The organism is Pseudomonas sp. RL_15y_Pfl2_60, from assembly GCF_963970595.1.
Taxonomy (GTDB): Bacteria; Pseudomonadota; Gammaproteobacteria; order Pseudomonadales; family Pseudomonadaceae; genus Aquipseudomonas.
Window position 1 is genome coordinate 57672 of record NZ_CAXAOE010000001.1, and the last position, 56312, is coordinate 113983.

A 56312-nucleotide genomic window follows, 5' to 3' on the forward strand; every position below is an offset into this window, starting at 1 on the left:
GCAAGCCAGAAAACACAGGCGGCCTGGTAAACCGACTGACCGTTGGCGAACAGCTGCTCTACGAAATTGGTGATCCGCACGCCTACCTGCTGCCAGATGTAATCTGCGATTTCAGCCAGGTACAACTGCAGCAGTCTGGCCCCAACCGGGTTTCGGTCAGTGGCGCCAAAGGCTCGGCGCCGTCAGACAGTTATAAAGTCAGTGCCACCTACCCCGATGGTTTTCGCTGCACCGCCAGTTGCTTGATCAGCGGCATAGATGCAGTGAAAAAGGCGCAACGGGTCAGCCAGGCGATTATTGCCAAGACCGAGGAAATATTCGCTGAACGCGGTTGGGGCAATTACCGCGAGGTGAATATCGAGCTGCTTGGCAGCGAAGCCACCTATGGCCCACATGGGCAACGCCAGGACACCCGCGAAGTGGTGGTCAAGCTGGCGGTGCGCCACGCCAAAAAAGAAGCCTTGATAGTGTTCTCGCGGGAGATTGCCCAGGCCGCAACCGGTATGGCACCGGGGTTGACCGGGATTGTCGGTGGGCGGCCAACGGTTTATCCGGTTATCCGCCTGTTCTCGTTTCTGGTCGACAAGACCGCCTGCGCACTAGAGGTCGAAATCGACAGCCAGCGCCACGGCGTTGCCCTTGCCCCACTCGAACCCAGCCAACAGCAAAGCCTGACCGCCTCGCCACCGGCAGCAAACGGTCAGGCGCAGACCAGCGTTCCACTGGTCAAGCTGGCGGTTGCACGCTCTGGCGACAAGGGCAATCACAGCAATATCGGGGTCATGGCCAGAAAGCCCGAGTACATGGCGTGGATCGCGGCTGCATTGACTGAGCCTGCCGTGGCCGAATGGATGGCCCATGTACTTGACCCAAGGCAGAGTAAGGTCAGCCGCTGGTATCTGCCTGGCACCCATAGTTTGAATTTTCTGCTGGAAAACGCCTTGGGCGGCGGCGGTGTTGCCAGCCTGCGCATCGACCCGCAAGGCAAGGCCTTTGCCCAACAACTGCTGGAGTTTCCGGTACCAATACCGAGCACCTTGGCAAACAGGCTCGAGTAACGGATCAACGCACGCCCAGGTCCTGCCCTCCACAAGACGAGAATAACAATGAGCTATAAGTCGATTTTCCGAGCCGATCTCTTCGCTGGCCAAACCATCATGGTGACCGGTGGCGGCAGCGGCATTGGCCGTTGCACCGCACACGAGCTGGCGGCGCTTGGCGCACACGTTGTACTGGTCGGTCGCACGATCGAAAAGCTGGAAAAAACCGCGGCAGAAATCAGCCAGGATAACGGCAGTGTCAGTTATTACAGCTGCGATATCCGTGACGAGGCCTCGGTCAAGGCCTTGATTGAAAGCGTTATCGCCGCGCGTGGACAAATCCACCACCTGGTCAACAATGCCGGCGGCCAATACCCAGCGCCACTGGCCTCGATCACCCTTAAAGGTTTCGAGGCGGTGGTCAAGACCAACTTGGTGGGCGGTTTCTTGGTCGCCCGCGAAGTGTTCAATCAGTCGATGAAGAACAACGGCGGCAGCATCGTCAATATGCTGGCCGATATGTGGGGCGGCATGCCGGGCATGGGCCACTCAGGCGCAGCGCGGGCCGGGATGGAAAACTTCACCAAAACGGCTGCTGTCGAATGGGGCTGTGCGGGCGTGCGGGTCAATGCCGTGGCGCCCGGCTGGATCGCCTCCAGCGGCATGGATACTTATGAAGGCGCCTTCAAGGCAATCATTCCGGTGCTGCGCGAGCATGTACCCTTAAAACGCATCGGCACTGAGTCTGAAGTCTCTGCTGCGATTGTCTTTTTACTCAGCCCCGGTGCTGCGTTTATCAGCGGCACCACTGTGCGCATTGACGGCGCCTCCAGCCAAGGCACCCGTGCCTTCCCGCTGGCCAAGGCCAAAGCCGAGGCGAATCAGGCATTCAACGGCTTCCACCGCGCCTACTTGCCAGACGTGCTTAAAGGGGAATAACCAATGCCGGTGATTCAATCCGAGATTGATCTACATAGCCGCGAGTTTGCCGACAATCGTGAGGCCATGCTCAACGCCATTTCCAGCTTTCGCGAGGCTGAACAAAAAGTACTCGATAAGGCTGCAGCAGCCAAAGCCAAGTTCGACAAACGCGGCCAGTTGCTCCCGCGCGAACGCCTCAGTGCCCTGCTCGACCCCGGCGCGCCATTTCTGGAGTTGGCCTCACTTGCGGGCTACAAACTGCACGATGACAAAGACGGCACCCAGGCCGGTGGTGGCATCATCTCGGGCATTGGCTATATCGCCGGTGTGCGCTGCCTGATCAGCGCAAGCAACAGTGCAATCAAAGGCGGCACCATCTCCCCGACCGGGCTAAAGAAAACCCTGCGTTTGCAGCAGATTGCCGTCGAAAACAAATTGCCGGTCGTGACCCTGGCTGAAAGCGGCGGCGCCAATCTCAACTATGCCGCCGATATTTTTATTGAAGGCGCCCGCGGCTTTGCCAATCAAGCGCGCATGTCCGCCATGGGTTTGCCACAAATCACCGTGGTGCATGGCTCCAGTACTGCAGGCGGCGCCTACCAACCGGGACTTTCAGATTATGTAGTGGTCGTGCGTGGCAAAGCCAAGATGTTCCTCGCCGGCCCGCCTTTGCTAAAAGCCGCCACCGGCGAGGTGGCAACGGATGAAGAACTGGGCGGCGCCGAAATGCACGCGCAAACCGCAGGCACTGCCGAGTACCTGGCCGAGAATGATGCAGATGCGTTGCGCATTGCCCGCGAGATTGTCAGCGTGTTGCCCTGGAACGCGCAATTACCCGCTCGCCAGGCGCCAAGCTATCGCCAACCGCTGCATGACGTGCAAGAGCTGCTCGGTGTGGTTCCAGCCGATCCGAAAAAGCCCTACGACGTACGTGAAATCATTGCGCGAATTGCCGACGGCTCAGAGTTTCTCGACTTCAAAAATGAATTCGACCAGCAAACCGTCTGCGGCCACTTGAGTATTGAGGGCCAGCGCTGCGGCTTGATCGGCAACAACGGTCCAATCACGCCGCAAGGGGCGGCAAAGGCTGCGCAGTTCATTCAACTGTGCGAACAGAGCAACACGCCGATTCTGTTCCTGCACAACACCACCGGCTTTATGGTCGGTACTGAATCCGAGCAGCTTGGGGTGATCAAGCACGGCTCGAAAATGATTCAAGCGGTGGCCAATGCCAGCGTGCCAAAGCTGACCATAGTGGTCGGTGGCTCCTATGGCGCAGGTAATTATGCAATGTGCGGACGCGGCCTTGACCCACGTTTCATTTTCGCCTGGCCCAACAGCAGAACGGCGGTCATGGGGGGCGCCCAGGCTGGCAAGGTGCTGCGCATCGTCACCGAAGCCAAGCATGCAAAAGAAGGCCTTGAAGCCGACCCGAAAATGCTCGACATGCTTGAACAGGTCACCGCGCAGAAGCTCGACAGCCAGTCGACCGCGCTGTATGGCACAGCCAGCCTTTGGGATGACGGCCTGATCGATCCACGCGATACCCGCAAGCTGCTCGGCTATTTGCTGGATATCTGCGCCGAAGCCGCCGCACGCCCCCTGAAAAACAATCGCTTTGGCGTGGCGCGCTTCTAGCCCTTGCGCCCTGAATTAGCCTTTTGCTCTGGAGAATAACAAGATGATCTTCACTCAAGAACACCAAGAGCTGCGCCGTACAGTCAAGAACTTCGTCGATAAAGAGATAAACCCCTATGTCGACCAATGGGAAAAGGACGGTCGTTTCCCCATCCACGAAGTGTTCAGGAAAGCCGGTGACCTCGGCCTGCTCGGCATCTCCAAACCCGAAAAATTCGGCGGAATGGGCCTCGACTACAGCTACTCGATAGTTGCTGCGGAAGAGTTCGGCACCATTCATTGCGGTGGCGTGCCAATGTCACTTGGGGTGCAAACCGACATGTGCACACCAGCCCTGGCCCGCTTCGGCTCTGATGAACTGCGTGATGAGTTCTTGCGCCCGGCAATCAGTGGCGAAATGGTGGGTTGCATCGGGGTTTCCGAAGTGGGCGCCGGGTCAGATGTCGCAGGCCTCAAGACCACGGCGCGCAAAGACGGCGACGACTACATCATCGACGGCAGCAAGATGTGGATCACCAACTCGCCGAGCGCTGACTTCATCTGCTTGCTGGCAAACACCTCTGACGGCAAGCCACACGTTAATAAATCCCTAATCATGGTGCCGATGAACACCCCGGGCATCACGCTCAGTCCGCACCTCGACAAACTCGGGATGCGCAGCTCCGAAACCGCGCAAGTGTTCTTCGATAACGTCCGCGTACCGCAGCGCAACCGCATTGGCCAGGAAGGCGCCGGGTTCATGATGCAGATGCTGCAATTCCAGGAGGAACGCCTATTCGGCGCGGCCAACATGATCAAGGGACTGGAGCATTGCGTCGATGCCACCATTGAATACTGCAAGGAGCGTAAAACCTTCGGTAACGCGCTGATCGACAATCAAGTGATTCATTTCCGCATGGCCGAGCTGGCCTGTGAAATCGAAGCCTTGCGGGCGCTGGTCTACCAGGCAACCGAAATGTATGTCGCTGGCAAGGATGTCACCAAGCTGGCCTCGATGGCCAAGCTCAAGGCCGGCCGCCTGGGCCGTGAAGTCAGTGACAGTTGCCTGCAATACTGGGGTGGCATGGGCTTTATGTGGGACAACCCAGTGTCCCGGGCCTATCGCGATGTGCGCCTGGTTTCGATTGGCGGCGGCGCCGATGAAATCATGCTCGGCATCATCTGCAAACTGATGGGCATCCTACCCGGCAAGAAAAAAGCCTGAAGCAAGCCCTGAGCCAGAGAGAATCCCATGCAACTGCCTGATCTGAAAACACTGCTGATAAACCTCGAACAGGGTGTTCTGACGGTAACGCTCAACCGCCCTGAGTCGCGCAACGCCATGAGCCTGAACATGGTCAAGGAACTGACCCAGGTTTTCAGCCAGCTCAACCAGGAACCGAAGGTTCGAGCCATTGTCTTGCGCGGCGCGGGCGGGCACTTTTGTGCGGGTGGCGATATCAAGGACATGGCCAATGCACGCGCCGTTGGGCTAGACGCTTACCGCGAGTTGAACCGTGCCTTTGGCAGCATGCTTGAGCAAGCCCAGCGCTTGCCGCAAGTGGTGATTGCCCTGCTCGAAGGGGCTGTGCTGGGCGGCGGGTTTGGCCTTGCTTGCGTATCAGATGTTGCCATCGCCACCGACGACGCCAAGTTCGGTTTGCCGGAAACCACCTTGGGCATTTTGCCCGCACAAATCGCCCCCTTTGTTGCCAAGCGCATCGGCTTGACCCAAGCCCGCCGCCTTGCCTTGACCGCCGCCCGTTTCAACGGCCAGGAGGCTGCGCGCCTGGGCGTGGTGCACTTCAGTGAAGCCAGTGCTGCGGCGGTCGAACAGCGCCTCAACGAAACCCTGGCGCAAATAAGGCGTTGCGCCCCCCACGCCAATGCCGCGACCAAGGCGTTGCTGCTGAACACCGAACTGCAACCACTTGACCAACTGCTGGATGACGCAGCTCAATCCTTTGCCGACGCAGTGCTTAGCCCCGAAGGCATCGAAGGAACCATGGCTTTCGTGCAAAAACGTACTCCAGGCTGGGCTGTATGAGCCCACACCCACTGCATCCCGTCACCTGCCAGGAGTAGCCAGCATGCCGGCCTTCAACAAGATACTGATCGCTAATCGCGGTGAAATTGCCTGTCGCATCATAGGCACGGCTCAGGCCCTGGGCTATCGCACCGTTGCGGTGTACAGCCAGGCAGATGCCCAGGCGCGGCACGTGCAAATGGCGGATGAAGCCGTATGCATCGGGCCTGCCCAGGTTGGCCAGTCGTATCTGCAGATCGATAACATCATCGCCGCCGCACAAAAAACAGCAGCCGAAGCGATCCACCCCGGCTACGGCTTTCTCTCCGAGAACGCTGACTTTGCACGTGCCTGCGAAGCTGCCGGCATCACTTTTATTGGCCCCAGCATCGAGGCGATCCACCTGATGGGCAGCAAGCGCCTGTCGAAAGTTGCCATGCTTGAGGCTGGGGTTCCCTGCATACCGGGCTATGAAGGCGCAGCGCAAGATCAAGCGACCTTGCATGAGCACGCCCAGCGTATTGGCTACCCGCTGATGATCAAGGCCAGCGCTGGCGGCGGCGGGCGCGGCATGCGCTTGGTCCAGGCCCACTCAGAACTTGATGAACAGCTCAATACTGCCCGTTCTGAAGCGCTCAACGCCTTTGGTTCGGGCGAGCTGATACTTGAACGGGCGGTTCTCAAACCCCGACACGTCGAGATTCAGGTGTTCGGCGACCAGCACGGTAATCTGGTGTACCTCGGCGAACGCGACTGCTCGGTACAACGCAGGCATCAAAAAGTCGTTGAAGAGGCGCCCTGCCCGGTCATGACTCAGGCCTTGCGCCAGGCCATGGGCGAAGCGGCAGTAAAGGCGGCGGCATCGGTAAACTATGTTGGGGCTGGCACCGTCGAGTTTCTCCTCGATCAGAACGGCGATTTCTACTTTTTGGAAATGAACACCCGCTTGCAGGTTGAGCACCCCGTCACCGAGTTGGTCACCGGCCAGGACCTGGTTGCCTGGCAAATCAGCGTGGCTCAAGGCGAGCCATTACCACTTAAGCAGGACCAGATACGCATTAGCGGCCACGCCATGGAAGTACGCTTGTACGCAGAAGACCCTGCCAAGGATTTTCTACCGCAAACCGGCACTGTCATGCGTTGGCTTCCAGCACTGCTCGACGGCATCCGGATTGATCATGGCGTGCTTGAGGGCCAAGCGGTCAGCGCCTTTTATGATCCTATGCTGGCGAAGATCATCGCTTACGGGGCAACCCGCGACGAAGCAAGGCGCAAACTCGCACGCGCGGTTGAAGACTGCGTACTGCTTGGAGTTAAAGCCAACCAACGATTTCTCGCCAACCTGCTCAGGCATCCGCAATTTGCCTCAGGCAATGCAACCACGGCCTTTATCGGCGAACACTTTAGCCAGGATCCGAGCCTGACAGCGCCAGCTATTTCCAACAAGGAACTGGCGTTGGCAAGCGCATTGTTCTATCACGCTTCGGCTACGTACAACGCCCAGCAAGCAGAACGCAGCGGCTGGAGCAACTCAGCAAGCGCCGAGCTCGGCTATGTGCTTGAACTGGCTGAAAGAACGGTCAAGACAACCCTGACGCTGGTACACACCGGGCAACAGCCAAAACTGCGTATCAGCCTTGAACAGCAGAGCTTCGAACTGCAATTGCTCAGCGCTGACGGTGAAAACTGCACAGTCGAAATCGACGGCGTGCGACAGCGCCTGTGCTATCAGCTGCACAACCAGACCCTGCACCTATTCGCCCACAGCGGCTCCGTGCAAATCCAGAACGTGACCCACAAAGCCCTGGCCAACACTGAAGCAGCAGGTAGTGGTTCGGTCAAGGCACCCATGGATGGTGCAATAGTCGAGGTGCTGGTTGAGCCTGGTAGCCCTGTCAGCAAGGGTCAATTACTGCTCGTACTTGAGGCCATGAAAATGGAACATCCGCTAAAAGCGAGTATTGATGGCGTGGTAAGTCGGGTGCAGGCAACCCCGGGTGAACAGGTGAAAAACCGGCAACTGCTGGTCGAAATCCAAGCGCATGACGCCACAGTGTCGGCGAATTAAACCGGAGAAGATAGATGTCATTGTCAGGCAAAACCCTATTTATTACTGGCGCCAGTCGTGGCATCGGCCGCGAGATCGCACTGTGCGCTGCCCGCGAAGGTGCCAACATCGTGATTGCCGCCAAGAGTGCCGAGCCACACGCCAAACTGCCGGGTACGATTCACAGCGTCGCCGAGGAAGTGGTAGCCGCGGGCGGCAAGGCACTCGCCCTACAAGTGGATGTGCGCGACGAGAACGCCGTCAAGCTCGCCATGGAACAAGCCGCCACCCATTTTTCTGGAATCGATGCACTGGTAAACAATGCCGGGGCAATCAAGTTGCTCGGTGTCGAACATTTGCCGGCCAAGCGCTTCGATCTGATGTACCAGATCAATACACGCGCGGTGATGGTTTGCAGCCAGGCAGCGCTGCCCTATCTGAAGAAAAGCGGCAACGGCCACATCCTCAACTTGTCGCCGCCACTCAACCTCGACAGCAAATGGTTTGCCCAGCATGGCCCCTACACGGTGACCAAATACGGCATGAGCATGTTGACGCTGGGCATGAGCGAAGAATTCAAGAAGTACGCCATCAGCGTTAACTCACTGTGGCCACAAACCATGATCGCAACAGCCGCGATTGAGTTTGAGCTGGGCAGCCGCGATGTGTTTAAGCGCGCCCGCACTCCGTTGATCATGGCGGATGCCGCCTGTGCAATCCTGCGCAGCGAAAAGCGCAGCATCAGCGGCCGCTTATTGATCGATGAACAAATCCTTCGCGAACAAGGCCAGACCGAGTTCGAACACTACCGCTATGATCGACAAGGTGGGGCCTTGATTGCCGACTTGTTCCTCGATTAGGCGCATAAGCAACAAGCTGCACCGGCAATTTGCCAATCTGCCCGACCTGCCTCGCCCCAGGGCCATAGTCGGGCTAGATCAGGCCCGCATAGAGTGGCTTACAGCCATCTCAACAGTGTGAGCCTAGAGCCTAATGCGTAATCCTGACCTGATCTCCCCGTTAGATTTCCTCAGTCGTCTGCCCAAGCAACTGCCGAATCTTCCACGCAGGCTTTTAGGGCTTTACTACGCTCGACTTAGTAATCGTGACAAGACCCTATCGCTGGCCTGGGCGCTGCAACGCGCGGCTGATAAATACCCGCAGCGCCCTGCCCTGGTCGATGAACAACGCTCAGTTTCCTACACAGCGTTAAACCGTTGGGCCAACCGCATTGCGGCTGCGCTGAAAGCCGATGGCGTACACGCCGGAACCGTGGTCGCGGTGATGCTCGAAAACCGCATTGAATTGCTCGCCATCCTTGCAGCAGTCAGCAAGCTGGGGGCTATTTCAGCACTGATCAATACTACCCAGCGTGGCAAGGTCCTGGCGCACAGCATAAACCTGGTCAAACCCGGCTATATGGTGATTGGCGAAGAGCTGGTTTCCAGCATCACAGACGCAGAGCCACTTTTAGAGAAGTCATCGCTTATCCGTTACTGGATTGCCGACCAAGACTGCCTGCAAGACACAGGCATCGAGCCCAATGGCTGGACCAACTTATTACAGCAAGCACAGGGGCAACCTGAGCACAATCCGCTTGAAAGCTATGACGTGAAGATGAAAGACCCGTGCTTTTTCATCTACACCTCCGGCACCACCGGTATGCCCAAGGCATCGATCTTGAGCCATGGCAAATGGATCAAGGCCTACGGCGGCTTTGGTCATTCAGGCTTGGCCCTTAACAGCAACGATGTGCTGTACCTGACGCTGCCCTGCTATCACAACAATGCCGTGACCGTTTGCTGGAGCGCCGCTATTGCGGGCGGTGCGGCTATTGCCCTACGCCGCGGGTTCTCGGCCAGCGCGTTCTGGAGCGATGTGCAGCGTTACCAAGCGACCTGCTTCGGTTATATCGGCGAGCTGTGCCGTTACCTGCTCAACCAACCTGAATGCCCCGAGGAAAAGAACAACAGCCTGCGCTGCATGATCGGCAACGGTTTGCGCCCCGCCATCTGGCAGGCATTCAAGGACCGTTTCGCGATTGAGCAAATTACCGAATTCTACGCCTCAAGCGAGGGCAACATTGGCTTCACCAATGTGTTCAACTTTGACAATACCGTAGGCTTTTCACCGGCAACCTTTGCCATAGTCAAATACGACTTGGAAAACGACAGGGTTGTGCGCAACGCCAAGGGTTTTCTGCAAAAAGCCAAAAAGGATGTGCCTGGCCTGTTGATCAGCGAGATCTCAGACAAGTGGCCATTTGACGGCTATACCGACACCCAAAAAAGTGAAGCGGCCATTTTGCGCAACGTCTTCAAAAAGGGCGACGCCTGGTACAACAGCGGAGACTTGATGCGTGATATCGGCTGCAAACATGCCCAGTTTGTCGATCGCCTCGGCGATACATTTCGCTGGAAAGGTGAAAACGTTTCCACCACCGAAGTTGAAAGCACATTGAGCACATATCCAGGCATTGAAGATGCTGTGGTCTACGGCGTCGAAATCAATGGAACCAATGGCCGCTGCGGTATGGCGGCACTGCGGCTCAGTCCTGGATTGAGTTTTGACGGCGAAGCCCTGGCCCGCTACCTGGATGCCGAGCTGCCCAGTTATGCGGCCCCCCTGTTTATTCGCCTGCTCGACCAGGTTGAAACGACAGGCACCTTCAAATACAAAAAAACTGACCTCAAGAACGCCGGCTATGACCCTGACCGCGTGCAAGACCCGCTATTCGCCCGTTTGCCCGGCAGCAACAGCTTCACTCCTGTAACCCAGGCGCTGTATCAAGCAATTACTGGCGGGCAATACCGGTTCTAGCCACGGTTTGAATGATAGTCTCAGCAAATCGCGACACCCCCAACCAGCACTTAGCCCGTTTCATTCAACTGCCAACGCGTACTATTGCTTGAACTTGAACTGCAGCTGCGCGCCATCAATGGAGTCGAGTGAACCCTTGCCATTGGTGTCATCCGTAAGCAACTTGCCACTTAGCTCAAAAGGTTTCGGCTGAGTATCTTTGGGCCCAAACATGGGCGGCAACGGCTTAACCGCATTGTACTCATGAGTATCGGCATCATTAAGCTGCTGAACCAAGTCCTTGGGTAAGCTTAGATCGAGCTTGACCTCTGGCACTTTGGCAACTGGCTTAGTAGCTGGGGATTTTTTAACCGGCTTTTCAACCTCCGGCTCGGTTTCAATTTCGGGCTCAAAATCGGTCTCAAGTTTCGGCGCGGGCTCCAAATCCAAATCCAGATCCAGCTTTACTGCTGTATCCGCCGCCTCAGTTTTGCTATCAGGCTTAGGCTTGGCAGTCGTTTCAACTCGGTCGACCTCGGCGCCCACCCTTGCCTCTGGTGCAGCGCTTTCCTTGGGCTGGGTTTCAGCCCCGCTGCTGGCGGGCGACTTGGCAGGCTCTTGGTCGGGGCCGCAAGCAACCAACAAGGCCAACAAAGTCGACACCACTGAATAACGCGTCAGGTTCATCTTGGCTCTACACAAAAAATTGTATCCATACAGTTCAATCATCTCTGCACACCCCTGCATCATCCTTAAACTGGCAGGCTCAGTCGCTAGGTTGCGTCACGGGCTTTTTAGCATCCGCTATTTATCCTGCGCGCGCAGTTCTTGCAACTGCTGTTCAATATCAAGCGTCGGATATTGCTTCTGCAGCGCCTTGACCAGTGCTTCAGCTTGCTGTGTGTGGCCGTCTTTGCGCAATTGAATTATCTGTTGCAATTGAGCTTCCAGATCACCGGTATCGGCTAAAACTCCAGACGCTATTTTAGTCTGGGATTTGCTCGCTTCATGGGCCTCGACAACAGGCTCAGCAGGCATTGCTGATTCAGCCGATAGTGCATCGGCCGCCTCACTTTGCTGCATGCGCGGGTGTTGTATCGGCGCGCTTTGCGACTCAGCCATTCGCTCGCGCTTGAGCGCAGGCGCGGCGTATCCCTGCATGGCTGGGGCCGCTGCTGGTAGAGGATTATCGTAAATCGGTGATGACTGCTGATAGCCATTAAACACCAGGCCAACAGCAAGCCCTACGACCGCAAGACTGCCGAGCGCAACCGACCAGCGCTTGTGGTTTCCCCAGCTGTACAAACGCATCCACAGCGAATGTGGCCGTGCGTTGCGAGCCTGGGCATTGGCCGCCGCCAAAATGCTTGCATCCAGCGCGGCTGAAGGTTCCTGCCGTTGATTTTGACGATAATGCTCGACTAATTGTTCATCGTTATTCATACAGACACCTCTTCCAGCAACCGACGTAACTTTTGCATCGCGTAGCGCAGACGACTTTTGACCGTTTCAGCCGGTGTACGCGTCAGTTCGGCGATTTCGTGCACCTCCAGTTGGCCATGCGCGCGCAACACAAACACCTCCCGCTGCTCGGCCGGTAAGTCATCCAGCGCCAATTGCAGGCGACGCTGGTCCTGAATCAAATCGACCTGCTGCTCAGGCCCCGGTTGTGAGTCTGCTTGAGCATGCTGTTGTTCGTCGTACTCATCGCTTGATGCATCGGCCTTACCATGCTTGCGCCAATAGTCGATCAGTCGGTTGCGGGCTATTTGGTAGAGCCAGGTCTTGAAGAGAACGGCCTCGCGCTGCAACGATTGACTGCGCACGATACTCAGCCAGGTTTCCTGGAATATCTCCTCGGCCAGCGTCTGGTCGCCGCATAAACCGCACAAAAAACGAAACAAGCCAAGGCGATGGCGCTGGTAAAGCTGCGCAAACGCCTCGGCATCACCTTGTCGATAACGGCGCAGCAAGCTGGCGTCATCGACGTCCTTGGATTCAGAAACCGCTGATTTCACTATCACTCAACTCGATGGGTAGCCAGGTCGGGGGTTGAAGTTTGCAAGCTCTGGGCTAATTCCACCAGCTGAATAAATTCAGCACGCAATCCGAATGGATCATTACCCTTGGCACTGCGCGCCAGTTCAGCGCTGTCCTTGAAGGTAAATTGTCGGGTGTACTGACCGCCCTGGAGTTGTTGCGCAAAGGCTGCGACTGCAGTTGCAAAGCGCATGTCTTGTGAGGCATTGGCAATAGCTGCCACCTGTGCTGGCTTGGCGATTGGCACTTGCAGCAAGCGACTACTATTGTGCCCGGGCGTCTTGTAACGCAGGCGTAGCATGGCCAACTCGTCACTGACCGCCTGCTTGGCGGGTGCCGTTGCGTTCGCTTGATAACGCAGCGGCTCTAGCCAGCCACGCTTACCCACTGGAACGACCTCGTACAAAGCCGTCACGCTGTGGCCCGCTCCGACTTCACCAGCATCGACCTTGTCGTTATTGAAGTCCTCGCGCTTCAGCGCCCGGTTTTCATAACCCAGCAGGCGATATTCACTGACTTGCGCAGGGTTGAACTCAACTTGGATCTTTACATCCTTGGCGACCACGGCCAGGGTTGAGCTGAGTTGATCAACCAATACTTTTCGAGCTTCACGCAAGTTGTCGATATAGGCGTAGTTGCCATCACCGGCATCTGCCAACTGCTCCATCAGGCGCTCATTGTAATTGCCGGTGCCAAACCCAAGGGTTGTCAGTGATATTCCAGTTTTACGCTTGCTTGCAGCAAGACGCTTGAGCGCATCAAAGTCGCTGACACCCACATTGAAGTCACCATCGGTCGCCAACAAAATGCGGTTGATGCCCTGCTTGATAAAGCCTTTCTGGGCTTGTTGATAGGCCAATTCAATGCCCGATTCACCCGCGGTTGATCCGCCCGCCTGCAGCCCATCGATGGCGGCTCGGATTGTGGCTTTATCACTGCCTGAAGTCGGCGTCAGGACCACACTTGAGTTGCCGGCATAGACCACCAGCGAAACACGGTCTTGCGCCCGTAATTGTTCGACCAGAAGCTTGAGCGTGCTCTGCACCAAGGGCAAGCCTTCGCGACGGTCCATCGAGCCTGACACATCAACCAAAAACACCAGGTTTGCAGGTGCCAGCTCGGCAACCGAACGGTCCTCTGCCTTGATGGCCAATCGTAACAACAGGCTCTGCGGATTCCAGGGTGTTTGCGCCACTTCGGTGCTCAGCACAAAGGGCGCCCCTTGGTCTTCACCCACTATGTCGTAGGGAAAATAATTGATCATTTCCTCAAGGCGCACCGCATCCGCTTGTGGCAATTGCCCCTGGTTGAGCAAACGCCTCACGTTGGCATAAGCACCGGTATCGACATCAATACTAAAAGTCGATACCGGGTTCTGCGCAGTGGCCATCACCGGATTTGCGGGGTAATGCTGATACTGCTCCTGGCCTATATCAACATTGAATTGCTCATCGATGGGGGCATGCAACATTCCAGGCTGGCTGAGCATATCAGCCGACTCAGCACTGACTTGTTTATACAGTGCAGGTTCTGACGCAGGCCTTGCCCGTTCGTAGGCGACAGGAGGCGGATTGGCAGGTGCAGATTTAACGGGCTCAGCCACATCGTAGCGGCACGCACTCAACGCAACGAGCATCGAGCTGGCAAAACCGTATAACAGCGCATTGGGACAACGAATTGATGTGAGCATGGCTGCATCTCCTTGAATGATTCATCCAAGTAGACGCAGCCGATTGTGCCGCGGGGTTAAGACGGATCAATTTATCTGTGTGGGCTGAACCTCTTGGCACAGCTGAGTCGCGAGCATGCCCAAGGTCATCACCGCGCGTTCGGCTTCGCGATTCCACGGCACACCACAGTTAATCCGCACACAATGGTTGAACTGCTCGGTGTTACTGAAAATCAATCCCGGTGCGATGCTGATGCCTTGCTGTAACGCCCGGGTATGCAAATCCTTGGTATTGACCCGAGCAGGCAGACTGACCCACAAGATGAACCCTCCTTTGGGCCGGGTCATTTGCGTACCTTCGGGAAAATACTGCTGCACCGCCAGTTGGAAAGCGCTGAGGTTCTTGCGGTATTCCTGGCGGATATATCGCAAGTGCCGGTCATAACCACCGTTCTCAAGGTAGGCAGCCACGGTCATCTGCGTGACGCTGCAAGCCGAGTGAGTCGAGAATGTCTGCAGGCGTTGAATTTCATCCTGGTATTTACCGGCGATGATCCAACCAATGCGCACACCAGGGGACAGCGTCTTAGAGAAGCTGGAGCAGTACACCACTCGCCCTTCACGGTCATTCGACTTCAAGGCCTTGGTCGGCCCTTGCTCGAACATCAGCTCACCGTAGATATCGTCTTCGATAATCTGGATATCAAAATTCTCAGCCAGTCTGAGCAACTGCTTTTGCCGGTCTTCAGGAATGGTTCCACCTAGCGGATTGCTCAAGCGTGGTGTCAGCACCAAGGCTTTGATTGGCCACTGGCTGGCAGCCAATTGCAATGCCTCAAGACTCATACCAGTGGTTGGGTCACTGGGGATTTCTATCACTTTCAAACCGAGCAAGTCGGCGAGTTGCAACAACCCATAATAGGTCGGTGACTCAGCTGCAATCAGGTCACCCGGCTTGGTGAGCACACGCAAAGACATCTGCAGCGCATCCACGCAGCCGTGAGTAATCACCACCTCAGACGGATCAACAACCACGCCAGCATCACGCATGCGGATCGCAACCTGACGGCGCAATGGCTCATAACCAGGACTGAACATGTAATTGAAGGCCCGCGCACTCTGAAAGCGAGTGACTTTGGCCAGTTGTTGATGTAACGCCCGAGCCGGTAAGTAGTCAATATGCGGAACAGCAGCGCCCAGCGGAAACACCCCTTCACGACGGGACTCATCCAACACTTGATTAATGATGCTGCTGCGAGTCACCAGGCTTGGCCGCTCGACCTTCGCCACATCAGGCGTTGGTGCAGTCAGCGCGGGCGTCTGGTGAACATAATAACCGGACTGCGGACGCGCACGGATAAGCCCCTGATCCTCAAGGTTGGCATAGGCCTGCAGCACAGTTGCGTGACTGACGCTCAGCTGAGTGCTCATCTTGCGCACCGATGGCACGCGCTCTCCAGGCTGGTAAACACCTCGACGAATATCCTCCGCCAGTTGCTGAGCGATACGTTGGTAGAGCAACAGATTAGTCATATGCGCGTTCTCGCCTTACTGAACCGTAACAGTAACCCGAACCTTGCAAATTGCACCGGTACAGATTCTTTTATAGTGGACGATACAGTTGAGTTCTGCCATTTCTGTTACGGTCTAAAAAAGCAATATCAACAACTGTTTAGCGCCTATGCCGAAAGCCCAGACTAATTCTTGGACGCTGCAGATATTCCACACCTAAACTTGAACGCATAACAACATGGGGCGCCAACTTCCAGTGCTCAGAAAAATCGAAGTCAGCCAGCTGCGGTTGGGCATGTACATCCATGAGTTCTCGGGTTCCTGGATGGATCACCCATTCTGGAAAGGCCGCTTTCTGCTTACTCGTCCTGAAGACTTGCGCGCGATTCGCAACTCGAACCTGAGTGAACTGTGGATTGACGCCAGCAAAGGCGATGACCTTGCCCAAGTTGAAAACAGCAAATCCGAGCAACAGGTTGCCGCTGAAACCGATGCCTTGCTCTGTGCCGCGCAGCAAAGTAAGCAAGTTGCCAAGGTTGAGCTTAATGATGAAATCAACCGCGCACTGAAGATCTGCGCCAGATCCAAGGCCGCCGTGGTTGAGATGTTCACCGACGCACGCATGGGTAAGGCGGTTGCGGTTGATCAGGTATCATCGCTGATCGATGAAATAGCCATTTCTGTAAAACGTCACCCTAGCGCCTTGATCAGCCTGGCACGCTTGAAAACCGCCGATGAATACACCTATATGCACTCGGTAGCGGTTAGTGCACTGATGATTGCCTTGGCTCAAGAGCTCGAGTTGCCGGCTGAGCTGGTTAAAGAGGCAGGAATCGGTGGCCTGCTGCATGACATTGGCAAAATGGCGATTCCCGATTCGATTTTGAACAAGCCCGGGCGCCTTACAAACGATGAGTTCAACACAGTACGTGGCCATCCCGCTGCCGGGCATGCAATGCTGTTGCATAACCCGCTGATCAGCCCACAGGTACTGGATGTTTGCCTGAGCCACCATGAGAAAGTGGATGGAAGCGGCTACCCGAACAAAACACAAGCGCAAGACATCAGTTTATTTGCACGCATGGGCGCGGTGTGTGATGTGTATGATGCCATCACCTCTGACCGCCCCTACAAAAAGGGCTGGGACCCTGCCGAATCGATCCGCAAGATGGCTGAATGGCAGGGGCATTTCGATGCGCAGGTATTCCAGGCCTTCGTTAAATGCGTGGGCATTTACCCTTGTGGAGCGCTGGTTCGCCTGGAAAGCGGTCGCCTTGCCGTAGTGATGGAGCAAAGCGCAAAATCGTTACTGACACCGGTGGTCAAAGTGTTCTTTTCCGCCCGCTCGAAACTGCCAATCCACCAGGAAATAATTGATCTGAGTAAAGTGGCGGGTCGCGACAAAATCATGGGCCGCGAAGATCCAGAAAACTGGAATTTCAAGCACCTTGAAATGCTCTGGTCGGGCTTGCAGTCGAGCAATAAATCCCTCTTCGACTAACCGCATGCGGCATAAGCCCAGGCGGAAGCTGGGCTTTGACCACCGTGCTTAGCGGCTTTCGCCCAGACTGCCCTGTTCATCGGAAAACACGATCTCGACCCGACGGTTCTGCGCACGGCCCTTGACCGAGGCGTTTTCAGCAACCGGAAAACTCTCACCCAAGCCTTTGACACTGATGCGCTTGCTGTCGACGCCCAAGTCCGTCAAGACATCGGCCACTGATTGGGCACGCGCGCGCGACAACTCAAGGTTCTGCGCATCATCGCCACTGCTGTCGGTATAGCCTTCAATGCGCACGATACGCCGCGGGTTAAGCTGTAAAAACTGCACAACCTTGAGAATGGTACGGTTGGCAGACGCCTTTAAGTCAGCATGACCGGCATCAAACAGCACATCGCCCAGCGTAATGATCAAGCCACGCTCGGTCTGGGTGGTTGCCAGGCTGATCATTTGATCGCCAAGCATGCTGCCCTGCTCTTGCAGGCTCAACATTTTTGCTTCACGCAGGGCCAACTGCAGGCGCTGACGCTCAAGCTCCAACTTGGCCTCGCGCTCCTGATTGAGCATCAACTCACTCTTCTGCTCGGCGATCGCACTGTAGCGTTGACTTAAATAGGCGTAATGCTCAACGTCAGCTTCGCTGCCCCAGTAGTTCGACAGGCGATCCGCTCGCGCCAGCGACTCCCCTGCCCGAATCACATCTTTGGGCGCACTACGCAAGACATTGGAGTTTTCCTTAACCGACTGAAAGCTCGAACGAGCGGCCTCCAGCGCAGCATTGCTGGCTTGCTGCGAACCTGCGCAACCGCTCAGTGCAAGGCCCAATACGGCGCTAAGCGCAACCTGATAGCCTTTACTCATAGCTGAGATCCCAACTGCTGGCGCATACGGTTGATGCGTTTGTTGATTTCCAGCAGTTGCTCTGAACTTTTGCTCGCCAATACCCGGGCCTCTGCTTCACGTGCGTCGAGCTCAGCCTGCTCAGCCAGAACACGCGCCTCTTTGTATTGCTCATCGAGCAGTGCCGCCTGGGCCAGCTGTTGCTTGCTCAGCGCCAACTGCATGGAAGCATCCGTAGACGAAGCACCAACCGCAGCGGCTTGCTCAATGGCTTGATCGGCGAGGCGCATTTGCTCGGTGGGTACGGGATCGTTGGCACAGCCCGCCAACACCAGCAAAGCCAGGCTGGCAGGGTAAATTCGATTGATCACTGAGCCACCTTTGGCGCGCTAGCAGGTTCTGATTGTTGCTGTTTCCAAAGCTGTAAGTTCTTCTGGATCAATGATTCAGGCAGCTCTGAGGCAGCGAGTTCTGTCATCTTCTTAGCCAACTGTCCGCGCAACCAGGCGTCATTGCACGCCGAATTATGCGACAACGCCAAGTACATTGGCCGCCCCTCTATTGGCGGTGACAAAGGCAACAGGTCATCCTGCAGACCCATAGTGGTTGCCCGCGCAAGGCTAGACTCGCGCTCGGCCAATACATAATCGACTTCACCGAGCATCAGTTTCTGAAAGATCTGACTCAGATTTGCGCCTTGCTCAATATCAAGATTGGCCTTGGCGTAGTCGGTGAACGCCGGGCTCAAGGTGTCAGCTGCCTTTGCCCCTTTACGATCACGCAAGTCAGCCCACTCGATATAGGGAAAGCTCAGGATATTACGCACCCAAACCACGGTGTCGCGGCTGTATACCGAGGGGTAGATATAATCCAGGTCATCAAGCGAGGCTGGCTTGAGCTCAACGCCAGCCAACAGGTCAACGCGCCCGCTGCGCACCTCATCCTCGGCTTTTTCCCATGAGCGGCTGTACAACACGTCCATGCGCACCCCAAGGTCTTTAGCGACCTTGTTCAGCATATCGGCCTGGGCCCCCATTAATTGCTTGGGGTTTTGCGGATCTCGCCACATAAATGGCGGATTATTCGGGTTGCCTGTCGCCACCAGACGCTCGCATGAGCCTGCGGCAAAAGACAGGCTGGAAACGCTCAGGCAAGAGATGGCCAATACGCAGGATTTTAGCAAGTGACGATCAAGCATTCATAACTCTCAGATTAACCATTGATGAGGCACGTACAGCACCTCAACGCCCGGATTGAACTTCGTGCTAGTTTAACGCCAGCGCAGAATAACGGGTTATAAGGACATGCAATGAAAAAACTTTTACTCGCCCTGATCCTGACCATTGCCGCAGCCAGCGCAGTGCTCTATGTATTCCCGGCGACGCTCATGGCCAGCATTCAACTGCTCGGCCAGACAGTTGCAGGCCTATCGAGCAAGCAACTTGAAGTCGCCGATCTTAGCATTCATTACTACGAAGGCGGCCCCAAGGATGGCGAAACCATTTTAATGGTCCATGGTTTTGGTGCAGATAAAAACAACTGGCTGCAATTCGCCCGCTTTTTCACCAAACGCTACCACGTCATAGCGCTTGACCTTCCCGGCTTTGGTGAGAGCAGCAAGCCGCCAGCCAGCTACGATGTTGGCACCCAGGCTGAACGTATTGCCGCGTTCACCCAGGCGCTGGGCATCAAGCGCCTGCACATTATCGGTAATTCGATGGGCGGGCACATCGCCGCACTTTATGCGGCGCGTTACCCGCAGCAAGTCGCCAGCGTTGCCTTGCTGGATAACGCCGGTATCGATGCACCGCAAAAAAGCGAGTTGTACCGGCGTATAGAGCAAGGCAAGCCCAATCCACTGGTGGTCAATAATGCTCAGCAGTTCGAGCAACTTATCGACTTTGTATTTTACAAGGCACCTGCGCTACCAGAACGCCTGAAGCATTACATGGCCGAGCAAGCCATTGCCAACAGCGCGATGAATACACAAATATTCAGCCAACTGCGTGAGCGCTACATCCCGCTCGAGCCGGAACTGCCCAAGATCGAAGCGCCAACCTTGTTGCTCTGGGGCGATCACGACCGAGTTCTCGATGTATCAAGCATCAAAGTCATGCAGCCGCTACTCAAGCACCCAAGCGTGGTGTTGATGAAAGACTGCGGGCACGTGCCTATGATCGAGCGTCCAGAAGAAACCGCGGGACATTACCAAGCGTTTCTCGACAAGACTGCCAAACTTGAGGCTGCCAAACCCACTTCCTGACCAGTGCTGCAGGCATAAAAAAACCCGCTCAGTGAGCGGGTTTTTATTGAACCTGAAAAGCTGGTTTAAACCAGTTTTTCCAGCTCAGGCACTGCTTCAAACAGGTCAGCAACCAGACCGTAGTCTGCAACCTGGAAGATTGGTGCTTCTTCGTCCTTGTTGATAGCGACGATAACTTTCGAGTCTTTCATACCGGCCAAGTGCTGGATTGCACCGCTGATACCTACAGCGATGTACAGCTGTGGCGCAACGATTTTACCGGTCTGGCCAACTTGCATGTCGTTCGGTACAAAGCCTGCGTCAACTGCAGCGCGCGAAGCACCTACAGCAGCACCCAGCTTGTCAGCAACGGCGTACAGGTGCTTGAAGTTGTCGCCGTTCTGCATGCCACGACCGCCAGAGATAACGATCTTGGCAGCGGTCAGCTCAGGACGATCGGATTTGGCCAGCTCTTCACCAACAAATGCCGAAGTGCCCGCGTCAGCGCCAGCCGATACGGCTTCAACAGCAGCAGAGCCGCCTTCAGCAGCAACTGGGTCAAACCCGGTGGCACGTACAGTGATGGCCTTGACTGCAGCAGACGACTGCACGGTGGCAATGGCGTTACCGGCGTAGATCGGACGCTTGAAGGTATCAGGGCTTTCAACCGAGATAATTTCAGAAATCTGGTCAACGTCCAGTTGCGCAGCGACGCGTGGCAGGAAGTTTTTGCCGTTGGTGGTCGCGGCAGCCAGGATGTGGCTGTAACCAGCGCCCAACTCAGCAATCAGCGGAGCAACGTTTTCAGGCAACTGGTGAGCAAAGGCTGCGTTATCGGCAACCAGTACTTTAGTGACGCCTGCAACTTTGGCAGCAGCTTCAGCAGCTGCGGCGCAGCCCGAACCGGCAACCAGTACGTGAATATCGCCACCAATGGCTTGCGCCGCGGCAACAGTGTTCAGCGTGGCAGCAGCCAGAGCAGCGTTAGTGTGTTCTGCAACAACTAAGATAGCCATTTAGATTACCTTCGCTTCGTTCTTCAGTTTCTCGACCAATTCAGCAACCGACTTAACCTTGATGCCAGCGCTGCGAGTTGCAGGGGCTTCAACTTTGATGGTTTTGACGGTAGAAGCGGTGGAAACACCCAGTGCGTCAGGGGTGATGTTTTCCAGTGGCTTCTTCTTGGCTTTCATGATGTTAGGCAGCGACGCATAGCGAGGCTCGTTAAGGCGCAGGTCGGTAGTCACGATAGCTGGCAGATTCAGTGCAACAGTCTGCAGGCCGCCGTCGATTTCACGGGTGACGTTAACCTTGTCGCCGGCAACTTCAACCTTGGAGGCGAAGGTACCCTGCGCGTAACCCGTCAGAGCGCCCAGCATTTGGCCAGTCTGGTTGTTATCGCTGTCGATCGCCTGCTTACCGAGGATAACCAACTGTGGCTGTTCTTTGTCGACCACTGCCTTGAGCAGCTTGGCCACAGCCAGTGAATTCAATTCTTCGCTGGATTCAACCAGGATTGCACGATCAGCACCCAGAGCCAGCGCAGTACGCAGTTGCTCTTGAGCGGTTGTCGGGCCAATAGTCACGACGACGATTTCGCTCGCAACGCCTTTCTCTTTCAAGCGTACCGCTTCTTCAACAGCGATTTCGCAGAAAGGGTTCATCGACATCTTGACGTTCGCAAGATCAACGCCGCTGTTGTCCGCTTTGACGCGAACCTTGACGTTGTAGTCGACCACTCGTTTGACAGCTACAAGAACCTTCATGGATTCCCCGTTACTCTCTGGTGAATAGGAATGTCGCCAAGATGGACCTGGCTAGTGATGCCAATCGGCTTTAGCCGACCTTCAGCCCAGACGGCGAGCGCAAAACCGCCCGTATCTTGACCGCAGAGCAGGGTGTGGTCAATACACCGAACCGGCCAGTCATCTTTCTTGTAGTAATAATCTAACAGTCCTACAGAAAATTCAAACAAACGTTTGTATTGGCCCAGGCGGCGTGTGTAGATATAATGCGACAGCATGGCTTTGGGCGCGAGCCAGCCACCATTATAAAATATTAAGAGTGCCTGAGTAGGAGATAACCTGTGGAACGCGAATTTATGGAGTTCGACGTCGTCATTGTTGGAGCCGGGCCTGCAGGCCTGTCCGCTGCATGCCGACTGAAACAAAAAGCTGCCGACGCAGGTAAAGAAATTAGCGTCTGTGTGGTCGAGAAGGGTTCTGAAGTCGGCGCACACATCCTATCCGGTGCGGTATTCGAGCCGCGTGCGCTCAACGAGCTGTTTCCAAACTGGAAAGAGCTTGAAGCCCCGCTCAACACCCCGGTAAAGCGTGACGACATTTATATGTTGAAGAGCGCCGAGAGCGCAACCAAAATCCCAGGCATGTTCGTGCCAAAGACAATGCACAACGAAGGTAACTACATTATCTCGTTGGGCAACCTGTGCCGCTGGCTGGCCCAACAGGCTGAAAACCTCGGTGTAGAAATCTACCCTGGTTTCGCCGCACAAGAAGTCTTGATCAACGAAAATAACGTTGTAACCGGTATTCTTACCGGTGATTTGGGCGTTGACCGCGAAGGCAACCCAAAAGAAGGCGTCTACACGCCAGGTATTGAGTTGCGCGCCAAGTACACCCTGTTTGCCGAAGGCTGCCGTGGCCATCTGGGCAAGCAGTTGATCAAGAAATTCAACCTCGATACCGAAGCCGATGCCCAGCATTACGGTATCGGTCTCAAGGAAATCTGGGACATCGACCCAGCCAAACACGAGCAAGGTTTGGTCGTTCACACCGCTGGCTGGCCGCTGGACGATGAAAACATGGGCGGCTCGTTCCTCTATCACCTGGAAAACAACCAGGTGGTCGTCGGCTTGATCGTTGACCTGTCCTACAGCAACCCGTTCCTCTCGCCATTCGACGAATTCCAGCGTTACAAGCATCATCCGGTGATTGCTCAGTACCTCGAAGGCGGCAAGCGCGTCAGCTACGGCGCGCGGGCCATCTCAAAAGGCGGCCTGAATTCACTGCCGAAGATGGTATTCAACGGGGGCGCCCTGATCGGCTGCGACCTGGGCACGCTGAACTTCGCCAAGATCAAAGGCAGCCACACCGCCATGAAATCCGGCATGCTGGCCGCAGACGCAGTCGCTGACGCATTGTTCGCTGGTAAAGAAGGTGGCGACGAGCTGACCGGTTACGTCGACAGCTTCAAGTCGAGCTGGCTCTACGACGAGCTGTTCCGCAGCCGCAACTTCGGCCCGGCCATGCATAAATACGGCGCCTTGCTCGGTGGTGCATTCAACTTTATCGACCAGAACATCTTTGGCGGCAAGATTCCGTTCACCCTGCATGACACCAAGCCAGACTACGCCTGCCTGAAGCTTGCAGCTGACGCCAAGCGGATTGACTATCCGAAGCCTGATGGCAAATTGAGCTTCGACAAACTGTCTTCGGTATTCCTGTCGAGCACCAACCACGAAGAAGAGCAGCCATGCCACCTGAAACTGGCTGATGCGAGCATTCCAGTGGGGAAAAACTTGCCGATGTACGATGAACCTGCGCAGCGCTACTGCCCTGCCGGCGTTTATGAAATCGTCACGCAAGAGGATGGCGAGAAGCGATTCCAGATAAACGCGCAGAACTGCGTGCACTGCAAGACGTGCGACATCAAAGACCCAGCCCAGAACATCACCTGGGTGGCGCCTGAAGGCGCAGGCGGCCCGAATTACCCGAACATGTAATTAAGCCGCTTAATAAAATGCCCGCTGCCAAAACAGCGGGCATTTTTTATGGCCAACTTGAAAATTTACAGCCCCAATGACGCCTTTATCATCCGCCTATTGCCGTGCATTGGCGGACAAGCTTCGCGTTACGCCCTACGGCGTATCTCAATCCGGTTGCGGGGCAATGGGGAAAAACTGACCACAGCTCCAGACACCCAGCCAGCTCTGGCCATCGATATCACGCGGCACCGCAAGCTCAACCAGTTGATAAAACACATTGCGGTGGATCAGCGCCTCTAGGTTGGTTCGTACCCGCACAAAAGGCGTAGGTTCCTGGGTTTGCGGGTCGAGCTCAACACGAATCGGATGTTCGGCATCAGCCAGGAATTCATCGTCGACATTGTTGGTAAAGCGTAATACCTGAGCCTCACCCTCGCCCTCCACCGCCAGCGTTACCGCCACAAAGGGCGCTACATCGACGCGGATTCCCACTTTCTCGACCGGGGTGACCAAAACATAATCATCACCATCGCGGCGAATAATGGTTGAGAACAGCTTGACCATTGGCTTACGCCCAATCGGCGTGCCCATGTAGAACCATGTGCCGTCCCGGGCAATACGCATGTCGATATCGCCACAGAAATCAGGATTCCACAAATGCACCGGCGGCAAGCCTTTGCTTTCGCCTTTCGGTATTTGCGAGAGCAAGTCATTTGCCTTGCCTGAATCACTCATATCCTCTCCTCTGTTCTGCGTTCAGCATTGGTACAGATACACCGCACTGTGCGATTAATCACTCAAGCCAATCAGACTGCGCGCATATTGCTCAAGCGGTGGGCCGATCAGGTCTTCGGGCTTTTCATCATAAAAGGTCAGAAAGCCCCCGCGACTGCGAATCCGTGCGGTGTCGACCAAATAACGGGTATTGGTCTCGATTAACATTAACTGAATCACCCCGCTATCAACACCAATACGGTCCAACGCCTCTTGATCCTCCCACTCCGTGCCCGTACCGATGCGGTCATCTGCCGTGGCGAAACGCCCGTACAGCAGGTAATGGGCACCGGCTGCGCGTGCCTCACTCATCGCTTGCTCAAGCCCAAGCGGTGTGCGAGCCCTGCGCACCAGCGGGAAGTATTCGATAAACCCCTTGAAGGCTTCCTCAGCAACAATATTAGCCTTGGGATTGGCTTCGCCACGCGGTGTGAAGTAGCCCTGTGCAATATAAATAAACGAATCCGCCTGCAAGCGGCGCGAGTTCGCCCGCTGCGTATTGCTGTGGTCGAGCACACCGGCATCACGCAATTGATACTCGGTACCAGCCGCCATATCACTGACAGTCATGCACCCAGCCAGAGGCATAAGTGCCAACAAAGCTAACAACTGAAACAGCCTGGACATCGTTCTTCTCCCGTGCCGGTGCCAAAATCCCGGCGAATATGCAGGCGATGCAGGTTCCACGCCAAACTGTAAACAGGTACCCCGCAGCCCAAGCCCTTGACCTTGCCTGAGCACATTTTGGTTCGCACAGCCAAGACCGAAAACCTCGACGAGACGGTTGGTTGTAGCCAAATCTAAATAAGCAATTATCTGCACGGCAAGCAGGCGAAAAGTAAGGCTGTTACGGCGATAACCCAGTGCGCAATACGTGCAATGGCGATTGCAACAGAGCACAGGCGATATCAACGCTCACCCGACTTGGTTGACCCCAATAAACCCTAGCCTTAGGCTGGATCACTTATGCCGCTAGATCGATGGCACCGCGACATTATGCATCTGTGTCGCACCAGCCAAGTCTGGTTCAGGATTATTTCGCAGCAGATAGGCATAACAGCGCGCAAAACAATCAATAAGGAAGTCGATATGTTCAAACATTTAAGGACGCTCAATACGGCAATTGCCTTGACCGCAGCCATCGCAGGCAGCAACCAGGCGCTGGCCAGTCATCACTTTGAATCCACCATCGTCCAAAGAACGCCCACGCTCAACCAGCTGGACAACTACGTTTTCCCCTCGGATCGCCCCGATCACACTGTCTTTATAATGAATGTCAGCGCCGTGCCGAAAGCTGGCGTTGATGGCGCCTTTGCGACCGATGGTTTGTACAACATTCACCTAGCCAATGACGACACCTATAAAACCGGGCACACCTTTAGCTTCAGGTTTAAAGGTGCCGATCAGTTTACTGCGTTTAAGTCGGACGATCCGAATGCTGCAGCTGGAACCATGGGCGCCAAGCTTGGGGAAGGCAGCGTTGGCAAGACCGCAGAACTGGCAAATGGCATCAAGGTCTGGACCGGTGTAGTCAAAGATCCCTTCTATGGCAACTCAACCAGCCTTGGCCTCCTCCGGGCACAGCTTAACAATGGCACGCCCTACAACCCTGAAATCTGGGCGCAAGCCCAGGGCAAAAGCATCTTTATTGGCCGTAAATCAGCAGCCATCGTGCTCGATGTGCCGAATTCAATGCTTGGCTCGAGCATCAAGGTGTTCATGACCACCGATGTGAAACAAGCAGATGGCACCTGGCAACAGGTTCAGTATTCCGCCAACCCATTGCTTTCGCACTCGATGATATTCGAAAGTGCCGCCATCAAGGCAGAACTTGACGGCAGCCGGCCAGACACACAAAAAGCAATCAAGCCAATAGTATCCGCTCGCATTACCCGTGCAGTGCTGCTGGCAAAATCACAGGAAGATCCTATCCAGTACGCTGACAAAGTCGCCGACATGCTGATTCCGGATGTGCTCTCCTACAAAGTCGGCACCCCGGCCAAGTATGCAGTGAGCGAACGAAATGGTCGCGCCCTCGACGACGATGCAATGAGCGCCGTATTGACCCTGTTGCTGGGCACCCCTACCGATCAGAAAATCGGTAACCCGAAACTGCACACGGCAACCTTCCCCTTCCTGATTCCGACTACAGCGAACTGACCGCAGACGGTTTTGCGTAGACACTAACAAACCCGCAGCGTGCTCTTTCAACGCTGCGGGTTATTTTTCTCAGAATCAAGGATGAGGCTGTGTATTCGCTAATGCATTCTTTAGCAGACGATTCCCCCCATGCCCCCAAAAAACTAAGCCTCCAACTGCGCCAAGCTGCTGCAGTTCTGGCCATGTTAATGCTCGCACCGCTGGCCAAGGCCCATGAATTCTGGCTAGTCCCCCATGATGCACAGACTGGCCTGGAACAAAAAGTGGTGTTCGAGTTGCGGGTCGGCCCAACATGGCCGGGCGTACAAACGCCGCGCATAGAAAACCTGGTTAACTGGTTCAAAGCCAAGGATGCTCAAGGTGAATGGAATGTCGCCGGTCGGGATCACACCTTTGCGGTGGGCAACTTCACCACCCGAGTGCCTGGCGCAACCCTAGTTGGCATGCGCACCAACAGCGCCCACCTTGAACTGTCGGCAACAGAGTTCAACCAGTACCTGAATGAAGAAGGCTTGAACGAGGTAATCAAAACCCGCGAGCGTTTTGGTCTGAGTGACGCACCAGGGCGCGAGAATTTCTCTCGCTGCGCAAAAAGCATCGTTCTGGTCGACGGCCAAAGCCAGGGGTATGACGAACGGATCGGCCTGCCGCTGGAACTTATCCCGCAGACGGATCCGCTGGCACTCGACATCGGAAAGCCTTTCGTCATTCAACTGCTGTTCCTTGGCGAGCCACTGCCCAATACCTTGATCAAGGCGCAGCTCAAGGCCGACCCAGTAGTTGAACTGACCGCCACCTCAGATAGCCAGGGCCAAGTCGAGTTCGCCCTGCCCAGCGCAGGTTTATGGCTGTTCAACGCTGTACACATGGAACCCAGCAGCGAAGACGACAGCGACTGGGAAAGCCTCTGGGCCTCCATGACTGTCCAGTTATCCAAAAACCCGAGCGAGTAGATGCCCGTGAACTTTCGTATCCAAGACTATCGGCAGCCTGTGCTCTTGCTGCTCATCATGCTCGCCAGCACCAGCGCACAAGCGCATTCAGGTGTTGAGGCTGGCTGGCTGCACCCCTTATCCGGCGTTGATCACCTACTGGCAATGATCGCCATTGGCGCCTGGAGCTGCCAGATGGGCGGCTGCGCCATCTGGATTGTGCCGAGCGCCTTTGTCTGCAGCATGCTGTTCGGTGGGGTGCTGGGTTTCGAACAAATCGACTTACCCGGTGTTGAGATTGGTATTGTGCTGTCGGTAATTCTGCTGGGGCTGGCAATCGCCCTGGAGAAAACCTTTCCTGTGGTCATTGCCGCCTTTGGCGTGGGCATTTTCGGCATATTCCATGGCTACGCCCACGGCTACGAAATGCCGGTGATGGACAATAAACTGGCCTATTCCGCCGGTTTCCTGAGCACCACAGCCTCGCTCCATGTGGTCGGTGCTGTCGGCGCACTCTTGATACTCAAGCTGCCTCGTGGCCGCGTCATTCTCTGCACATTGGGCGCTATTTGTGCTCTGAGCGGTGTCTACTTGGCGACTCAGCTCTAACCACAGCACTTCCTTTGGGCGATGCATAACGCGCATTGCCCAAGGGATGATTCAGCCCAGTGCAATCTCTACAGTTTCGCCATGCAAGCGCACAGGCCAAGTACGCAGGCTCTGCTCCGGATACTCAAGGCAGGCGCCATCTTCCAGGCGGAAGTGCTGCTTATAAAGTGGCGCGGCGATGACCAAATCACCAGCTAAACTGCCAACAATACCCCGACCAATTACGTTAGCGCCTGACTTAGGGTCGCGGTTATCGACTGCATACAGCTGGTTGTCCCCGGCCTCGCTCGGTAGGTAGAACAACGCCACTTGCGCGCCATCAGCCCAGGCCACCACGCCCGAATTAGCGACCAGGTCTTGACGACTGCACAAGAACTGCCAATTCAGGTTTTGCTGCTGCATTGTTGCATCTACGCGGCTCATCAGACCACCTCCTCGAATAGCGGGATCAGGGACAACTCGGTATCACGGACAGGACGACGCTGCTCACGCTCCTTAACGAAATGAATATCCGGATCGTTGCGCTTGTCGTTGACGAAGGTGCGAAAGCGCTTGAGCTTCTCCGGATCCTTGAGTGCATTGGCCCACTCGCACTCGTAGCGATCGACCACCAGTTGCATCTGCGCTTCCAGCTCGCTTGCCAGACCAAGGCTATCGTCGATGATGACTGCCTTGAGGTAGTCCAGGCCGCCTTCAAGGGATTCACGCCACACGGAAGTGCGCTGCAAGCGGTCGGCGGTGCGGATGTAAAACATCAGGAAGCGATCGATATACCGAATCAGCGTGGCATCATCCAGATCAGTCGCGAACAATTCAGCGTGACGCGGACGCATACCGCCGTTGCCGCTGACATAAAGGTTCCAGCCGTTTTCAGTGGCGATGACGCCAACATCCTTGCTTTGCGCCTCGGCGCACTCGCGAGTGCAGCCAGAAACGGCAAACTTGATCTTGTGTGGTGAGCGTAAGCCCTTGTAGCGATCCTCCAGAACCAGTGCCATGCCCACGCTGTCCTGCACGCCGTAGCGGCACCAGTTGCTGCCCACGCAAGACTTCACGGTACGCAGCGACTTGCCATAGGCGTGGCCCGTCTCGAAACCAGCGGCAATCAACTCGCTCCAGATATCCGGTAACTCGTGCAGTTGCGCGCCGAACAAGTCGATGCGCTGACCGCCGGTGATCTTGGTGTAGAGATCGTATTTTTTCGCCACTGCGCCAATCGCAATCAAACCATCCGGAGTGATTTCCCCGCCGGGAATGCGCGGCACTACCGAGTAGGTTCCATTTTTTTGCATGTTGGCCATGAAGGTGTCATTGGTGTCTTGCAATGGCACCAGCAAGGGATCGGTGATAGAGCGATTCCAGCAGGATGCGAGCACTGAGCCGACCGCTGGCTTGCAAATATCACAACCAAGATGGCCCTTGCCGTGCTTGCTCAACAGCTCGTCGAAACTCTCGATGCCCTCAACGCGCACAATCGAATACAACTCTTGGCGGGTATAGGGAAAGTGCTCGCACAGGCTCTTGTCGACAACCACGCCACGGACGGTCAACTCATGTTCGAAAACCTGCTTTAGCAAAGCAGCACAGCCGCCGCAGCCAGTCCCTGCCTTGGTGCAGGTTTTAAGCCCCGCAAGGTCGGCACAACCGCCATCAATGGCAGCGCACACCGCGCCTTTATTGACGTTATGACAGGAGCAAATCGTCGCTGTGTCCGGCAATGCATCGGCGCCGAGTACCGGTGCGCCCTCGCCTTGCGGCAAGATCAAGCAAGCTGGATCAGCCGGCAGCTTGATGCCATTTTGTACATATTGCAGCAAGGTATCGTAATAACTGTTATCACCCACCAGCACAGCGCCAATAGCATGCTTACCGTCTGGTGAGACGACAAGCCGACGGTAGCTGGCCGTGGCTTCGTCGATAAAGCGGTAGCTGCGTGAGCCTGCAGTTGCGCCATGCGCATCACCGATCGAACCGACATCGACCCCAAGCAGCTTGAGCTTGGTCGACATGTCTGCGCCCATGAACGGCGCGCTGTCTTCGCCGCATAACTGCGCGGCAACCGCGCGGGCCATTTGATAACCGGGGGCTACCAAGCCAAAGACGCTACCGTTCCAGGCGGCGCATTCACCAATGGCGAAAATCTGTGGATCGCTGGTAAGGCAGTTGTTGTCGATCGCCACGCCGCCACGCGCCCCCAGCTCAAGGCCACACTGCCTGGCAAGGGCGTCCTGTGGACGGATACCGGCGGAAAAAACGATCAGATCAGTCTCTAGAAACTCATCATCAGTAAAGTTCATGCGGTAGCGATACTCATCACCCGCACTAATCGATTGCGTGGCACGGGACAAATGCACACTCACGCCAAGCGCTTCAATTTGCGCCTTGAGCGCCAAGCCGCCGTGATCATCCAGCTGTACAGGCATCAGGCGCGGCGCAAACTCAACCACATGCGCTTCCAGCCCCAAGGATTTCAAGGCATTAGCCGCTTCCAGTCCTAGCAAGCCGCCACCGACTACGACTCCGCGCCGGGCGCTCCTGGCTGCGACCTGGATAGTGTCCAGATCGGCCAAGGTGCGATAGACCAACCGCGAGTCACCTTCGGCGCCTTCGATTGGCGGCACGAATGGATAGGAACCTGTGGCCAGCACCAGCTTATCGAAGGCGAAACAACCATCGGCAGTAATCACCTCGCACCGCTGGCGATCGATCTCCAGCACGGGTACGCCCAAATGCAAGGTCACACCCGGCTGTTGATAGAGCTCGGCAGCGCTCAACGCAAGGGACTCGGCATCACGACCAGTAAAGTACTCGGAAAGGTGAACCCGGTCGTAGGCGCGCAACGGCTCTTCACTGAACACATGAATCTTGTACTGAGCCAGCGCACCGTGCTCAATCAGCTGCTCGACACAATGATGACCAACCATGCCATTGCCAATAACGATCAGAGTTTGCAGATTATTCAAGGTTGCGACACTGGAGTTCATAGAGCACCCATCCAAGCCAATCACGTTTTTTAAGCCAAAAAAAAGCGCCTGAAACCTTTCGGTTCCAGGCGCCTTTGCCTGTTCTTTAACGCTAAACAACTGGCTGCGATGCCTTGCCTAGCGATTGTTGCCCATGACCTTTACAGACAGTCCGATCACCATTGATCGCATGGACCGCCCTCGGCCAGAGAGGGCATTAGCTTGGTAAAAGCAAGGCTTATGCCACATTGTCAAAAGCGCTGTTGCAGGCACCTTGCGCCTTGCTCAACTGCAGTTCGACGGCGCATTGGAACTCCAATGGTGCATATTCCGCTTGTCGCGCACCAGACTAATGCCAAATACCAAGGCTAAACCCCCCGGCTCAGCAGCCATACAATCACCAATGCCAGAAGCGCCGACAGCCCTTTCCAAAACAGCAGCGGGTTACGCTCCAGTAATGGCGGTCGGTGCTTGCTGAGAATTTCCCGACTGGGTTGGCGCAGTTCAAAAATAAACTCAGAAAGTGCGGCGTAGCGCCTAAGCGGGTCTGCTTGCAGCGCCTTGTGCAAGACATCATCAAGCCAGACTGGCAGCCCTGGATCGATCGTTCGCAACGGCTGGTAGATCAGGCGATTCTGCGCCGCACGACTTTTGCACTTGGCCACCTCAGCACCATAGGGCAGGCGGCCACTGAGCATTTGATAGATGATCACCGCCAGTGAGTATTGATCAGAGCGCGGCGAGCCGCTTTCGCCCAAAAAGTATTCTGGCGCGGTGTACTGGGCTGTGCCGAGTAACTGGTGGCGCTCGTTTGGCGAGGCAATTTCCATGAGCCCGGCGACTTGCGCCGAGCCAAAGTCGATCAGTTTCAAGCCACCGCCGGGTTCAACCATGATGTTGTCGGGGCGCAGGTCCTGATGCAGCATTTCCAGACGATGGAACGCCTGCAAGCCTTTACCGATTTGCTCAGCCATGACCCGCACCTGCTCCAACTCAAGCCGTGGATGATCGAGCAACCATTGGCGCAGAGTCTGGCCTTCGACAAATTCACTGACGCTGTACAGGTAATTGCGCTTGCGTGTCTGCGCAGGGGCCTTGAGCACGTATGGGCTGTCGATGCGCCGCGCCACCCATTCCTCGCCGAGCAGACGCTCCAGATGCGCAAGGTCGTGCTGCTGATCCACCGAAGGCGCCTTGAGCGCCACCTGTGCTTGGCTCTCGCTGTCTTGCGCCAGATAAACATGACTGCGACTGCTGGCGTACAACTCGCGGATAATCCGATAACCATCAAACACCATGGGCGCCTCAAGCAGCGGGGCGAACGGCAATTCACTCAACTGCAGTTGCAACTCGTTGGCGTCCTGATGCCCCAAGCTGTCGATCCGGACTATCTGCAGCGTGAGATTGTCATCGCTGCCCTGCCCGTACGCATGCTCGACAATCGCCCGGGCAGCGCTATCCAAGTCATGGGCGTGCGCCGTAATCAACTCGGTCATACACGCTGCACTGGCAAACTCGTAGACGCCATCGCTGGCAAACACAAAGTGATCGCCCGGTTCCAGCAGGAAGCTACGGTAGTCGAGTTCAAGGTGCGCGTTGATCCCCATTGCCCGGCTCAGGTAGCTCTTGTTTTGCGAGATCCAGAGGCGGTGATCCTCCGTCAGTTGTTCGAGCTGGCTGCCGCGCAAACGGTAGATGCGCGTGTCGCCTGCATGGAAGATGTGCGCCGTGGTCGACTTGATCACCATTGCGCTGAGCGTGCACACATAACCCCGGTCAAGGTCATAGCGATACTGGCTCTGGCGCGTTTGTGCATACAGCCAGGAGTTCGTCGCCATCAGCACACGCTGTGCCGACGTCTTCACCGACCATGCATCGGATGTGCAGTAATAATCGCTGAGGAAGCTGCCAATGGCCGTCTCACTGGCGATATGACTCACTGTACTACTGCTGATGCCATCTGCCAGGGCGATGGCAATGCCTTTGCTTGACAGCTGCGGCTCCTGCGGAATGCAGATGCCGTGAAAATCCTGATTGGTCGGCTTGCGTCCCCTGGTCGAGTATTGCCCTACCGAAACCTTGAGCTGGCTTGTCATGCGACTCCCGATACGCCCCGCCAGCATCTGGACCGGGGCGTTATGGCGTAATTAACTGAAAGAGCGCTTAGGAGCCGTCCTCACATGGGTGGTGTAGAGGGTCAGGCCGGTAAAAGCCAGGCCGCCAACCAAGTTACCCAGTGCAGTCGGGATTTCATTCCAGAGCATGTAGTCCATTACCGAGAAATTACCGCCCATGATCATCGCTGACGGGAACAGGAACATGTTCACCACCGAATGCTCAAAACCCATGTAGAAAAACAGCATGATCGGCATCCACATGGCGATGGTCTTGCCACTGACGGTGGTCGAGATCATCGCTCCCACAACCCCCATCGAAACCATCCAGTTACACAGCATGCCGCGCAGGAAAATGGTCACCCAACCCGCCAGGCCGTATTCGGCATACCCCAGAGTACGCGCTTCACCGATGTGCGAGATTTTTTCGCCGATGACACCCGGGCTGGCTGAAAAGCCATAGGTAAAGACAAATGCCATCATGATCGCCACGGTCAATGCTCCGGCGAAGTTGCCGGTAAACACCAGCCCCCAATTACGCAGAACACCGCTAACAGTGACACCGGGACGCCTGTCGAGCAACGCCAATGGCGTGAGCACGAACACCCCGGTGAGCAGGTCAAAACCCATCAGGTAAAGCATGACGAACCCCACCGGGAACAGCATGGCCCCCACCAGCGGCATACCGGTCTGCACGGTGATGGTAATTGCAAAAACCGCGGCAAGCGCCAGGATCGCACCGGCCATAAATGCACGAATCAAAGTGTCACGGGTGGACATGAACACCTTGGATTCACCGGCATCCACCATTTTGCTGACAAACTCAGCAGGCGCTAAATAGGACATAGTTTTTCTCTGAATGTGAGTTTAAAACGCAAAAAAAAAGCGCCTAGAGCTTTTCAGCTCCAGGCGCCTTTGCCTGTTCATTCATGGGCTCAACCGCCCCTGCTTGGTACAACTGCCAGTAACGCTCAACGCCCGTTGATCGCCGTTGATCATTGGGCCACTACATTACGCAGTCTTGGTTGGGTTCCAACACTGATGCAAACAGAGCAAGTTGCGCGCCAAACTTCCTCAACCGGCATTGCAGAGCCTCCGCCCGGGTTTATCGAACCAACAACAAGGCACCTTGGAACCAAAACAGAGCATTGCCCGGGGAAAGCGCCCCATTGTGTGACCGAATATCTAAGCCATAAAAAAACCCGCTACCAACAGACTTGATGGCAACGGGTTGCTTGTCCTTCGCGCTTATATGCAGTGCAGTTAATGCTCGGCGGAAGGTGCTTGCTCCTGCAAAGCCTGGATATCGCTGACAGCCAGGTCACCGGGCTTGCCACCCCAGCTCTGGCGCAGGTAATTGAGCAGGTCGGCCAGTTGTTGGTCACTCAACTTCTCGGCGAAACCCGGCATCGGCTGCATGCGCTCGAAGCCAGTAAATTGCTGTTCACCAATACCGTCCTCTATCACTCGCAGCAAGTTACGCGGGTCGTCCAGGCGCAGCGTAGTGTTACCACGCATGGCTACCGCGATATGCGGCTTGCCCTCGCCGCCTGCAGCGTGACAACCGGCGCATACATTCAGGTATTGTTGACGACCCTTTTGTGCACTGGGGCTGAGCTTGTCGAATGCCACTTCGCTCAACGCTTTAGCTTCTGGCGGCTGGTCGCCGAGCAAGAAGGTCGCCATAGCCGCCAGGTCTGCATCACTCAAGTGCTGGGTGCTGTTGTGGAACACCGGGTACATCTCGTTGAACATGGTGCCCTGCGCGCTCATGCCGTGCTTGAGGAAGGAACCGAGGTCCTGATGATTCCAACCGCGATCAGCCAGGTTATCGCTCAGCAACGATGGCGCCAGGTAGCCGTTAAGCACACCGCCCGTCATGCGTTTATCCAGTTCCATGGCCCCGGTTTTACTCCGCGGCGTGTGGCATTCGCCGCAATGGCCAAGCACATCGACCATATACTGACCGCGCTTCCATGCCGCGCTTTTGCCTTCAGCCGGTTGCAACTGTAAATCTTCGGCGTAGATCATGTTCCAGCCGATCAAGCCGAACCGCAGGTTGAACGGAAAGCTCAGGCTGGTTTGCGGTGCCGCGCGTTCAATCGGCTCGATGGTTTTGAGGTAGGCGTGTATCGCATCGGAGTCATCGCGTGGCATCAGGTGATACGAGGTATAGGGCATCGCCGGATACAGGTTGGCGCCATCACGACGCTTGCCTTCGGTAAGCGCGGCGAAAAACTCTTCATCGCTGTACAAGCCAATGCCGTGCTCTTTGCTCGGGGTGATGTTGGTGCCGTAGATGGTGCCAAACGGCGAAACAATCGGCAGGCCGCCGGCATAGGGCGCACCACCGGGTTTTGTATGGCAGGCCATGCAGTCGGCCGCGCGGGCCAGGTAGGCGCCGCGCTCGACCTGGTTATCGGCATGCGCCGACAACAACGGGGCGGCCAGGCCAAGCGCCAGACTCAGGCGCAGAAATAAATGCTTCATGCTCACCCCTCCCTGACCAGGCCGAGATCGGTCAGTACATTGCGCGTCGCACTAAAGTAGCGAACATAGCCAGTGCAGCGGCAAATGTGATGACCAAGGCTGTCTTCAATGACTTGTTCGAGCTGGCTATTAACAATCGGCTTGCGCTGAAGTTTCTCAACCAACAAGGTCGCGGCATTGACGAAGCCCGGGGCGCAATAGCTGCACTGGAAGGCAAACTCATCGACGAAGCGCTGCTGGATCGGGTTCAGCTCGGTAACCTTACCCTGTTCATCACGGCTGGCGTGGCCTTCGATGGTGCGAACCTTTTTCCCTGCAAAATAATGCGCGCCGGTAATGCAGGTGCGTACCTCTTCGCTGGTGCCGTCGGGATTGTCGACGATCACCACGCAGGCATGGCAGATACCCTGGCCGCAGCCCAGACGCGAGCCGGTGAGGTTTTTATATTCGTGCAGGTAATCGATCATCGGCAGGTCATCGGGGATATCCGCCGAGTCCACGGTTTTACCGTTGAGGGTCAGTTGCAGCGGACGATTAGCCATTGAGGGCCTCCTTGATGCGTGCAGAAGTGATCGGCAGGTCGCGGACGCGCTTGCCAATGGCGTGGGCGACGGCGTTGCCGATTGCGCCGACAACCGGAATCATCACCACTTCGGCAATGCCCTTAGATGGATCGCTCGCCGACAGCGGCGGCAGGATTTCTGCACTCTGCTTCCAGACCGCAACATGGCGCGACATGGGTAAACGGTAGCGGTTGAAGTTCCAGTCACCCTCTCCCGGTCCTCCTTCATAGAGCGGCATTTCCTCCATCAGTGCGTGACCGATGCCCATGGCGATCCCGCCTTCAAGCTGGCCCTTGACCAACTCTTCAACCAACACCCGGCCGCATTCGACCCAGGAGTGATGATTAAGGACCTGCACCTCATGCGTGCCCTTGTTCACCTTCAGCTCTACCAGGGTCGCCACCGGACTGTAGTAAGTCACTGCAGCGTTATTGAGCTGGGTGTCCGGGTAATGCACATTCTGGCGGTCTAGCAGGTGGAAACCAGCGCTGCTCATTTGCGCCTTTTTCACCTGCGCTGCGCCATCGCCGTACTTCACCGCCAAGCCATCGAGAGGCAAGCGCTCGCGCACGCCATCAATGCTGAACTCGGCCTCGGCCCAGCTCCAACGGTTAAAACCGTGCACTGTCGCGCCAGTGACAAGACCGCGCTCATGCGCGTGTCTTGCCAGCTCGGCAAAGCTCAGTGGTTGCATGCCGTTGGCGGTGAGCTTGCCATCAACCCAATGCGCATCTTCACGGCGCACCACATATGGGTTGGCTTGGCCGCCATACGGGCCTTGCCCCCATATCTGCAACGCAGCAGGCCACAGGCCATGGTTAAACAGGACTCGGGCTGCTTCGCGAGTGGCGTGGCTAAAGTAGTAGGCTGAATTGGTTGCCGACGAGGCCGAAGCCAGCTTGCCGACCCAACGCGGGTTGCGCAAGAAACTGTCTTGCTCGGCCTGGCTCATGGTGTAGGGATTACCGCCGCTGGTGAGCTGCAGCTCCTTCCACTCGGTCTCACCGGTTTTTACTTCAGTGGCTGGCATGCCGAGAAAATCAGCAACGACCAGCGCCTGGGATGTCGACATGCCAGTGCCGATTTCAATTCCGATGTGGCGCAGGCTGATGTGCCCCTCGGCCGTAAACTCGATGCTGGCCATCGGCGCCTCGGAGCCGGTACCAAAGTCTTTCTGGCAAATGGCGAAACCCACGCCGTACAAGTGATCCGGATCTTGCGCCTCACGTTGTTGCTTGAGCGCATCGCGATTTTTCCAGACCTCATGCAGCGCCGCCTTGTCGAGGATTTCATGCAGGCGCAACGCACCAGCAGGCACCGCGCCCTGGGTATTTTTCATCCCCGAAACCATGGCGTTCTTCTTGCGCAGATCAATCGCATCAATGCCCAAACGCCCGGCAATTTCGTCGACCATCATCTCGGTGGACGCCATGCTCTGCAGCGTGCCGTAACCGCGCATTGACCCGGCCTCGACCGCGCGTGAGTGATAGGCCGTCACCTGCAAGTCGTTCTGCGGCATGTAGTAGATCGACTGCGCTGCGGTGGCGCCAACTGCCGCCACCGAAGGGCTGTAGTTGGCCCGTCCACCACCATCGACAGTCATCTCAGCGCGAAAAATCTTGAAACTGTAGTCGTTCTTGTCGACCGCCAACTGGTATCGAATATCGAATGGATGACGCTTGATACCACTCTGGAACTGCTCATAGCGATCGTTCGCCAGGCGTACCGGAACACCCGCGCCATACAAGGCCGCAAGCGCTGCGTAGTAGACAAAGATATTGTGGTCCTTGGAGCCGTAGCCGACGGTGTAGCCGGGGTGCATGTTCAGCTTGGCCAGCCCGAAACGCGATGGCGCAATCATCTTCGCAGTTTCAGTGGCAGCCTCATGCGGACACTGGGTTGCGACTACAAAATGCAGGGTTTTGCTCGCTGGGTCGAACCAGCCATTGCCGTTGTCGGGCTCCATGGCGGCAGGCTCGATCGACGGCGTCTTGTAGCGCTCATCAAACACCAGCCAGTCATCTGCCGGCTTGTCGATCTGCTGCTTCATGCGCTCGGCATAGAACAGGCCGCGCTCGGTCAGGTTGCCATGCAGGTCCGGCTGGGAGTTCCACACCGGGCGGCGGTTGCGCAGCATCGGGAACAGGATTGAATCCTTGAGGCTGGCGAACTCGTCCTCATCCGCGGATGTCGCCCCGCCGACCCGTACATAGCGGAAACTACCGTAGGGATCGGTTTGATACAGCGGCGCCTTGGCTCCGTAGCGAATCGCCTTGTCATTAAACTTGAGCTTGAGCTTGGCCTGACGGAAGCGCTCGAAGTCATTCCAGATCAGAATCGCCACGGGATGGCCAATAAACATGGGCACCTTGCCTGCAGGCAACAGTGGATCGGGCGCATGCTCCTCGGGGAAAACAATGCCATCGTTGACCAAATCTTCGGCGGTAACTATCCGGTCAGGCTGCAACTCGGCGCCAAGCCACGACAGATCCATGCCAGCGTATATATGGTCGGCCTTGATGGTCTTGAGCAACATGGCATGGCCTTGTTGCTCAGGCCAACCCGGCATGTCCTTTGCCCGAATATCACGGGCAAAGACCTTGCTGCCGCACACCTTGGACAAGGCATCATTACGCGAGCGCGCCTTGCCATTGTTGCCGAGCCATTGCTCGGACGGTACTGTCACGCTGTCTTCCATCAAGGCCGCCATGGCCTTGCTGCCGAGTGGCATTAGCGTCACGCTGACGCCTGCTACCAGCCCGCCCTGCAGGAACGAACGCCGGGATATATCACGGTTGGACATAAATCATCCTCTGGGCAGTTATCGGCCTGCCCTTTTGCTTATGTATTGCAAGCTTGATGGTTCAATACGCTTTTTCTGAGCTGGGTGAGCTTTTGAACACAAAAACCTGACTTGCTGGTTAGGTTATTGGGTTTCAGCACCTGCGGCAAATAATCCGTTACAAATACCTGAAAAAATCCAACAACCCTGCTGCCCCAAAACTAGCTGATGACGAGCCAAACCGCGTCGCGGCCCAAGCAGGGGCTTGTTGGTTGATCAAGGTGTAGGTACTGCGGGAAATCAGTCGTAGGTAGCCCAGCTCAATAAAATGACGCTAGCTGATTGAGGAAAACCCTGCACGATGCTCGACATAATTGCGCGATGTCTCTACATCACGGCGGCGCTCGCTGACCTTGATCGCCACGTCTCAGGCGCAGTAGTCGGCTGCATCACTCATCGGATATTCAAGCGGCTCGACAACTACCAGCAGTTGCTGCTGGTCAAGCGAGTCAAGCCTGAACCGGCCCGGTTCAAAGCTTGCTAATCCGGCTGACGCTGATGATGTGCCCATTCCAGACCATCTCGTAGTGGGCCGCCTGGATGATTGACGCTACAGGTCGTGGCGTCAGCAGTGCCCAACAGATATCGCCAGGCGAACGCACTGAGTTATAGCGCAAGCCCGGACAGCTGTTCTGTTTAGCTTGCAGTCCAAGCTGGCGAGCCTGGGTGTAATCGTCAGGGGCATATATGGGGTCCGACAGCGGCACCTTGGTCGCATCACGCATCCCTGCATCGGAGATCGTGCACGTCAGCCCCCTGAAGACAAAGCGCTCGTAGTTGAGACCCTCGACGTTCGCCCAATACAGCCCTTGGTGATGACGCACCTCGGCAATGGCCACATCCATCTTGTCCGCCAGGTACAAGACCCCAAAACTGCCGTCGCTAAAGCGTGAGCCCGCCGGGTTCACATGGGTAAATGGCGCTGTTGCGTATGAACAGCCGGTGATACCAAACGGAATCTCGCTGCGCGCGATCAACTCCAGCCGACCGATTTCGTTGAGCAATCTCGGATTGGTAAGTGCTTGCAGCTGATAAATGGTCTCGAAGTCAGCCGCATCGGCGACATCATCGAACAAGTCGATGGGCGGAAACTTGGAATTGACCAAGCGATACAGCTGTAAATCTTCGCCGCCCAAGACCTCAAGGCTGTCCAGCTTTACCACTGGGCACCGCGCAACGCATCAATGCGCCGGAATGTCTCGTACAGCGAAATCATGTCGCCCTGGGCAATGATGTCCAGCGGTGCGCGGCCGTTGAAGAACTCGTTGCGGTTGGCCATCGAGACAAAGCCATAGACGTTTTCAGGGTTGTCGAACACCAGACGCAGCGCTGCATGGATGTTCAGGACAAAGCTAATGCGTTGCATCTGGTCAGCGTCGAGGCCGACTGTCCACTCGGAGTCGTTTTGCCTGGCCCTGGTGTAGGTGCTCCGCGAGATGCGCAGTACCCGGCAGGCTTGTTCGGCCGATGCCTGCCACTTGTCGAGAATATTCAACGCCGCTCGCAGCCCTGCTACGCACTGGCTCTTGGAAAAGTCCTGAGTCTGGATAACTGCGGCCATATACATCACCCCGCTAACAATCTACAGACTCAAAAATAGCAGAGTTTGATCTACAGAGCAAAACATGGTTCGACCCGCCTCCACACCTGCTCGCGGAATAGTCAACGCTGAGCGACGATAAACAACCGTGGAAACGGCAGCAACACAGTGCCATCAGCCAATGCCGGGTAAGCCTGGCTGATTCGAGCCAGATAATCATCGAGAAAGGCGCCCTGCTCTGCTGGCGTCAACTTGGCTAAAAACGGACGCAGCGCCGTGCCCTTGAACCATTCCACTACAGCCCGATGCCCATCGGCCAATGGGTGATAATAGGTCGTATGCCAGACATCAACCGCACTGCAATGCTGGCTCAATAACTCGTAATAGAAGCTCGCCGAGTGACGCGGGTTATGCCTGACGTCACCAATCTTGTCGGCCCAAGGCCCTTGCATAGCAACTTCGCGGGCGAGCACATGGGCAGGCTCAGCGAGGTTATCTGGCATCTGCACTGCCAAGGTCCCACCTGACTCCAGTTGGGCAATCAGGTGCGGGTATAACCCGGCATGATCCGGCAGCCATTGCAGCGATGCATTGGCCAGGATCAGGTCAAAACGTTGAGCCGGCTGCCACGCAGCAATGTCTGCCAACTTGAAATCAAGCTGTGGCAGACGCTGGCGAGCACTGAGCAGCATATCCTCGGAACTGTCGATACCGGTTACAGCGGCATGGGGATAGCGTTGCATCAGCACCTCAGTCGAGTTGCCTGGGCCGCAGCCCAAATCGACGGCGCGGCGTACATCGTTGGCTGCAATTGCAGCGACAAGGTCGCGAACAGGCCGAGTTCGTTGTTGCTCAAACTTCGAGTACTGCTGTGCAGACCAACTCATCAGTATTTCCTCATCCAACAATGCGAGGCACACAGAGTAGTTGCTCACCACCCGGCAAACAATTATTTCACCGGGCTTGAGCCCCACGAGCACTGTCCTGCTGACATTAAACCTTGCCCACAGTGAGGGCCGCTCTGAATTTATGCCTTGCACCTTATATATGAAAATCCGTATATTCGGATATCCATATATAAAGAGCAATTCACATGATCCAGCCTCCCGAGGTGTTCAAGAGTTTGGCCGACGAAACCCGGGCCCGCGCCATGCTGCTTATATCTGACCAAGGTGAACTCTGTGTCTGCGAGTTGATGTGCGCGCTGGACGAGAGTCAACCAAAAATTAGCCGCCACCTGGCGCAACTGCGCAGCAATGGCCTGTTGCTTGATCGGCGTCAGGGTCAGTGGGTCTATTACCGCCTCAACCCGGACCTTCCAGATTGGGTTCTACAGATGCTGCAACTGACCTCCAGCGCCAACGCCCATTGGCTCAAGGACAACGCCACACGCCTGCTGAGCATGGATGGTCGCCCCGTCCGCGAAACGGCCTGCTGCTGAACCCCAACCAAGTGAGACTTCAATGTTTGTAGCGGTCGCGATCTTCGTCTTAACCCTCGTGCTTGTCATCTGGCAACCTAAAGGCCTGGGCGTCGGTTGGAGCGCTGCACTCGGCGCATTAATTACCCTAGCAGTCGGTGCGGTATCGCTGCAGGACATTCCCACAGTGTGGGCCATTGTCTGGAACGCAACCGCTACCTTCATCGCGGTGATCATCATCAGCCTGCTGCTTGATGAAGCAGGCTTTTTCGAATGGGCTGCCCTGCATGTAGCACGCTGGGCCAAGGGCCGTGGCTACCGCCTGTTCATCTTTTGCGTTCTGCTGGGCGCGGCGGTAGCAGCCGTGTTTGCCAATGATGGCGCGGCGCTGATCCTCACCCCCATTGTCATTTCGATGCTTGTAGCCCTGCGTTTTTCTCCAGCAGCGACCTTGGCGTTCGTTATGGCGGCGGGTTTTATTGCTGACACCGCGAGCTTGCCGCTTGTGGTGTCAAACCTGGTCAATATCGTATCTGCCGACTACTTCGGGCTGGGGTTTGCCGAGTACGCATCGGTGATGGTGCCGGTGAGTCTGGCCAGTGTCGCCGCGACCTTGTTGGTGCTGTTTGTCTACTTTAGAAAAGACCTGCCGCAATGCTATGCCACGGATGCGCTGCAGGCACCCAAGGCTGCAATCCGCGACCAGGCAACATTTACCGTCGGCGGCTGGACTTTATTGATACTTCTGGTCGGTCTTTTTGCACTGGAACCATTGGGCATTCCCATCAGCGCCGTGGCTGCAGCCTGTGCAGCTACTCTTTTTACGGTTGCCGCCAAGGGCCACAAAATATCCACTCGCCGCGTACTGCGTGAAGCGCCGTGGCAGATCGTTGTGTTCTCGCTGGGCATGTACCTGGTGGTGTATGGACTGAAGAATGCCGGGCTGACTGATCTGCTCGCGCAACTGCTGAACCAGCTCGCCGAACAAGGCTTGTGGAGTGCCACCCTTGGTACAGGCTTATTGTCGGCACTGCTGTCATCAGTGATGAACAACATGCCCAGCGTGTTAATTGGCGCATTGTCGATTCAAGCCAGCGATGCGCAAGGCCTTGTTCGCGAAGCGATGATTTACGCCAACGTCATAGGCTGCGACCTAGGCCCCAAAATCACCCCCATCGGCAGCCTCGCCACGCTGCTCTGGCTGCATACGCTGGAGCGCAAGGGCATGCGCATCACCTGGGGTTATTACTTCAAGGTCGGCATTGTGCTGACCCTCCCTGTTCTGTTGATCACCCTTTCGGCCCTGGCCCTGCGCCTGAGCCTCTGACATCCGGAGTACTCCATGCAAATTCTGTTCATGTGCACAGCCAACAGCTGCCGCAGCATCCTCTCGGAAGCCATGTTCAATCACCTGGCGCCGCAAGGATTCGAGGCGGTGAGTTCCGGGAGCTTCCCCAAAGGCCAAGTACTGCCCCGCAGCCTGTCCACTTTGCAGGAAGCCGGGATCTCGATTGAAAATTTATACAGCAAAGGCAACGACGCCTTTGAAGATAACCCGCCGGATATCGTAATCACCGTCTGTGACAAAGCCGCTGGCGAAAGCTGCCCGGTGTATTTTGGTCCGGCGCTGAAATCCCATTGGGGGCTTGCAGACCCATCAGAGGTGACAGGTGACGAAACCGCGATTGACGCGGCCTTCCGTTCGACCCTGGCCCACATAGAGCGACGCTGCAAAGCCTTTCTCGCACTGCCCTTCAACCGCTTAAGCCGTGATGAGCTCAAAACCGAGCTTGATCGAATCGGCAAGCTCTAAGGAGAATTTATGTCTGAACACCTGCCCAATTTGGATCCAGCCCTGCTAGATGGCGTACAAAATCCGTCGCAAGCCTCGCATAAACCGAGGATCTTGTTGCTGTATGGATCAACCCGCGAGCGCTCCTTCAGCCGCTTGCTGGTGGAAGAAGCCGCGCGCCTGCTGGAACACCTGGGCGCTGAAACACGCATCTTCAACCCCTCCGGCTTGCCATTGCCTGATGACGCCCCGGTCGAACACCCCAAGGTTCGAGAGTTACGTGAGCTGGTGCTATGGTCAGAAGGCCAGGTCTGGTGCTCACCGGAACGCCACGGCGCAATGTCTGCGGTGTTCAAGGCGCAGATCGACTGGATTCCGCTGGAACTCGGCGCGGTCCGCCCCACACAGGGCAAAACCCTGGCGGTGATGCAGGTCTGTGGCGGCTCGCAGTCGTTCAATGCAGTCAATCAGCTGCGCGTGCTGGGCCGCTGGATGCGCATGTTCACCATTCCCAATCAATCCTCGGTGCCAAAAGCCTACATGGAATTTGACGAGGCAGGCCGGATGAAACCCTCCCCCTTCTACGACCGGGTTGTAGACGTGATGGAAGAACTGATGAAATTCACCTTGCTGCTGCGCGACCGACAGGAATTCCTGGTGGATCGCTATTCGGAACGCAAGGAGTCGGCTGAGCAACTGATGGAGCGCGTAAACCAGCGCTCCATCTGAGAGTCGCCATCTGTATTGTGTGGGTTGAAGACGTTGCGGGCATCCTGATAAAACGCTGATGAACAAACCACGCTTAATTTTGCTTTGGCTTGATTATTCAAAGCAGTAGCGTGGTTTGCCCCCCTATCATTCTTGAATAAATACGACCCGCTCAAAGCTCATTTCTAGGTCATGATCTGTCAAAAAAGGAACTATCTACATGGATGTCTTAAACCAGATGAACCCCGCCGAATGCACAGGCATGGAGGACATTCGGCGCGAGATTGATGCCCTGGATCAAGTAGTCATCCAGTTGCTTGGAAGGCGTTTTCAATACGTACTTGCTGCATCAAAATTCAAGACCTCTGCAGCCTCGGTACGCGCCCCGGATAGATTCAATGCCATGCTGATGACACGACGCGAATGGGCCAAGGAAGCAGGCCTAAGCCCGGATGCAATCGAAAAGATGTTCCGGGAGCTGGTGACCCACTTTATTGCCGAAGAAATGAAGCACTGGGCAAGTCATCAAACTGAATGAATCGTTACTGTCTCCATCACCGCTGCGTCGGGCTGTTTTGGCTGAAGCCAGAAGCTCGCGACTGGCAGGCGTCGGCCGCTCTCTGTCTGTCGTCACCGGCAGAGAACGGCCTGGAGCGGTCATCTAGTGACTACGGCACCAAGGGCGATTCACACTTCACCATGCAATTTAACGCTTGAGTTAGGCGGCACTCTCGAATACGAACTCATAGTGCGTGACACCTGCTGGATGTAACTGTAACTCAGCCAGTAAAGCGGCAAGCAGTGGCGTGGCGCCCTGGCTCCAGCTAGGGCTCCATTCCATATGTGGCTGGATCTTGCCGTCCGGTAACACCGTGAAAGAGTCATAGCCGTAGAAGCGGCAGTCCTCCGCAAAGATGCGCTCGACGCATGCGGCCGCATCCGAGCGGGCGACAAGTGTTACTCCGTAGCGCTGCACGTGTGGGAAGGACCATGTCTCCAACAACTTTCGACGATTTGCCATGTGCCGCCTAACGTTAAATTAAGGGGCGCGATTCAACGCGTCCCTCTTGAATGTATGGTTAGCGACAAACAAAGTCTCCAAGCCTAAACTTTGTGTTTTCATTTAAGAACGCTTCCAAGGCATCCCGGTCTTTGAAAGTTCTCCGAACGACCACGGTTTCATCACTATCTGCGTCTGACAGTATCTCTAGTTTGTATAGCCCGCGATCGAGCCGAACGGTCGCCGTACTCTTTACAGTTTTATTGGTATCGGTGCTTAGCATGGATACCTCCATGTGTCCGTCAGCTAGCTCTGCGTCTAGTTTCTCGTTACGTCGCTTGAGTCGACCTCTTAACTCCCACGCAGTAACAACACCGACTATCCAGACAGCGACCTCTAATGCCAACCTTAATTCGGGTGAGAGAGCCATCGCTAACGTCTGGTTAAAGGGCGGGCTTTAGCCCGTCCCAGTATGCGCAGCGAACGGTTTGAACCATTTGTTAAGTTGCAGCGCGGCAATTTTTTACAGCTCTTAACTTGTGGCATTTACGGTGCACTTTGACGGTAGGGGTTATTGATTGGCTATTACCTAGCAAAGATAGCAATAGAGCTTCTGCTTCGGCTTTTTCCATTGAAGAATATGACTTGAACAATACGCGAGCCCGTTTTTCGTACATGCGACGTGCTATGAGCGGGGCTAGTTCGGAAAGCAGTGGTCCCTTTTCTTCAAACAATGCAAACGACTCAAAGGTTACGATTTGACCGTAACCTTGTGGATGTGGCGTACGGGTTGGATTAAGGCCGACCCAATTTATACGTCCCTCAATGCCATAGCTCCTAGGTTCCGAGCCATAACCACCGACACCGATTACAGCATCAAAATTCCAATTGCGGATACGGCCCATACAGTCATTGATGCCAAATCGACCTGATGAGTCGGGGTCGCCAGTATGTGTTCTTTTGTAGGTCAGTATCTGCATACTTTCATTGCAACCTAACTCTTGGTTAAGGGGCGGGCTTTAGCCCGTCCCAGTGAGCGAAGCGAGCGATTTGAACCACTAGTTAGAGGCAACCTAACTCGGTTCATAAACGATTTCAAATTTAGGGCCAAGCTCTGCCTGAAGCTCCGTTAAAAAAGCGAGTGCTTCGGCCTCAAATTTTTTGTATTCATCGGGATTCCAAGGACCTGGATCGGGCGGATACTCCCAATTTAAGGCGGTATCGTGCCACTGAGATAATGCGTTTAATCGTTCGAGTGTTACATCATTCAGGGGTAATTTGTCTTCCACTGGGCCGACATCAAACTCTTTTAAAGCTGCGTCATTGCCGCACCACAAAGATCCTCCGCCCCACTCGAACATAAGTCTGATACGGAAAGCGCCGGACATTGATGTGGCCTCTAACGCCGCTCAGCACGCGCGGTTACGGAATGGAGGCGCAGCCGCAATGTAGTTACCGTCGCCGTGACTGGCCTTGTCAACTGTAGGCCTCGATAAGTGCACTGACCCACTTTTTTAGCTTGGGAATCACTTCGTCGAGTTTAGACTCAAAGCCTTCTTCGCCGAAGTAACTCTCTGTTTCAATTTTGTACTGCCAATCTCTGCCTTCTTGGATTACCGAGTAAGGCACACCATCAAGTGCTTCGATTGATTCAGCTACTCTTCCGGCGAACGCATCACGATCCCGCCGATTGCTATCGTACTTGCCTATCTCGACCAAAAGTCTTTCCAAGACAGTTCTATTCGACATTGTGCTCTCGATGCTGCGAGACAGTTAACGGCATGCTCAGCGGAAAAATCGACCGCAGGGAGATTTTATCCGATGCAGCACCTTGTTATACACTCCTGTTACCAAGTGTACTTTATGGGATTAGACGCACCTCTCTTACGAAATTCATCTGGCGTGCGTTTGCCAATATATAATTGTTGTAGCTCAATTGGTGCTTCGTAACCCACAAAGCCATAACGGCCTTCAACTGCCTCTTTGCCTGGAAAATTTTCTGGTACAGCTTCTAGCCACTTTTCTGCAATGAAAGCACCTACAATTAAACCTTGAACTGTAGCCAAAACAACTTCAGCCTGACTCGCTTTCTGCTGGCTCAAACGCCAAGCATAGCGAGTAGCCTCATAAAGTGAGCCTTCTAGAGCGCTACGGTTAACGTTGACAAGTAAAACTTTGTGTTTGAAATTTGCAGCCTCTGCGGAATACCTCTTTATAATTTCGGAGGAGTGCATGGTTCCAAAGTCACTATTTCCATGCCCATCCATAATATTGGTTATTCCCGGATAAGCATCTATCAAAGCTGCCTCAACCTCAAAAGCTGATTTTTCAGATAAACCATGCCGATGAATAACATGGGCAACGTCAAATCCAGCGATATGGATCGATCGTATTCTGGTCATTTTCTCAGACAACGAGTCACTCTCAATATCACCACGAGCATGAGCAAAAACACGATTACCTTTACCCTTTCCAATATAAAAGGTTTCCCCGTTTCTAGGGTCAATTAATCGGTAAACGTAGAACTGAAGTTTCTCAGCCACTTCTGGAGGAAATGAATTGATCTTTGGGTCAGGCATTGGCTCTCCTTTGTGTATAACGCTTGGTTAAGGGGCGGGCTTTAGCCCGTCCCAGTGAGCGAAGCGAACGACTTGAACCATTTGCTAGCGGTGATACCACGTGGCATTTTTGGTTTTTCCTGCCGGCGTGTATTTTCTTAGAAGCTCAGCCATTTCTGCCAAATTTTCGTACCCTTCGAAGCGTAGATTGCTAAAAGATTTTGTGGTTAGCAGCAGGGATTTAACATTACCTTTAATGCTCTGGATTCTAAGGCTTTCTATATCCGATAACGACATGCTCACAACAGCGCCGTTGTGAGATATTTCGATTTTGTTTTCAGGCTCAATTATGGAAACGGTCGGATAGGATGAGTCATGATTTTTTATGTTTTTATACGTGCAGGACAAATGCTTTGAGAGTAGCAAGGCAAGAACCACAGATAGTATTTTGTGATAGAGGCTCTCGCTGACAATAAACACCCAGACAGCAACTGAAATTATGCCAACCACCAGTAATGCGGCGAGTACTGTTTTTCGCTTGCCGCTACGTTTGTATTTTTCTGATACGTGGAAATTCATATATACCGCTAACGTTTGGTTAAGGGGCGGGCTTTAGCCCGTCCCAGCGAGCGGAGCGAGCGATTTGAACCAGTTGTTATGCATCGAGTAGCTCAGGATCGAACCATGCGTCTTCAAAATTACTTCCGTCGATCTGAAAGCGATAGCCGGCAGGAAGATCAAGATAGCCAGTCACCTCTGGAAGATAGCTGCCGATGTGTTCTATATGCAACGGAGAAAAGAAATCGTCAGCTTCGCACAGCTCGATGCCGCACCATATGTACCAGCCATTAGTGCCATTTTTTGGTTTATGCCTCAGTCCGTTAATTGGAAGCTGACCGATGGTACTTAAAGCGATTCCAAGTTTTGAATCGCCTTCTGGTTTTTGAGGGGCAACATTCTTCCATTCGCAGATGGTCTGTTCCTTCAGGATTTTCACGGTATTACTCCGAAGGTGCATAACGCCGCCAGCACCCGCGGCTTTGTAGTGGAGGCGAAGCCGTAACGAAAAAGACGTCGCCGTGCCTGGCCTTGTTATGAGTTGAATTTGGCACTGACATACCCTGCTATTTCACGAACCAAATATTCAGCGGATTTGGTTTTGGCATTCACGATATAGCCAGACCAGTTGTCCCACTCTAAGCCCACGATTTCATTGCCACGCATGAAATCTTGAAAGACCTCATCAAGACCCCGAGTTTTACCGCCGACTGGCTCTAAACCGAACTCAGACATAACGGCTTTGGTTATCTTCCGGTACCGCCCAGATTCGATTCCATTGAAATCGAAAGTAAGCCGCCCGCTCGCATCTCTGCGCTCAGCCATTCTTCTACCTTGAACTCATAACGCCGTGGTAAGGGGCGCAGTAGCGGAGCGCAAATGGCGCATAAAATAGCGAAGCCATGCGCCATTTGCGCGGAGACTATTGCGTCCGTTTTGACCATTTTGTTAAGCGCGCCTCCAATCACGGTAAACTTGCCAGTTGGGATCGCTTTCGCCGTAGCACTGTATATCCAAATCTGGAAATTTGGTCATGGCTTGCTTGTGTGCAGACTCAATATTCTCTGCATTCTGCATATAGAAGACAAACTCTTTGAACGTGCCAGTAGTAATGGCTAGAACCTGTATGGCCGGCCCAGTGCTTTCCATTAAATCTACGAGAAAATCTTCTACCTCGCCTAGGGCAGCGTTCTCATTTGCCTCAGGCAGCCCACTTGGATTGGGGAATTTCAGTGGAACAGCGAAACCAACCCGAATGCCTAGCTTGGGATGCGCGGCCCAATCGTTTGCGGAATCGTTGATACGAATAAGCATCGGACCAGACTCGTCATTTGCTTCAAGCATTGACCAACGATGATCATGATCTAAGAGGCTTTTTAGGTCTTTGGCCTTCTTGAATAGCCACATATGTGCTCCTGGCCGCTTAACGCCCGCAGCACGCGCAAAGTTGGAGCGCAGCGGAAATTTTGTCGCTGTGCCTGCGATTGTTATAGCGCATATGCCTCGCGAATGACTTTCTCATAATTATCAGCACTGAATTCAAACGGACCAAGCCCCTCAATAAGATCGGGTTCTTCATAACCATTCTCGTATGCAAAATCGCTCCACACGTAGGTATCGCCGAACTTGGCGATCTTACAGCCGTATGCCCCACAACCAATGTCGGCACATTCAGGGCAAACATAGATCAAGCTTCTGCCTGATCCTGTTTCTGGGCTTTCTCTAAGCAAAAGCTGCTTCAAGCTGTGCTCGTTTAGGTTGGCCCAACCGCGAGCGAAACATCCCAGGAAATCTTTGTGGCCACCAGCCGCACGAATGATGGTTTCTAGCAGGGAGTTCCCATCAATCGTGAAATCACAGGAATAGCTCTCGTGAACTTTACATCCACCACTTTCACTTCCTGGCCTATAGAGAATCTTGAAATCTAGCACTGCACACCTATTGCGCTATAACGTTTGGTTAAGGGGCGGGCTTTAGCCCGTCCCAGTGAGCGAAGCGAACGATTTGAACCACTTGTTATGAGGCGTACCTGCGAGTGCTTCGATGCTCTTTTGTGGGGTCATGTTTCCCGCACCACCCTTCATATTGATAGCTCCAGGATTTACCTAAGTCGTCTGTGATGCTAACAGTGCAGAGAAAAGCCTCGCCCCACGTTCGCTTGAAAATTAAGTTTAGCTTGGATGGGATGGTGTTGAATTCAATTTCTATGACTGCCTTGCATATCTGCCAAGCGTGAAACCCTTTTCTCTCTGTCTGTACCTTCAAGTACTCAAGATAAGGAGCGGCCACTTTTTTTGAGTGTTTGAAGTATGGAAGTGATTCGCCGCTGATTAGGTCTAGTTGAAACTTACTTAGACCTGCCTCTGCTGCGCAGAGATAAATAACTCCTAGTCCCCAGTAGCCATCAATGTCGTTGTATCTTGACGAGAAGCTTGAGGACATCCCGGCGGCAATTCCCTTTAGTTGTCTACGCCTGCTCACAAGCATCAAGCCTCATAACGTTTGGTTAAGGGGCGGGCTTTAGCCCGTCCCAGTGAGCGAAGCGAACGGTTTGAACCACTTGTTAGGTTTCGCCGAGGAGTTTGGACTGCACACTTAATGCTAGTGCGCCATACCCAACGCCCTTACCTTTATTGTGCGTAGAAAAGTTCTGCAGATCTGTGATGTCTTCCCACAGATCAACCGAATTCACTTCTTCGTATGTTTCGTCTGTATCCAGTTCAAAATCAATGAAGCGACCTTTGTCTGTAAGAACTGTGCCAATTAAGCTAGGCATGCCAGGGAAATCTATTTCCAGCTGCAAAATGATACTTTGGCTCCAAGATAAATCTTGCTTCTTTCCATATTCAAAGAGCGCGCGTGGTAGTTTGTTTTCTCGCCAGTACCTCGCGGTCAAATATATCCTGTGCTCTGCAAGTGCATTTTGCTCCTGCACATTTAATTGACGCTTACGCAATAGGCGAGAAATATCCATGCGATACCTAACGTTAAGCACAACGGCAGTTTGTAAGTTGTGCGTTGTGGAGTACTTTTGCGAAGCAAAACCACAAAAGCGCGACTTACAAACTGTCCAGCACACGAAGTGTGCGAGTTGATGCGCCTTGTTAAGTGATTTCAATTTCTTCGCTCAACCTTTCACGTAATTCGAATATTTCCAATAATTGGATAGCCTCTGCTTGCAGATTTTGCCATTCCGGAGTTACTTTTATTCTTTTGAAAGAAGGCATATTTTTAGGCGTGGAATCACAGTATTGAAGCCAAAGTTGATGAAACCTTTGAAGATTTTCTTGTTCTTGTTTAGTGAAAACAGGCTCAAGGTATATAGACATTGTTCCTTCGTCTACGACGTCTTCCCATTGATTTATAACCTCATCTGGCCCAAGAAGCTCCCAGTCTTCATTACAAGAATAGATACCAAGCACTTCCATAAGTCTATTCCTAAGCCTTTGCGCTAATAGCCTTTCAGATATTTCAGACAAAGCTCGATTTCCTTTTTTTAGACTCACTTAACGTTTGGTTAAGGGGCGGGCTTTAGCCCGTCCCAGTGAGCGCAGCGAGCGATTTGAACTATTTGTTAGGGCTTTACCGTTGGAGTAAAGGAACAGCAAGGGCAAAATGATATAGCTGTTCAGGCCTTAACAAAAGATCGGCATTTACTCGCCAGTCGCACTCGTCATTAGTATTTGAACCGATATAAACTCGAAGGAAAATATAATTTTCGAATTCAGGCTCTGAGCTGACTGTAAAAAGCAGATCTTGGCAAGATGAGAGCCATGAAAGTGACTGACCTGTTTTTACAGAAGCTGCATTAGCGAGAAAGTGTGCTAGCTGGCCTGACTCTTCTGCAGACGGCTCATTTCCAGCAGTGATTTCGGAATGAAATTTAGTACCTTCAAGCCTGACTCTGATGATTTCATTTCCTGGTTCTTGGCAAGAAGTAATGCTCAGTACTAGGCCATCTTCCTGCGCAACTGTAGCTTCCATGACTAGCCCTAACGATTAAGCTAAGGGGCGGCGGCACGCCGTCCCAGCGAACGAAGTGAGCGATTTGAGCGCCTTGTTAGGCATAAACCACCTTGCTTGCGAGCTGCGGATATTCACCTTGCATTTCAGCAAGGCATTCTTTTAATAGCACAGCCTCACGAGGTAGGCGTTGAGAGAACCGCGGCCAGCCCAAGAACCTAACTGTGTATGGCATTTCAACCAAGCCAGTTATGGCGTCCCAGAAAGCGTCCCAGTTAGCACCATACCAGCCCGGAAAATTCAGCGACTCCATCAGCAACGAGTGCAGTTCTTCTGCGCTAGTGATAGGTCGGAGATCAATCTCTACTAGCTGTACGCGGGACATATGTTTTTGCCTAACGCCTGCCTCAGCTGCCGAAGGTCAGCTTGCAGGCAATTGTTATGTTGTGACTATTCGCCATCTCTAAGCCTTGCTCTTGCTGCAGAGATGATTTCCACCCAACGCTCTGAAAAAGGCTCGGCTAGAACCTTTTCGAGAGAGCAGGTTAAATTCCAGAGAGCTCTTTCTTCTGCTTGATCTTGGATTTCAAGAACGTCTTGGCTTGAGAATCTAGATAAAAACTCAAAAAGAACCAACGCTTCATCTTTCGTAAGCCCAATGCTGACGTCTTCCATATTTCCCCTCAAACAACATAACAGTTGAGTGGACCGACGGCTTTATGATTGCATATTAGTGACTTCTTCATAACAACACCTCACCCGGTCGATTCAACATGTAAATTCTCTTTATAAAACAATCAGTTATATTCTTGCCATTGCATACGATCTGTATTCGCTTGACTTCCTCTTTTTGTGCAATCAATAATACTGTACAAACATACAGTACGGATGCGATATGGATACCGCTCCAGCCAAGCCACGTCTGCGAGAACAGTTTCGTAACGTCATTAGGGTGAATCACTACAGCATTCGCACCGAGAAGACCTACTGGTACTGGATACGCTATTTCCTGCGCTACCACCGGATGCGTCACCCTCTGGAAATGGGGCCGGCGGAAGTCAGCGAGTTTCTTACCTGGCTGGCCGTCAGTCGGCATGTGGCCGCTGCCACGCAGAATCAGGCACTTAACGCTCTGGTGTTTCTTTACGGCAAGGTGCTTGATCGGCCGCTGGGCGATATCGGTGACACTGTGCGGGCGAAGCGCCCTGCCCGTATTCCAACAGTGCTGACGCACAGTGAAGCAACCCAGATCATCGCGTTGCTGCCTGAGCCTCACAAGCTGATTGCGTCGCTGATGTACGGCTCGGGGCTGCGTGTTGTCGAAGCCTGTCGGCTGCGAATCAAAGACATCGACTTCGACCGCCAGATCATCACGGTGCGTAGCGGGAAGGGAAATAAGGACCGCACGACGCTGCTGCCGAGCTCGCTGATTGAGCCACTGAGAGATCGCAAATCGCGTATCCAACGTGCTTGGCGCGAGCAAGATGCGTTTTACCAATGCGATGTCAGCCTGCCCTATGCGCTGCGCCGCAAATATCCTAACGCAGCGCGGGCGCTGGAGTGGCGGTGGTTGTTTCCCTCTCAGGGTTTGTGTGCAGACGATGAGGGCAACATAGTGCGGCACCACCTGCACGTCAGTGCAGTGCAAAAGGCGGTAAGGAGAGCTGTACGAGCGGCGGCGGTTGGCAAGCCAGCGGGTTGCCATACCTTCAGACATACTTTTGCTACCGAGCTGCTGCGCCGCGGTAGTGACATCCGCACAGTGCAGACCCTGCTTGGGCATGCCGATGTGCGTACTACGCAGATTTATACCCATGTCCTTGGTAATGCCTTTGCCGGAGTGCAAAGTCCGCTCGGCTGAGCTTTGGCTACGCTGAGCTTTCCCTTTTGTGCTTCAAGACTATTCTAGGGCGCAAAGCGCTGTCTACCCCACTACTTACAACAATCCCACTCGAGGTCCGGATTGTTATCTATGTCACTGTCGTTTGAGCGATGACGCTGCGGGTTTGCGTAATATCCTCATCCAGATGCCGTCTTCACCCGTTTCATCTTGGCGCTGGGAGCAAGGCGCTCTTGAATAGTGCCTTGTTTCTAAACGGCTTTAAGTCATCCGTAAATGTGCACTCTTGACCGATTCCAGCCGGTCGCAACCTGCAAAACTGTGGGGGTCAAGGCTTGGCCGCTAAGACCGCAGAAGCTCTGCGAAAGAGACGTGAAGGCAACAATATCGAGGGATAGAGCAAGATTAAAATGTACGAACAAGGCATCGGGGTTGCCAAGGACGAAACACAAGCACTTAGTTGGTACGAAAAATCTGCGCAGCAAGGCAACTCCAACGCGCAATTCAATCTCGGTGTGCTCTATGAAATTAGCAGCCGCTAATAAGGGACAGGCCAGGTTTTGCAAAATGCTGATTTGAACGTGGTCTGTCCCCTACTCCCCTACTCCCTATTCCATCAGTGAATCGTCGGGAATCGCTCTTTCAGCAACTGCTGAGCCTGGTAGGCCATCTGGTCGAGCAGGCGGTCGCGTTTGTTTTCGGCATCACTCATGGCCTTGTTACCCTGCTGTTGCACAAGGTAGGTGTGGATCTGTCGCACTTCCTTGGATTGAAAAATCGGTGCCAGATCTTGAACCGCCACCATTCCAGTCGAGCGGTAAGCCCGGCTACTGAGCACGACGTGCGGCCCTTGCGCTGCCAGCACGTGCAACCCCATGGATTCAAAGGCCTGCACCTTGCTCGCCGCGCAGGCCAATTCGAGGTGCGGGCGATGCTCGATCACCTGTTGCAACAGGGCCTTGGCGATACCCCGTCGGCGGTGACTGGCTTGAACAGCCAGATAGGCAAGCGTGCAGGCTTCGGTGTCATCCGGGCTTGGCAGATACAGGGCAAAGCCAAGCACCAGCGCTGGATCTTCATCATCCAGAGCCAGCACCAACCTCGGCGAACTGTTCTGAGCGCCGCTCATGGCTTGCAGGTACATGTGCACCTCGTAGCCAATCACGTATTGGTAGAGTTGGTAGAGCGGATTGCTGGGCGTCAGCGGCACCGGACTGATGTCGCTGAAGTAGTCCACCACCATTTGTAGAACCTGAGCGTTCAGGGCCTCTGGTGGTGACGTATCCAGGTGTACAAGGGTGAACATCGAGACGCTGGCTCCAGCCGTGCCCGATCGGGGCAATCGGTGCTGATGCCATTGTAACGCCCACCGCCATCGCTTGCATGGCTCGCCCAATCAGCCGGCATGATAAACAGAAGCGCCAGCCTACAAGCCGCGTTGCCACTCTTGGCGCAGGTGCGCCTGTTGCGGACGTTCAATAGCCTCGCGAACCTGTGCCAGCAAACGT

60 protein-coding genes and 2 pseudogenes (2 of these 62 cut by a window edge) are annotated in these 56312 nt (G+C 54.8%); 23 read left to right on the plus strand and 39 right to left on the minus strand.

The genetic code is table 11. The features are described 5' to 3' along the window. The 9 genes and pseudogenes from AACY26_RS00275 to AACY26_RS00310 form a co-directional block, all read left to right on the plus strand. On the plus strand, positions 1 to 1058 hold the 3' portion of the coding sequence (locus AACY26_RS00275) for an acyclic terpene utilization AtuA family protein (RefSeq protein WP_339509797.1). Its footprint begins 727 nt before the window's first position; only the last 1058 of its 1785 coding nucleotides appear in the window; the start codon falls outside the window, past its left edge; its stop codon occupies positions 1056 to 1058. Between the two features lie 48 nt (positions 1059 to 1106). Next, positions 1107 to 1979: an SDR family oxidoreductase gene (locus AACY26_RS00280; protein ID WP_339509799.1), complete on the plus strand. Its 873-nt coding sequence runs from the start codon at positions 1107 to 1109 to the stop codon at positions 1977 to 1979. Between the two features lie 3 nt (positions 1980 to 1982). Then, positions 1983 to 3599, plus strand: coding sequence for a geranyl-CoA carboxylase subunit beta (gene atuC / locus AACY26_RS00285; RefSeq protein WP_339509801.1), 1617 nt, complete (start codon positions 1983 to 1985; stop codon positions 3597 to 3599). Positions 3600 to 3642: 43 nt separating this feature from the next. Continuing rightward, the gene (atuD, locus tag AACY26_RS00290; protein WP_339509803.1) at positions 3643 to 4803 is read left to right on the plus strand and encodes a citronellyl-CoA dehydrogenase; all 1161 of its coding nucleotides are present in this window, start codon (positions 3643 to 3645) and stop codon (positions 4801 to 4803) included. A gap of 27 nt (positions 4804 to 4830) precedes the next feature. Beyond that, positions 4831 to 5625 carry an enoyl-CoA hydratase/isomerase family protein gene (locus AACY26_RS00295; protein ID WP_339509805.1) on the plus strand — a complete coding sequence of 265 codons (795 nt, stop codon included), beginning with the start codon at positions 4831 to 4833 and terminating at the stop codon, positions 5623 to 5625. 43 nt (positions 5626 to 5668) lie between these two features. Continuing rightward, positions 5669 to 7106, plus strand: a pseudogene (locus AACY26_RS00300) (acetyl-CoA carboxylase biotin carboxylase subunit); the annotation flags it as partial. A gap of 320 nt (positions 7107 to 7426) precedes the next feature. Next, positions 7427 to 7672: pseudogene (locus AACY26_RS21275) on the plus strand (biotin/lipoyl-containing protein); the annotation flags it as partial. A gap of 14 nt (positions 7673 to 7686) precedes the next feature. Further along, positions 7687 to 8511, plus strand: a complete 825-nt coding sequence (locus AACY26_RS00305) for an SDR family oxidoreductase (protein WP_339509808.1) — start codon at positions 7687 to 7689, stop codon at positions 8509 to 8511. Between the two features lie 133 nt (positions 8512 to 8644). Beyond that, entirely contained in the window at positions 8645 to 10471 is a 1827-nt protein-coding gene (locus AACY26_RS00310; RefSeq protein WP_339509809.1) for a long-chain-acyl-CoA synthetase, read from the plus strand. Between the two features lie 81 nt (positions 10472 to 10552). Here the strand turns inward: AACY26_RS00310 and AACY26_RS00315 are convergent, their stop codons facing one another. The 5 genes from AACY26_RS00315 to AACY26_RS00335 form a co-directional block, all read right to left on the minus strand. After that, positions 10553 to 11137 (minus strand): hypothetical protein, encoded by a 585-nt coding sequence (locus tag AACY26_RS00315; protein WP_339509810.1) that lies wholly within the window; start codon positions 11135 to 11137, stop codon positions 10553 to 10555. A 117-nt stretch (positions 11138 to 11254) separates the two neighbouring features. Next, complete coding sequence (locus AACY26_RS00320) at positions 11255 to 11893, minus strand: hypothetical protein (protein WP_339509812.1); 639 nt, start codon at positions 11891 to 11893, stop codon at positions 11255 to 11257. Further along, positions 11890 to 12468: an RNA polymerase sigma factor gene (locus AACY26_RS00325; RefSeq protein WP_339509814.1), complete on the minus strand. Its 579-nt coding sequence runs from the start codon at positions 12466 to 12468 to the stop codon at positions 11890 to 11892. Before AACY26_RS00325 ends, AACY26_RS00320 begins: the two co-directional genes overlap by 4 nt. 2 nt (positions 12469 to 12470) lie before the next feature. After that, a complete protein-coding gene (locus AACY26_RS00330) occupies positions 12471 to 14180 on the minus strand; it encodes a vWA domain-containing protein (protein ID WP_339509816.1) in 1710 nt (569 codons plus the stop codon). A 66-nt stretch (positions 14181 to 14246) separates the two neighbouring features. After that, complete coding sequence (locus tag AACY26_RS00335) at positions 14247 to 15692, minus strand: aminotransferase-like domain-containing protein (RefSeq protein WP_339509818.1); 1446 nt, start codon at positions 15690 to 15692, stop codon at positions 14247 to 14249. Between the two features lie 235 nt (positions 15693 to 15927). Here AACY26_RS00335 and AACY26_RS00340 point away from each other — a divergent pair, with 235 nt between their 5' ends. Continuing rightward, positions 15928 to 17172: an HD-GYP domain-containing protein gene (locus tag AACY26_RS00340; protein ID WP_339511648.1), complete on the plus strand. Its 1245-nt coding sequence runs from the start codon at positions 15928 to 15930 to the stop codon at positions 17170 to 17172. Between the two features lie 48 nt (positions 17173 to 17220). Here AACY26_RS00340 and AACY26_RS00345 read toward each other — a convergent pair whose 3' ends face one another. From AACY26_RS00345 to AACY26_RS00355, 3 genes are read right to left on the minus strand one after another with little or no spacing between them, the layout of a single operon-like run. Then, a complete protein-coding gene (locus tag AACY26_RS00345; RefSeq protein ID WP_339509820.1) occupies positions 17221 to 18033 on the minus strand; it encodes an OmpA family protein in 813 nt (270 codons plus the stop codon). Continuing rightward, complete coding sequence (locus tag AACY26_RS00350; RefSeq protein ID WP_339509822.1) at positions 18030 to 18383, minus strand: DUF4398 domain-containing protein; 354 nt, start codon at positions 18381 to 18383, stop codon at positions 18030 to 18032. Before AACY26_RS00350 ends, AACY26_RS00345 begins: the two co-directional genes overlap by 4 nt. Beyond that, on the minus strand, positions 18380 to 19210 hold the full coding sequence (locus AACY26_RS00355) for a substrate-binding periplasmic protein (RefSeq protein ID WP_339509824.1): 831 nt from the start codon (positions 19208 to 19210) through the stop codon (positions 18380 to 18382). The genes AACY26_RS00350 and AACY26_RS00355 overlap by 4 nt, the downstream gene beginning before the upstream one ends. Positions 19211 to 19321: 111 nt before the next feature. Between AACY26_RS00355 and AACY26_RS00360 the strand changes: the two genes are divergently transcribed. Continuing rightward, positions 19322 to 20275, plus strand: a complete 954-nt coding sequence (locus tag AACY26_RS00360) for an alpha/beta fold hydrolase (RefSeq protein WP_339509826.1) — start codon at positions 19322 to 19324, stop codon at positions 20273 to 20275. 65 nt (positions 20276 to 20340) lie between these two features. Here the strand turns inward: AACY26_RS00360 and AACY26_RS00365 are convergent, their stop codons facing one another. After that, the gene (locus AACY26_RS00365) at positions 20341 to 21270 is read right to left on the minus strand and encodes an electron transfer flavoprotein subunit alpha/FixB family protein (protein ID WP_339509828.1); all 930 of its coding nucleotides are present in this window, start codon (positions 21268 to 21270) and stop codon (positions 20341 to 20343) included. Further along, entirely contained in the window at positions 21271 to 22020 is a 750-nt protein-coding gene (locus AACY26_RS00370; RefSeq protein ID WP_339509830.1) for an electron transfer flavoprotein subunit beta/FixA family protein, read from the minus strand. 320 nt (positions 22021 to 22340) lie between these two features. Between AACY26_RS00370 and AACY26_RS00375 the strand changes: the two genes are divergently transcribed. Beyond that, entirely contained in the window at positions 22341 to 23996 is a 1656-nt protein-coding gene (locus tag AACY26_RS00375; RefSeq protein ID WP_339509832.1) for an electron transfer flavoprotein-ubiquinone oxidoreductase, read from the plus strand. Positions 23997 to 24143: 147 nt separating this feature from the next. Here the strand turns inward: AACY26_RS00375 and AACY26_RS00380 are convergent, their stop codons facing one another. Both AACY26_RS00380 and AACY26_RS00385 read right to left on the minus strand, forming a co-directional pair. Next, positions 24144 to 24713 (minus strand): DUF1285 domain-containing protein, encoded by a 570-nt coding sequence (locus tag AACY26_RS00380; protein WP_339509834.1) that lies wholly within the window; start codon positions 24711 to 24713, stop codon positions 24144 to 24146. A 54-nt stretch (positions 24714 to 24767) separates the two neighbouring features. Continuing rightward, positions 24768 to 25379, minus strand: coding sequence for a DUF4823 domain-containing protein (locus tag AACY26_RS00385; RefSeq protein ID WP_445261247.1), 612 nt, complete (start codon positions 25377 to 25379; stop codon positions 24768 to 24770). 462 nt (positions 25380 to 25841) lie between these two features. On the opposite strand from AACY26_RS00385, the gene AACY26_RS00390 reads away from it, so the two are divergent. The 3 genes from AACY26_RS00390 (at position 25842) to AACY26_RS00400 (ending at position 28453) form a co-directional block, all read left to right on the plus strand. Continuing rightward, positions 25842 to 26912, plus strand: a complete 1071-nt coding sequence (locus AACY26_RS00390) for a DUF4331 family protein (RefSeq protein ID WP_339509836.1) — start codon at positions 25842 to 25844, stop codon at positions 26910 to 26912. A gap of 182 nt (positions 26913 to 27094) precedes the next feature. Next, complete coding sequence (locus AACY26_RS00395) at positions 27095 to 27865, plus strand: DUF4198 domain-containing protein (RefSeq protein ID WP_339509838.1); 771 nt, start codon at positions 27095 to 27097, stop codon at positions 27863 to 27865. A 6-nt stretch (positions 27866 to 27871) separates the two neighbouring features. Then, the gene (locus AACY26_RS00400; protein ID WP_339509840.1) at positions 27872 to 28453 is read left to right on the plus strand and encodes a HupE/UreJ family protein; all 582 of its coding nucleotides are present in this window, start codon (positions 27872 to 27874) and stop codon (positions 28451 to 28453) included. A gap of 51 nt (positions 28454 to 28504) precedes the next feature. Here AACY26_RS00400 and nirD read toward each other — a convergent pair whose 3' ends face one another. The 7 genes from nirD to AACY26_RS00435 all read right to left on the minus strand — a co-directional run bounded on the left by nirD (position 28505) and on the right by AACY26_RS00435 (position 39386). Continuing rightward, entirely contained in the window at positions 28505 to 28876 is a 372-nt protein-coding gene (nirD, locus tag AACY26_RS00405) for a nitrite reductase small subunit NirD (RefSeq protein ID WP_339509842.1), read from the minus strand. After that, a complete protein-coding gene (gene nirB / locus AACY26_RS00410; protein ID WP_339509844.1) occupies positions 28876 to 31437 on the minus strand; it encodes a nitrite reductase large subunit NirB in 2562 nt (853 codons plus the stop codon). Before nirB ends, nirD begins: the two co-directional genes overlap by 1 nt. 347 nt (positions 31438 to 31784) lie before the next feature. After that, entirely contained in the window at positions 31785 to 33512 is a 1728-nt protein-coding gene (locus tag AACY26_RS00415) for a bifunctional protein-serine/threonine kinase/phosphatase (protein ID WP_339509846.1), read from the minus strand. A gap of 51 nt (positions 33513 to 33563) precedes the next feature. Beyond that, on the minus strand, positions 33564 to 34376 hold the full coding sequence (locus tag AACY26_RS00420; RefSeq protein ID WP_339509848.1) for a formate/nitrite transporter family protein: 813 nt from the start codon (positions 34374 to 34376) through the stop codon (positions 33564 to 33566). A gap of 417 nt (positions 34377 to 34793) precedes the next feature. Then, on the minus strand, positions 34794 to 36020 hold the full coding sequence (locus AACY26_RS00425; RefSeq protein WP_339509851.1) for a c-type cytochrome: 1227 nt from the start codon (positions 36018 to 36020) through the stop codon (positions 34794 to 34796). Between the two features lie 2 nt (positions 36021 to 36022). Next, complete coding sequence (locus AACY26_RS00430; protein ID WP_339509853.1) at positions 36023 to 36562, minus strand: (2Fe-2S)-binding protein; 540 nt, start codon at positions 36560 to 36562, stop codon at positions 36023 to 36025. Further along, positions 36555 to 39386, minus strand: coding sequence for a xanthine dehydrogenase family protein molybdopterin-binding subunit (locus tag AACY26_RS00435; RefSeq protein ID WP_339509855.1), 2832 nt, complete (start codon positions 39384 to 39386; stop codon positions 36555 to 36557). Before AACY26_RS00435 ends, AACY26_RS00430 begins: the two co-directional genes overlap by 8 nt. Before the next feature lie 340 nt (positions 39387 to 39726). Between AACY26_RS00435 and AACY26_RS00440 the strand changes: the two genes are divergently transcribed. Then, positions 39727 to 39909 carry a hypothetical protein gene (locus AACY26_RS00440; protein ID WP_339509857.1) on the plus strand — a complete coding sequence of 61 codons (183 nt, stop codon included), beginning with the start codon at positions 39727 to 39729 and terminating at the stop codon, positions 39907 to 39909. Here the strand turns inward: AACY26_RS00440 and AACY26_RS00445 are convergent. From AACY26_RS00445 to tam, 3 genes are all read right to left on the minus strand, one after another. Continuing rightward, complete coding sequence (locus AACY26_RS00445; protein ID WP_339509859.1) at positions 39896 to 40588, minus strand: RES family NAD+ phosphorylase; 693 nt, start codon at positions 40586 to 40588, stop codon at positions 39896 to 39898. The genes AACY26_RS00440 and AACY26_RS00445 overlap by 14 nt on opposite strands. Beyond that, a complete protein-coding gene (locus AACY26_RS00450; RefSeq protein WP_339509861.1) occupies positions 40582 to 40986 on the minus strand; it encodes an antitoxin Xre-like helix-turn-helix domain-containing protein in 405 nt (134 codons plus the stop codon). Before AACY26_RS00450 ends, AACY26_RS00445 begins: the two co-directional genes overlap by 7 nt. A gap of 101 nt (positions 40987 to 41087) precedes the next feature. Further along, positions 41088 to 41852 carry a trans-aconitate 2-methyltransferase gene (tam, locus tag AACY26_RS00455; RefSeq protein ID WP_339509863.1) on the minus strand — a complete coding sequence of 255 codons (765 nt, stop codon included), beginning with the start codon at positions 41850 to 41852 and terminating at the stop codon, positions 41088 to 41090. 206 nt (positions 41853 to 42058) lie between these two features. On the opposite strand from tam, the gene AACY26_RS00460 reads away from it, so the two are divergent. From AACY26_RS00460 to AACY26_RS00480, 5 genes are all read left to right on the plus strand, one after another. Continuing rightward, complete coding sequence (locus AACY26_RS00460) at positions 42059 to 42406, plus strand: metalloregulator ArsR/SmtB family transcription factor (RefSeq protein ID WP_339509866.1); 348 nt, start codon at positions 42059 to 42061, stop codon at positions 42404 to 42406. A gap of 22 nt (positions 42407 to 42428) precedes the next feature. Continuing rightward, positions 42429 to 43712 (plus strand): arsenic transporter, encoded by a 1284-nt coding sequence (locus AACY26_RS00465; protein WP_339509868.1) that lies wholly within the window; start codon positions 42429 to 42431, stop codon positions 43710 to 43712. A gap of 15 nt (positions 43713 to 43727) precedes the next feature. Then, positions 43728 to 44198: an arsenate reductase ArsC gene (locus tag AACY26_RS00470; RefSeq protein ID WP_339509870.1), complete on the plus strand. Its 471-nt coding sequence runs from the start codon at positions 43728 to 43730 to the stop codon at positions 44196 to 44198. Between the two features lie 9 nt (positions 44199 to 44207). Continuing rightward, entirely contained in the window at positions 44208 to 44906 is a 699-nt protein-coding gene (gene arsH, locus AACY26_RS00475) for an arsenical resistance protein ArsH (RefSeq protein ID WP_339509872.1), read from the plus strand. 199 nt (positions 44907 to 45105) lie between these two features. Further along, positions 45106 to 45423 (plus strand): isochorismate lyase, encoded by a 318-nt coding sequence (locus tag AACY26_RS00480; RefSeq protein ID WP_339509874.1) that lies wholly within the window; start codon positions 45106 to 45108, stop codon positions 45421 to 45423. Between the two features lie 180 nt (positions 45424 to 45603). Here AACY26_RS00480 and AACY26_RS00485 read toward each other — a convergent pair whose 3' ends face one another. The 15 genes from AACY26_RS00485 to AACY26_RS00555 all read right to left on the minus strand — a co-directional run bounded on the left by AACY26_RS00485 (position 45604) and on the right by AACY26_RS00555 (position 53639). Further along, positions 45604 to 45906: a hypothetical protein gene (locus AACY26_RS00485; RefSeq protein WP_339509876.1), complete on the minus strand. Its 303-nt coding sequence runs from the start codon at positions 45904 to 45906 to the stop codon at positions 45604 to 45606. Positions 45907 to 46385: 479 nt separating this feature from the next. Next, complete coding sequence (locus tag AACY26_RS00490; RefSeq protein WP_339509878.1) at positions 46386 to 46865, minus strand: hypothetical protein; 480 nt, start codon at positions 46863 to 46865, stop codon at positions 46386 to 46388. A 93-nt stretch (positions 46866 to 46958) separates the two neighbouring features. Further along, positions 46959 to 47273, minus strand: a complete 315-nt coding sequence (locus tag AACY26_RS00495; RefSeq protein WP_339509880.1) for a hypothetical protein — start codon at positions 47271 to 47273, stop codon at positions 46959 to 46961. Between the two features lie 88 nt (positions 47274 to 47361). Then, positions 47362 to 47634 carry a hypothetical protein gene (locus AACY26_RS00500; protein WP_339509882.1) on the minus strand — a complete coding sequence of 91 codons (273 nt, stop codon included), beginning with the start codon at positions 47632 to 47634 and terminating at the stop codon, positions 47362 to 47364. 98 nt (positions 47635 to 47732) lie between these two features. Next, complete coding sequence (locus AACY26_RS00505) at positions 47733 to 48464, minus strand: LEM-3-like GIY-YIG domain-containing protein (RefSeq protein ID WP_339509883.1); 732 nt, start codon at positions 48462 to 48464, stop codon at positions 47733 to 47735. A gap of 84 nt (positions 48465 to 48548) precedes the next feature. After that, positions 48549 to 49022: a hypothetical protein gene (locus AACY26_RS00510; RefSeq protein ID WP_339509886.1), complete on the minus strand. Its 474-nt coding sequence runs from the start codon at positions 49020 to 49022 to the stop codon at positions 48549 to 48551. 76 nt (positions 49023 to 49098) lie between these two features. Further along, on the minus strand, positions 49099 to 49440 hold the full coding sequence (locus AACY26_RS00515) for an immunity protein Imm33 domain-containing protein (RefSeq protein WP_339509888.1): 342 nt from the start codon (positions 49438 to 49440) through the stop codon (positions 49099 to 49101). A 95-nt stretch (positions 49441 to 49535) separates the two neighbouring features. Beyond that, positions 49536 to 49826, minus strand: coding sequence for a hypothetical protein (locus tag AACY26_RS00520; RefSeq protein WP_339509890.1), 291 nt, complete (start codon positions 49824 to 49826; stop codon positions 49536 to 49538). Positions 49827 to 49949: 123 nt separating this feature from the next. Beyond that, complete coding sequence (locus AACY26_RS00525; RefSeq protein ID WP_339509892.1) at positions 49950 to 50408, minus strand: DUF695 domain-containing protein; 459 nt, start codon at positions 50406 to 50408, stop codon at positions 49950 to 49952. An 80-nt stretch (positions 50409 to 50488) separates the two neighbouring features. After that, complete coding sequence (locus AACY26_RS00530; RefSeq protein ID WP_339509894.1) at positions 50489 to 50932, minus strand: hypothetical protein; 444 nt, start codon at positions 50930 to 50932, stop codon at positions 50489 to 50491. 632 nt (positions 50933 to 51564) lie between these two features. Next, positions 51565 to 51975, minus strand: coding sequence for a hypothetical protein (locus AACY26_RS00535; RefSeq protein WP_339509896.1), 411 nt, complete (start codon positions 51973 to 51975; stop codon positions 51565 to 51567). Positions 51976 to 52105: 130 nt separating this feature from the next. Next, a complete protein-coding gene (locus AACY26_RS00540; protein WP_339509898.1) occupies positions 52106 to 52429 on the minus strand; it encodes a hypothetical protein in 324 nt (107 codons plus the stop codon). Positions 52430 to 52583: 154 nt separating this feature from the next. Beyond that, positions 52584 to 52985, minus strand: a complete 402-nt coding sequence (locus tag AACY26_RS00545; RefSeq protein WP_339509900.1) for a hypothetical protein — start codon at positions 52983 to 52985, stop codon at positions 52584 to 52586. A 76-nt stretch (positions 52986 to 53061) separates the two neighbouring features. After that, the gene (locus tag AACY26_RS00550) at positions 53062 to 53349 is read right to left on the minus strand and encodes a barstar family protein (RefSeq protein ID WP_339509903.1); all 288 of its coding nucleotides are present in this window, start codon (positions 53347 to 53349) and stop codon (positions 53062 to 53064) included. Between the two features lie 65 nt (positions 53350 to 53414). Further along, the gene (locus AACY26_RS00555; protein WP_339509906.1) at positions 53415 to 53639 is read right to left on the minus strand and encodes a hypothetical protein; all 225 of its coding nucleotides are present in this window, start codon (positions 53637 to 53639) and stop codon (positions 53415 to 53417) included. 220 nt (positions 53640 to 53859) lie between these two features. Between AACY26_RS00555 and AACY26_RS00560 the strand changes: the two genes are divergently transcribed. Both AACY26_RS00560 and AACY26_RS00565 read left to right on the plus strand, forming a co-directional pair. Next, a complete protein-coding gene (locus tag AACY26_RS00560) occupies positions 53860 to 54825 on the plus strand; it encodes an integron integrase (RefSeq protein WP_339509908.1) in 966 nt (321 codons plus the stop codon). 389 nt (positions 54826 to 55214) lie between these two features. Continuing rightward, positions 55215 to 55346: a tetratricopeptide repeat protein gene (locus tag AACY26_RS00565; RefSeq protein ID WP_339509910.1), complete on the plus strand. Its 132-nt coding sequence runs from the start codon at positions 55215 to 55217 to the stop codon at positions 55344 to 55346. A gap of 74 nt (positions 55347 to 55420) precedes the next feature. Here the strand turns inward: AACY26_RS00565 and AACY26_RS00570 are convergent, their stop codons facing one another. Further along, positions 55421 to 56110: a GNAT family N-acetyltransferase gene (locus AACY26_RS00570; protein WP_339509912.1), complete on the minus strand. Its 690-nt coding sequence runs from the start codon at positions 56108 to 56110 to the stop codon at positions 55421 to 55423. A 120-nt stretch (positions 56111 to 56230) separates the two neighbouring features. Then, positions 56231 to 56312: the 3' portion of a radical SAM protein gene (locus tag AACY26_RS00575; RefSeq protein ID WP_339509914.1), read on the minus strand. The gene runs 812 nt beyond the window's last position; only the last 82 of its 894 coding nucleotides appear in the window; the start codon falls outside the window, past its right edge; it ends in the stop codon at positions 56231 to 56233.

Coding starts and splice junctions, on each gene's coding strand:
- AACY26_RS00280 (WP_339509799.1), top strand. CDS start 1,107: ATGAGCTATAAGTCGATTTTCCGAGCCGATCTCTTCGCTGGCCAAACC.
- atuC (WP_339509801.1), top strand. CDS start 1,983: ATGCCGGTGATTCAATCCGAGATTGATCTACATAGCCGCGAGTTTGCC.
- atuD (WP_339509803.1), top strand. CDS start 3,643: ATGATCTTCACTCAAGAACACCAAGAGCTGCGCCGTACAGTCAAGAAC.
- AACY26_RS00295 (WP_339509805.1), top strand. CDS start 4,831: ATGCAACTGCCTGATCTGAAAACACTGCTGATAAACCTCGAACAGGGT.
- AACY26_RS00305 (WP_339509808.1), top strand. CDS start 7,687: ATGTCATTGTCAGGCAAAACCCTATTTATTACTGGCGCCAGTCGTGGC.
- AACY26_RS00310 (WP_339509809.1), top strand. CDS start 8,645: ATGCGTAATCCTGACCTGATCTCCCCGTTAGATTTCCTCAGTCGTCTG.
- AACY26_RS00315 (WP_339509810.1), bottom strand. CDS start 11,137: ATGAACCTGACGCGTTATTCAGTGGTGTCGACTTTGTTGGCCTTGTTG.
- AACY26_RS00320 (WP_339509812.1), bottom strand. CDS start 11,893: ATGAATAACGATGAACAATTAGTCGAGCATTATCGTCAAAATCAACGG.
- AACY26_RS00330 (WP_339509816.1), bottom strand. CDS start 14,180: ATGCTCACATCAATTCGTTGTCCCAATGCGCTGTTATACGGTTTTGCC.
- AACY26_RS00335 (WP_339509818.1), bottom strand. CDS start 15,692: ATGACTAATCTGTTGCTCTACCAACGTATCGCTCAGCAACTGGCGGAG.
- AACY26_RS00345 (WP_339509820.1), bottom strand. CDS start 18,033: ATGAGTAAAGGCTATCAGGTTGCGCTTAGCGCCGTATTGGGCCTTGCA.
- AACY26_RS00355 (WP_339509824.1), bottom strand. CDS start 19,210: ATGCTTGATCGTCACTTGCTAAAATCCTGCGTATTGGCCATCTCTTGC.
- AACY26_RS00360 (WP_339509826.1), top strand. CDS start 19,322: ATGAAAAAACTTTTACTCGCCCTGATCCTGACCATTGCCGCAGCCAGC.
- AACY26_RS00365 (WP_339509828.1), bottom strand. CDS start 21,270: ATGGCTATCTTAGTTGTTGCAGAACACACTAACGCTGCTCTGGCTGCT.
- AACY26_RS00370 (WP_339509830.1), bottom strand. CDS start 22,020: ATGAAGGTTCTTGTAGCTGTCAAACGAGTGGTCGACTACAACGTCAAG.
- AACY26_RS00380 (WP_339509834.1), bottom strand. CDS start 24,713: ATGAGTGATTCAGGCAAGGCAAATGACTTGCTCTCGCAAATACCGAAA.
- AACY26_RS00385 (WP_445261247.1), bottom strand. CDS start 25,379: ATGTCCAGGCTGTTTCAGTTGTTAGCTTTGTTGGCACTTATGCCTCTG.
- AACY26_RS00390 (WP_339509836.1), top strand. CDS start 25,842: ATGTTCAAACATTTAAGGACGCTCAATACGGCAATTGCCTTGACCGCA.
- AACY26_RS00395 (WP_339509838.1), top strand. CDS start 27,095: ATGTTAATGCTCGCACCGCTGGCCAAGGCCCATGAATTCTGGCTAGTC.
- nirD (WP_339509842.1), bottom strand. CDS start 28,876: ATGAGCCGCGTAGATGCAACAATGCAGCAGCAAAACCTGAATTGGCAG.
- nirB (WP_339509844.1), bottom strand. CDS start 31,437: ATGAACTCCAGTGTCGCAACCTTGAATAATCTGCAAACTCTGATCGTT.
- AACY26_RS00415 (WP_339509846.1), bottom strand. CDS start 33,512: ATGACAAGCCAGCTCAAGGTTTCGGTAGGGCAATACTCGACCAGGGGA.
- AACY26_RS00420 (WP_339509848.1), bottom strand. CDS start 34,376: ATGTCCTATTTAGCGCCTGCTGAGTTTGTCAGCAAAATGGTGGATGCC.
- AACY26_RS00425 (WP_339509851.1), bottom strand. CDS start 36,020: ATGAAGCATTTATTTCTGCGCCTGAGTCTGGCGCTTGGCCTGGCCGCC.
- AACY26_RS00430 (WP_339509853.1), bottom strand. CDS start 36,562: ATGGCTAATCGTCCGCTGCAACTGACCCTCAACGGTAAAACCGTGGAC.
- AACY26_RS00435 (WP_339509855.1), bottom strand. CDS start 39,386: ATGTCCAACCGTGATATATCCCGGCGTTCGTTCCTGCAGGGCGGGCTG.
- AACY26_RS00440 (WP_339509857.1), top strand. CDS start 39,727: ATGCTCGACATAATTGCGCGATGTCTCTACATCACGGCGGCGCTCGCT.
- AACY26_RS00450 (WP_339509861.1), bottom strand. CDS start 40,986: ATGGCCGCAGTTATCCAGACTCAGGACTTTTCCAAGAGCCAGTGCGTA.
- tam (WP_339509863.1), bottom strand. CDS start 41,852: ATGAGTTGGTCTGCACAGCAGTACTCGAAGTTTGAGCAACAACGAACT.
- AACY26_RS00460 (WP_339509866.1), top strand. CDS start 42,059: ATGATCCAGCCTCCCGAGGTGTTCAAGAGTTTGGCCGACGAAACCCGG.
- AACY26_RS00465 (WP_339509868.1), top strand. CDS start 42,429: ATGTTTGTAGCGGTCGCGATCTTCGTCTTAACCCTCGTGCTTGTCATC.
- AACY26_RS00470 (WP_339509870.1), top strand. CDS start 43,728: ATGCAAATTCTGTTCATGTGCACAGCCAACAGCTGCCGCAGCATCCTC.
- arsH (WP_339509872.1), top strand. CDS start 44,208: ATGTCTGAACACCTGCCCAATTTGGATCCAGCCCTGCTAGATGGCGTA.
- AACY26_RS00480 (WP_339509874.1), top strand. CDS start 45,106: ATGGATGTCTTAAACCAGATGAACCCCGCCGAATGCACAGGCATGGAG.
- AACY26_RS00485 (WP_339509876.1), bottom strand. CDS start 45,906: ATGGCAAATCGTCGAAAGTTGTTGGAGACATGGTCCTTCCCACACGTG.
- AACY26_RS00490 (WP_339509878.1), bottom strand. CDS start 46,865: ATGCAGATACTGACCTACAAAAGAACACATACTGGCGACCCCGACTCA.
- AACY26_RS00495 (WP_339509880.1), bottom strand. CDS start 47,273: ATGTCCGGCGCTTTCCGTATCAGACTTATGTTCGAGTGGGGCGGAGGA.
- AACY26_RS00500 (WP_339509882.1), bottom strand. CDS start 47,634: ATGTCGAATAGAACTGTCTTGGAAAGACTTTTGGTCGAGATAGGCAAG.
- AACY26_RS00505 (WP_339509883.1), bottom strand. CDS start 48,464: ATGCCTGACCCAAAGATCAATTCATTTCCTCCAGAAGTGGCTGAGAAA.
- AACY26_RS00510 (WP_339509886.1), bottom strand. CDS start 49,022: ATGAATTTCCACGTATCAGAAAAATACAAACGTAGCGGCAAGCGAAAA.
- AACY26_RS00520 (WP_339509890.1), bottom strand. CDS start 49,826: ATGGCTGAGCGCAGAGATGCGAGCGGGCGGCTTACTTTCGATTTCAAT.
- AACY26_RS00525 (WP_339509892.1), bottom strand. CDS start 50,408: ATGTGGCTATTCAAGAAGGCCAAAGACCTAAAAAGCCTCTTAGATCAT.
- AACY26_RS00535 (WP_339509896.1), bottom strand. CDS start 51,975: ATGGATATTTCTCGCCTATTGCGTAAGCGTCAATTAAATGTGCAGGAG.
- AACY26_RS00540 (WP_339509898.1), bottom strand. CDS start 52,429: ATGGAAGTGCTTGGTATCTATTCTTGTAATGAAGACTGGGAGCTTCTT.
- AACY26_RS00545 (WP_339509900.1), bottom strand. CDS start 52,985: ATGGAAGCTACAGTTGCGCAGGAAGATGGCCTAGTACTGAGCATTACT.
- AACY26_RS00550 (WP_339509903.1), bottom strand. CDS start 53,349: ATGTCCCGCGTACAGCTAGTAGAGATTGATCTCCGACCTATCACTAGC.
- AACY26_RS00555 (WP_339509906.1), bottom strand. CDS start 53,639: ATGGAAGACGTCAGCATTGGGCTTACGAAAGATGAAGCGTTGGTTCTT.
- AACY26_RS00560 (WP_339509908.1), top strand. CDS start 53,860: ATGGATACCGCTCCAGCCAAGCCACGTCTGCGAGAACAGTTTCGTAAC.
- AACY26_RS00565 (WP_339509910.1), top strand. CDS start 55,215: ATGTACGAACAAGGCATCGGGGTTGCCAAGGACGAAACACAAGCACTT.
- AACY26_RS00570 (WP_339509912.1), bottom strand. CDS start 56,110: ATGTTCACCCTTGTACACCTGGATACGTCACCACCAGAGGCCCTGAAC.